This window comes from Streptomyces sp. B8-7 (assembly GCF_058833805.1).
In genome coordinates, this window is sequence record NZ_JBYRRL010000002.1 from 1 (window position 1) to 57671 (window position 57671).

The following is a 57671-nucleotide window of genomic DNA, read 5'->3' on the forward strand; positions in this document are numbered from 1 at the left end:
GATTTTCAGTGATCTTCTAGCTAGGGGTGCCCGGCGGTGCACGGCGGGGGGGTGTCCCGCGCCGAGCCGCCCCCGCAGCCCCGCACGCCCCGAGGCATATCCGCCCACAAGCACCCCCACCCTCCCCTTCCGTACCGATGACTGCGTGACCGGTCCCTCGCAGCCGGTGCGCCCCCGTAGGATGGACGGCATGGCCAAGACCAGTACGACGACCCAGGGGCTGCGTGCGGCGATCGAACGCAGCGGCTACTACCCGGCCCTCGTGGCCGAGGCGGTGGAGGCCGCCGTGGGCGGCGAGCCCGTCCGGTCGTACCTGGTCCACCAGGAGACCACGTTCGACCAGAACGAGGTCCGCCGGCACGTCACCGTGCTCGTCCTGACCGGCAACCGCTTCATCGTCAGCCACACCGACGAGCAGGCCGCCGACAGCACCTCCCCGACGCCGTACGCCACCACCTCCACCGAGTCGGTCAAGCTCGACCGGATCTCCTCGGTGGTCGTCAGCCGCGTCGTGGCCAACCCCGAGCAGTACGCCCCGGGCACCCTGCCGCGCGAGGTCGTGCTGACCATCGGCTGGGGCGCCGTCGCCCGGCTCGACCTGGAGCCCGCCGCCTGCGGCGACCCCAACTGCGACGCCGACCACGGCTACACCGGCAGCTCCACGGCCGACGACCTCAGCCTGCGCGTCAGCGAGGCCGGGGACGGCCCCGAGACCGTGCGCCAGGCGCTCGTCTTCGCCCAGGCCATCTCCGAGGCCACCGCGGACACCGCCCGCTGATGTCCCACCCGTCTCCCGCCCACGACCGCGACCGGTCCGCTTCCGTACCTCCCGGCTCCCCCTGGCCCTATCCGGAGCCCCTGGCCGTCGGCTCCGCACCGGTGCCCGCGTACGGCAGCGGCTCCCTCGCCGACCTGCTGCCCACGCTCGCGGCGGGCATGGGCGTGCCCGGCACGACCGCCGCCATCCCCGAGCTGGCCCCCGCCGACCGCGCCTGCGTGTTCCTGATCGACGGCCTCGGCTGGGAGCAGCTGGCGGCGCACCCCGGTGAAGCCCCCTTCATGGCGTCGCTGCTGGCCCGCTCCCGCGGCGGCACCGGGCGCCCGATCACGGCCGGCTACCCGGCCACCACCGCCACCTCGCTCGCCTCCGTCGGCACCGGCCTGCCGCCCGGCGCGCACGGCCTGCCCGGCTACACCGTGCGCAACCCGGACACCGGCGAGCTGATGAACCAGCTCCGCTGGCAGCCGTGGACCGCGCCGGGCCCCTGGCAGCCGTACCCCACCGTGTTCCAGCTCGCCCACGACGCCGGTGTGCACGCCGCGCAGGTGTCGTCCCCGGCCTTCCGGAACACCCCGCTCACCCAGGTCGCGTTGAGCGGCGGCACCTTCCACGGGCGGCTCACCGGTGAGGAGCGGGTCGACTGCGCGGCCGAGCAGCTGGCCGCCGCCGACCGCGCCCTGGTCTACACGTACTACGCCGAACTCGACGGCGCCGGGCACCGCTACGGCGTCGCCTCCGACACCTGGCGCGGCCAGCTGATGTACGTCGACCGGCTCGTGCAGCGCCTCGCCGAGCAGCTCCCGTCGCGCAGCACGCTCTACGTCACCGCCGACCACGGCATGATCGACGTGCCCTTCGGCGAGCCGCACCGCATCGACTTCGACGAGGACTGGGAGCTCCAGGCCGGCGTCACCCTGCTCGGCGGCGAAGGCCGCGCCCGGCATGTCTACGCGCTGCCCGGCGCCGAGAACGACGTCCTCACCTGCTGGCGCGAGGTGCTCGGCGAGCAGTTCTGGGTGGCCTCGCGGGACGAGGCGATCGCGGCGGGCTGGTTCGGCCCGCGGATCGACGAGCGGGTGTACGCCCGGATCGGCGACGTCGTCGCGGCGGCCCGGGACGACGTCCTGATCATCGCCTCCGAGCGGGAGCCGAAAGAGTCCGCGATGGTCGGCAACCACGGCTCGATGACCCCGGCCGAGCAGCTCGTGCCCCTCCTCGAAGTCCGCACCTGACCCCTGCCGCACCCGACCGTGTTCCCGTCACCGTCCCCGTCACCGTCGCCCTCACCGTCCCCGTCACTGTTCCCAGCGCCGTTCCCAGCGCCGTTCCCAGCGCCGTTCCCGGCGCCGTTCCCGGCGCCGTTCCCGGCGCCGTTTCCGATCCGTCGCCGCTCCTGACCCGCCGCCGTCCCCTGCCCCACACCGGCCCCACCGAAAGGCGCTCATCTCCCCATGCCCGAGCTGGTGTTCTTCTCCGGAACCATGGACTGCGGGAAGTCGACACTCGCTCTGCAGATCGAGCACAACCGCTCCGCGCGCGGCCTCCGGGGCGTCATCCTCAGCCGCGACGACCGGGCGGGCAAGGGCAGGCTGTCCTCGCGCCTGGGCCTGGTGACGGACGCGGTGGAGGTCACCGACGGCATGGACCTCTACGGGTACCTCGTCGACGTGCTCTCGCAGAGCGGCCGCGCGGACTACGTGATCGCCGACGAGGCGCAGTTCCTGGCGGAGGAGCAGATCGACCAGCTCGCCCGCGTGGTCGACGACCTGGGCCTGGACGTGTACGCCTTCGGTATCACCACCGACTTCCGCTCCAAGCTGTTCCCCGGCTCGCAGCGGCTCGTCGAACTCGCCGACCGGGTCGAGGTCCTCCAGGTGGAGGCGCTGTGCTGGTGCGGCGCCCGCGCCACGCACAACGCCCGCACCGTCGGCGGGGAGATGGTCGTGGAAGGCGCCCAGGTGGTCGTCGGCGACGTCAACCGGTCCGCCGACGAGATCGGCTACGAGGTCCTGTGCCGCCGCCACCACCGCCGCCGTATGACGGCGGCCGCCGCCCGCGCGGCCGCGCTCTCCCCGGACGTGCTCCCGGTGCAGTCGGTCTGACCGGCGGCCGTCCGGGCCGCCTCCTCCGGCGCCCCGGCCTGCTGGCGGCCCGGCCTGCTGGCGCCCCGACGGCGCCGGCTGTCCCGCCCGCCCGGCCGACCGCCGCGCAGGAGCCCGGGCTCAGGCGCTGCTGCTGTGGATCAGGGCGAAGCGGGCACCCTCCGGGTCGGTCACCGTCGCCACCCGGCCCCACGGTCCGTCGTGCGCCGGGGCGAGAACCTGTCCGCCGAGGGCGGCGAGCCGGGTGAGGGCCTCGTCGACGTCGGCGACCTCGAAGTACGTCAGCCAGTGCGGGCCGCGGTCCCTGGGCAGTGCCGGGCCGAGGCCGCGGATGTTGACGACCGGGCGGCCCTCCAGCAGCAGGGTCACGTCGTCGTCCGCGGCCGCCGGGTCCGCGGGGCGGCGCTCGAAGCCGAAGACGTTCTCGTAGAACTTGAGGACGCCCGCGGACTCGAAGGTCAGCAGCTCGTTCCAGGCAGGGGTGCCCGGCAGGCCGGTGGCCGTCATACCGAGGTGCGCGGCCGCCTGCCAGATGCCGAACACCGCGCCCGCCGGGTCCGAACCGATGGCGAGGCGCCCGGCCTCCGCCGCGTCCAGCGGGCCCACCCCCACGGTGCCGCCGCACAGCCGGACGGTGTCGGCCGTCTGGTCCGCGTCGTCCGAGGCCAGATACGGCGTCCAGGCGATGGGCAGCTGCCGGTCCGGGGGCAGCTGCCCGATGCCGGCCACCTCCTGACCGTCCAGCACGGCCCGTACGTACGGTCCGAGTTGCTGCGGTCCCGGCTGGAACTCCCAGCCGAACAGGGCCCCGTAGAACTCCTGGGTCGAGGGCAGCCCGTGCGCCATCAGGCTCACCCAGCAGGGCGTGCCGGGCGTGTACCGGGCGTGTGCTGCGCCGTGCCGGCCGGCCGAACCCCGTGCCTCGGTCATCGTCACTCTCTCCTCGGCCCCTTCGCGGTGGCCGTGTCGCCTTCGCTCTGCGGTGTCCCGGTGCCGATGCTCGCACCACCCGTGGTGCGGTGCGCCTCGGGCGCGCCGCCGCGCTGCGGGCCGGGGAGCCGCCGCCACGCCGGAGAGTGCCCGGCGTGACGTTTCCCGGCCGTTACGGTGCGATGGCCGACGGGTGGAGATCGGCTGTACAGCATGTGCCCGGTCCCGTACGTCCGGTGACCGAGCAGGCCCGGCGGAGCAGAGTAGCCGGACCTGGACGCCGCGGCCACCCCGTGCGCGAGGATGGTGGCCATGAACGCCATCATCTCCGCACCCGAACTCGGCAGCGCACTGACGGGCGGGAACCCGCCGGCCGTGCTCGACGTCCGCTGGCAGCTCAGCACGGCCAAGGCCGCGGGCGAACCGCCCTTCGACGGCCGCGCCGCGTACGCCGCCGGGCACATCCCCGGTGCCGTGTACGTCGACCTGGACCGGGAGCTGGCCTCCGAGCCGGGCCCGGGCGGCCGTCATCCGCTCCCGGACGTGGGGGACTTCGGTGCCGCGATGCGCCGGGCGGGCGTGTCGTCCGCGCGGCCGGTGGTGGTGTACGACGGCGGGCGCGGCTGGGGAGCCGCCCGGGCCTGGTGGCTGCTGCGGTGGACCGGTCACCCCGACGTGCGTGTCCTGGACGGCGGGTTGCCTGCCTGGGCGGGGCCGCTGTCGACGGGTGAGCACACGCCCGCAGCGGGCGACTTCCGGCCGGACACCGGCGGCGTGGGCCTGCTCGACGCGGACACGGCCGCCGAACTCGCCCGCTCCGGTGTGCTGTTCGACGCCCGGGCCGGTGAACGCTACCGGGGCGAGAGCGAGCCGATCGACCCGGTCGGGGGACACATCCCCGGCGCCGTGTCCGCCCCGACCGACGACAACGTCGCGCAGGACGGCCGGTTCCTGCCCGCGGAGGTCCTCCGGCGGCGCTTCGAGTCGCTCGGCGCCACGGACGGCACCCGGGTCGGCGTCTACTGCGGTTCGGGGGTCTCCGGGGCCCACGAGGTGCTCGCCCTCGCCGTGGCCGGCATCCCGGCGTCCCTGTACGTCGGTTCGTGGTCGGAGTGGTCGGCCGACCCGTCCCGGCCGGTGGCGGTGGGTCCGGACCCGCAGTAGCCGGGCGCGGCACCCCGTCCGGCCGGCCCCGCTTCGGGCCTGCCCGCCTTCGGCAGGCCCGCGTCGCGTGCGGTCGCCGCGGCCCCCGGCCGCACGGGTCCGGACCGTCGGTCGCGGGCTTCCGCCACGCGTCCCGGGCCGGTTGCGCGCGGGCGCTACTCCTGCTTCTTGCGGCGTGTGCCGAAGACGATCTCGTCCCAGCTGGGGACCGCGGCGCGGCGGCCCGGGCGGACGCCGTCGGCTTCGGCCTGCCGGTCGGTGGCGCCGACGAGGCGGTCCCGGTGGCTGCCGACGGAGCGGGGCATGAGGACGTCGGCGTACGCGGACCCGGCCGAGGCCGCGGGGGCGGGCGGCTCCTCCGCGACGGGCTCGTCGACCGGTTCCTCGGCGGGTTCCGCCGGACGCTCGGGCACCACCAGGTCGCCGCGGAAGCTCGGCACCGCCTCCAGCAGGCTGGTCAGCGAGTCCCGTTCGCCCGTGCTCTCCTCGGCGGACTCCGCCGCCGCGGGCAGGCTCGGCCGCTCGCGGTCGGGGGTGCGCTCCAGCGCACGGTCGCGGGGCAGCCGGGCGATCCGCGGCACGAACGGGAAACTGGGCTCCGGCGCGCCGAGGTCGTCGGACTCGCCGATCAGTGAGCGCGCCTCGGAGTCGACGGCCTGCACGAGCCGCCGGGGCGGGTCGTAGGTCCAGCTCGCCGAGTGGGGCTCGCCGGCGACCCGGTAGACCAGCAGCACCTCCCAGGTGCCGTCGTCGCGGCGCCAGGAGTCCCACTGGACGGTGTCCTTCTCGGCGCCGCGCAGCAGCAGCCGCTCCTGGACGGCCTCGCCGAGCGGCGGGCCGGAGTTCTCGCCGGGGCGGCGTACGGGGGTCTTCCGGGCTCGTTCGGCCATGAAGGCGCGCTCGGCGAGCACCGGGCCCTCGAACCGCCGCACGCGGTCGACGGGGATGCCGGCCATCTGGGCGACCTCTTCCGCGGTCGCACCGGCGCGTATCCGCGCCTGGATGTCGCGGGGGCGGAGGTGGCTCTCCACCTCGATCTCGATCTGGCCGAGGCGGGGACGGTCGCCGCGCACGGCGGCGCGGAGCCGTTCGTCGATCGGAAGCGTGTACTCCGTACTGTCCGCAGCCTTCAGCACCAGCCGTGTGCCGTCATTGGAGACGGCCACGACACGCAGTTCGGGCATGGGGACCTCCCGGGTGGTGCCTGCCGACGTCACGTGCGTCGCTGCTTCCGCTAGTCGAGTGTGGCCTGCCCGGGTGCAGCCTGCCACAACCTTGCCGAGTTGCCCGGCGTGTCGGGCGCGGGCCCTGGGCCGCCGTTATGGCACGGTTACCTGTTCGCAACGCTAAGTGACCAACTCCGTCACCCTGTGCAACAAGCCTCCTCCCGGCGGTTCTTGAAGGTTCCGGACATGCTGGCAGGAGGCCGGGCCCAGGGTTCGCAACAGTACTCCATTCGGGCCATCTCCGTGGATGGGCACGCCGCCCGACTTCCCCCTGGAGAGGGGTGGCGGGGCGCCTTGACCGGATTTCCTGATCTTGTGCGTGGCGTACTTCACGTCATCGACAGAAACGGAACCATCCGTTTCGTCCGTACGTCCCCCTCTCGTACAGTCCGTCGGTCAAGTGCGGGAATGGGAGGCGGGATCCAGGAATGCGTGAAAGGCCCGACAGCCCCGAAGGCTCCGACAGCCCTGGCGGCTCCGGCAGCTCCGGCGTGCCCGTGGGCTCCGGCGGCGGAGTCCGGCCGACGGCCGGGGAGGCAGGCCCACCGAGTGCCGGGGAGGAGGCGGGACGCCGGCGCCTCGACCTGAGCGTGCCGCAGGTCGCGGGCAGTGCGGTGGCCGCGGTGGTCGCGGCCAAACTGGCCTCCTCCTTCGGGGTGTACGGCACGATCCTGGGCGCCGGTGTCGTGAGCGTCGTCGCCACCTGCGGCGGCAGCGTCTTCCAGCACTTCTTCACGCGTACGGGTGAGCAGTTCCGCGGCGCGACGGCGGGCGGGCGCGGCCCTGAGCCGCAGACGCCCCCCGCCCCGGGCGAGTACGGCGCGGCGACCGTGCACCGCGCCCGGATCCGCAGCTGGCGGCGGCCCGTGATCGCCGCGGCGGTGGTCTTCGGCGTCACCATGGCCGGCATCACCGTGTACGAGGCGATGTCCGGCAGCAGCTTCAGCGGCGGCACGGGCACCACCGTCGGCGACGCGTTCACCGGACACGGCGCGGGCTCCTCGGACACCCCGGACGGGCCGGCCGGCCCCGGAGACGGTGCCGGATCCGGCGGGAGCGGCGGGGGATCCGGCGACGGCACCGCCACCCCCGGGTCCGGCGGTACCCCCTCGGACGGTCCGTCGGACCCGTCCGCCCCGGACGGCGGCGGCACCCCCGGCTCCGGCGGCGACGGCGGCAGCTCCGGCGAGCCGACACCCGCACCGGGCGAGAGCACCGGTGGCGACGGCAGTGGCGACGGCAGCGGCGACGGCGGTGCCGACGGCGGTAGCGGCGACGGCGGTGGCGACGGCGGCGGTGGCGACGGCGGTGGCGACGGCGGCGGGACCCCCGGCACCGCTCCCGGGAGCTCTACGACCCCAGAACCCGGCGCAGATAGCCGTTCTGGAACAGCCGCTGCGGATCCAGCCGGTCCCGCAGCGCGGTGAACTCCGCGAAGCGCGGGTACACCCGCGCGAGGTACTCCGCGTCACGCGTGTGCACCTTGCCCCAGTGGGGCCGGCCCTCGTGCGCGGTGAAGACGCGCTCGGCGGCGGTGAAGTACGCCTGGTAGGGCGTGCCGCGGAACATGTGGACGGCGATGTACGCGCTGTCCCGGCCCGAGGCCGTGGACAGCGTGATGTCGTCGGCCGGCGCCGTGCGCACCTCGACGGGGAAGCTGACCCGCAGCGCCGAACGCTCCACCATGGCCCTCAGTTCGCGCAGCGTGTCCACCAGTGCCTCGCGCGGGACGGCGTACTCCATCTCCACGAACCGCACCCGGCGCGGGGACGTGAAGACCTTGTAGGGGATGTCGGTGTAGGTGCGCGACGACAGCGCGGTGCTGGAGATCCGGGCGATCGCGGGCACGGCGCGCGGCGCGGCCCGGCCGATCCACTGGGCGGCCTGGAAGACCCCGTTGGACAGGAACTCGTCCTCGAACCAGCCCGCGAGCGGACCCACCGGCCGCTCCGGGCCCACGCCGCGGTTGTTCCGCTTGGTGTTGGTGTTGCCGGTGTGCGGGAACCAGTAGAACTCGAAGTGCTCGTTCTCCGCCCACAGCTGGTCGAACTCGGCGAGCACACGGTCCAGCGGCATCGGCTCCTCGCGGGCGTCGAGCAGGAAGAGCGGCTCCACGGCGAAGGTGATGGCGGTGACGACGCCGAGGGCGCCCAGACCGATCCGGGCGGCGGCGAAGACGTCCGGGTTCTCCGTCTGCGAGCAGGTGAGCACCGAGCCGTCGGCCAGGACCAGTTCCAGCCCCCTGATCTGGGCGGCTATGGAGGCCGAGGTGCGGCCCGTGCCGTGGGTGCCGGTGCCGGTGGCGCCGGACACCGTCTGCTCCATGATGTCGCCCATGTTGGTGAGGGACAGCCCCTCCCGCGCCAGCGCCAGGTTGAGTCTCCTGAGCGGAGTGCCCGCCTCCACCGTGACCGTCATGGCGGCACGGTCGATGGCGCGGATGCCCGTCAACAGGTGAGGGCGGATCAACACGCCGTCGGTGGCGGCGATCGACGTGAAGGAGTGCCCGGTGCCGACGGGTTTCACCTTCAGCCCCTGCCGCGCCGCCGAGCGCACCACGGCGGCCACTTCCTCGACCGAGGCGGGTGCCGCCTCCCGCGCGGGGCGTGCGCTCACATTGCCGCCCCAGTTACGCCATGTGCCGTTCTTCCCGCTCGCTGTGCTGCTCAACGGTGCCTCCCCGACCCGGAGCCGGCCTGCCGAGCCGGCGGTAGCCAAGGAAACCCACCGTGACCGCGACGGCCCCGGCGAGGACCGGGACCCCGTACCCGGCGCGTGCGCCCGAGGCGTCGATCACCCAGCCGGCGGCCGACGAGCCCAGCGCGATCCCGACCGCGAGGCCGGTGCTCACCCAGGTCATGCCCTCGGTCAGCTGCGCACGGGGTACGTGCTGCTCGATCAGGGACATGGTGGTGATCATCGTGGGAGCGACCGCCAGACCCGCCGCGAACAGCGCCACGGCCAGAAACGGCAAGTTTCCGACCAGTAGGAGGGGGATCATACTCACGGCCATCGCACACACGCCCAGCAGCCACCGGAGCTCCGGGGCCCCCACCGGCCGCAGCAGCCCGAAGACCGCCCCCGCGGCACAGGATCCCGCCGCGTACAGCGCGAGGACGACACTCGCCGCCGCCTTGTGGCCGTGCTCCTCCGCGAAGGCCACGGTCACGACGTCGACCGCGCCGAAGATCGTGCCGGTGGCCGTGAACGTGGCGGCCAGCACCCGCAGTCCGGCCGAGCGCAGGGCCGTCCCGCCGCCCCGGTGCCCGCGCGGATGCGGAGCGGGCTCCGTCGCGCGCTGCGCGGTCAGCCAGAACACCCCGGCCGCCAGGAACGCCCCGGCCAGCAGCGGCCCCGCCTCCGGGAACCACACGGTGGACAGCCCGATCGAGACGATCGGCCCGAAGACGAAGCAGACCTCGTCCACCACCGACTCGAAGGAGTACGCGGTGTGCAGCCGCTCGGTGCCCCGGTACAGCGCCGCCCAGCGGGCCCGCACCATCGCGCCGACGCTCGGTACGCAGCCGATGCCGACACACGCCGCGAACAGCACCTGGTCCGGCCACCCGTAGTGGGCCGCGCACAGCAGGACGGCCGCCGCCGCGAGCGACAGCAGCGTCGCCGGGCGCAGCACCCGTCGCTGGCCGTGCCGGTCCACCAGGCGGGAGACCTGGGGCCCGGCGACCGCCGCGGACAGCGCGATGGTCGCCGACAGCGCTCCGGCCAGGCCGTACCTCCCGGTCAGCTGGGACACCATGGTCACCACGCCGATGCCCATCATCGACACGGGCATGCGGCCCAGGAAGCCCGCCGCGGCGAAGCCCTTGGTGCCGGGGGCGGCGAACAGGGCGCGATAGGGGCTGGGCACGGGGCACTCCGGGAGGGCTCGGTCGGGCTCGGGGCGGGGCGGGACGACGGCTGGGACGAACGCGGGGCGGGGCTCAGGGGGGGGGCGGGACTCGGGGCGGGACTCGGGGCAGGGCTCGGGGCCGGCCGCCGGCCCCGGACCGCGCGCGCCGCGGAGTGTGTGAAGCCGGTAAGGCGCGAAAGCAGCCGATACAGATTACGAGCCGCGGCGGCGCCGCGCACCTCGATTCCGGTGCCTCCGCGGGCCGGGCCGTCCGCCTCCGCGGGCCGGGCCGTCCGCCTCCGCGGGCCGGGCCGTCCGTCTTCGCGGCCGGGCCGTCCGTCCCGGCCGTTTCCCCGGTTGCCCGCACCGGGTGGCAGGATCGGAGTCATGCCAGACGCGCGTGATGCCAGCCCGTACGACGCCCTGCTCCTGCTCTCCTTCGGCGGCCCCGAAGGACCGGACGACGTGGTCCCGTTCCTGGAGAACGTGACCCGGGGACGGGGCATCCCCAAGGAACGCCTCAAGGAGGTCGGGCAGCACTACTTCCTCTTCGGCGGCGTCAGCCCGATCAACGACCAGAACCGCGCCCTGCTCGACGCGCTGCGCAAGGACTTCGCCGACCACGGCCTGGACCTGCCGGTGTACTGGGGCAACCGCAACTGGGCCCCGTACCTGACCGACACCCTGCGCGAGATGGCCGCCGACGGCCGGCGCCGCGTCCTCGTCCTCGCCACCAGCGCCTACGCCTCGTACTCCGGCTGCCGCCAGTACCGGGAGAACCTCGCCGACGCGCTGGCCGCGCTGGAGGGCGAGGGCATCGAGCCGCCCCGCGTCGACAAGCTGCGCCACTACTTCAACCACCCCGGCTTCGTCGAGCCCATGACCGAGGGTGTGCTGCGCTCCCTGGACGAGCTCGGGCCGGACGTCCGGGACGGCGCCCACCTCGCGTTCACCACCCACTCGATCCCCACGGCCGCGGCGGACACCTCCGGCCCCGCCGAGGGGCACGGCGACGGCGGCGCGTACGTCCGGCAGCACCTGGACGTCGCCCGGCTGATCGCGGACGCCGTCCGGGAGCGCACCGGCGTCGACCACCCCTGGCAGCTCGTGTACCAGTCCCGCTCGGGCGCCCCGCACATCCCGTGGCTGGAACCGGACATCTGCGACCACCTCCAGGAGCGGCACGCCGCCGGGGTGCCGGCCGTCGTCATGGCCCCCATCGGCTTCGTCTCCGACCACATGGAGGTCCTCTACGACCTCGACACCGAGGCCCTGGCCAAGGCCGCCGAGCTGGGGCTTCCGGTACGCCGCTCGGCGACCGTGGGCGCCGACCCGCGGTTCGCCGCCGCCGTCCGCGACCTGGTGCTCGAACGCGCCGCCGTCGAGCGCGGCCAGGACGCCACGCCCTGCGTCCTCGGCACCCTGGGCCCCGGCCACCACCTGTGCCCGGTCGGCTGCTGCCCGGCCCGCACCCCCCGTCCGGCGGCCGCGGGCGCCGACAGCCCCTACGCCTGAGGAGCGACGTGACCGACCCCCTGCACACCGACCTGCTGCGGCTCGCCCAGGAGGCCGCGCGCCGGGCCGGCGCCCTGCTGCGCGACGGCCGCCCCGCCGAGCTCGCGGTGGCCGCCACCAAGTCCAGCCCGATCGACGTCGTCACCGAGATGGACATCGCGGCGGAGAAGCTGATCACCGGCTACCTCTCCGAGCACCGCCCCGAGGACGGGTTCCTCGGCGAGGAGGGTGCCTCCAGCCGGGGCAGCTCCGGCGTCCGCTGGGTGATCGACCCCCTGGACGGCACCGTCAACTACCTGTACGGGCTTCCCACCTGGTCCGTGTCGGTCGCCGCCGAGCAGGACGGCGAGACCGTCGTCGGCGTCGTCGCCGTCCCGATGCGCGGCGAGACCCACAGTGCGGTGCGCGGCCGGGGCGCCTTCGCCACCGGGCCCCGGGAGGGCGAGCGGGCCCTCGTCTGCCGTCCGGCGCCGCCGCTGGCCGAGGCGCTGGTCTCCACCGGCTTCAACTACGTCGCCGAGGTCCGCGCCCACCAGGCCGAGGTCGCCCACCGGCTGATCCCCCTGCTGCGGGACATCCGGCGCGGCGGATCGGCCGCGGTGGACCTGTGTGACGTGGCCGCCGGACGCCTCGACGGCTACTACGAGCGCGGCCTCAACGCCTGGGACTACGCCGCGGGCGACCTGATCGCCCGGGAGGCGGGCGCGCTGACCGGTGGACGGCCCGGAGAGCGCCCCTCACGCGACCTCACCGTCGCCGGTACGCCGGGCGTCTTCGAGCCCCTCCAGCGCCTCCTGGAGGACTTCGGCGCCTGGCACGACTGACGGGCGCCCGCGCCGCCGCCCCGGGCGACGGACCCGCGCGGACCCCGGCCCCCACGCGACAGCGGCAGGCCCCCGGTGCTGGATTCACCGGGGGCCTGCCGTCGTACCGGGTGCGCGCGTCAGGCGCTCTGGGCGCCGACCTCCACACCGTGTTCGGCCGCCAGGCGGCGCAGGTCGTCGAGCTCGCCCTGCTCCACCTCGACGAGGAAGTCGTCGCCCTCGTCAAGGGCCCGCGTCAGGTCGGACTCGGTCGCCTTTATGCGCTGCAGAAGTCCTGCGGTGAATGCGTCCATGCTGCGCCCCCTCGTCCTGGGTCGTGGGTCGGTGGCACGGGGGTGTGCCGGATGGGAAGGCGCGATCACGTCTCCGGCGGATGCCCGGCCTTCCGCGCCGGGCGGCTACGGTGCCGGACCTCCGCGCCCACTCTGCGGCAAGCGGATCGATGTGTACCGCATGGTGTTGCGGCACAAGCAGAGCGTGATCGCGGGGTGTAGACCGTCCTCCCCCCGGTTTCTTCCGCGGAAACCTCAACCGCGCGAGAAAATCTGGCATTCCCGGCCCGGCCGACCGCCGTCCGCGGCCGCGCCACCTCCCGCTCACCTCGCCTTACCTCCGACTTACGGCCGAAAAGGGCAGGATGGAGGTCAACACACCCCATCACCCCCTGCCCGCGCGCGCTCCGCTACGCGGGTGGACCGAGGGAACACAGGAAGGACAACCGACGTGCGCGTACTCGTCGTCGAGGACGAGCAACTGCTCGCCGATGCGGTGGCCACCGGACTGCGCCGGGAGGCCATGGCCGTCGACGTCGTGTACGACGGTGCGGCCGCCCTGGAACGCATCGGAGTCAACGACTACGACGTGGTCGTCCTCGACCGCGACCTGCCCCTGGTGCACGGCGACGACGTATGCCGCAAGATCGTCGAGCTGGGCATGCCCATGCGCGTGCTGATGCTCACCGCCTCCGGCGACGTCAGCGACCGGGTCGAGGGCCTTGAGCTCGGGGCCGACGACTACCTGCCCAAGCCGTTCGCCTTCAGCGAGCTGACCGCCCGCGTGCGCGCCCTCGGCCGGCGCACCAGCGTGCCGCTGCCGCCCGTGCTGGAGCGGGCCGGCATCAAGCTCGACCCCAACCGCCGCGAGGTCTTCCGCGACGGCAAGGAGGTCCAGCTGGCGCCCAAGGAGTTCGCCGTCCTGGAGGTGCTGATGCGCAGCGAGGGCGCGGTCGTCTCCGCCGAGCAGCTGCTGGAGAAGGCCTGGGACGAGAACACCGATCCGTTCACCAACGTGGTCCGGGTGACCGTCATGACGCTCCGCCGCAAACTGGGCGAGCCGCCCGTCATCGTCACCGTGCCCGGCTCCGGCTACCGGATCTGATCCGCCGTGGCCGCGACCCCGGCGCCGCCCCAGGCGCCCCCGAAGCCCACCTGGGATCCCAGAAGGCCCGAGCCGACCTTCCCCTGGCTGCGCCCGACCATCCGGATACGGCTCACGCTGCTGTACGGCGGGATGTTCCTGATCGCCGGCATCATGCTGCTGTCGATCATCTACCTGCTGGCGGCACAGGCCCTGAACTCGGGCAACGAACCCCTGTTCAAGATCGTCGGCGGTACCGACATCGAGGTCACCAGCGCCAGCTGCCCCGCGATCAACACCGACAACCTGCCGCTGAGCGTGTTCAACGAGGCGATCAGCGAGTGCACCGACCACCAGCGCCGCGTGGCCCTCGACAACCTCCTCAGCCGCTCGCTGCTGGCCCTGCTGGGCCTGGCCGTGATCGCGTTCGCGTTCGGCTACGCGATGGCCGGCCGGGTGCTGTCCCCCCTCGGCCGGATCACCCGCACCGCGCGCGCCGTGGCCGGCTCGGACCTGTCGCGCCGCATCGAGCTGGACGGCCCGGACGACGAGCTGAAGGAGCTCGCCGACACCTTCGACGACATGCTGGAGCGCCTCCAGAGGGCCTTCACCGCCCAGCAGAGATTCGTCGGCAACGCCTCGCACGAGCTGCGCACCCCGCTCGCGATCAACCGCACCCTGCTGGAGGTGCACCTGTCCGATCCGCACGCGCCGGTGGAGCTCCAGCAGCTCGGCAAGACCCTGCTCGCCACCAACGAACGCAGCGAGCAGCTCGTGGAGGGCCTGCTGCTGCTCGCCCGCAGTGACAACCAGATCGTCGAGCGCAAACCGGTCGACCTCGCCGAGGTCGCCTCCCAGGCCATCGACCAGGTGCACGCCGAGGCGGAGTCCAAGGGCGTGCAGATCCGGGGCACGCGCGCGCCCGCGGTGGTGCAGGGCAACGGCGTGCTCCTGGAGCGGATCGCCCTGAACCTGGTGCAGAACGCGGTGCGGTACAACGTCCCGGAGGACGGCTGGGTCGAGGTCACCACCGAGTCGGAGCAGGCCCAGGCGGTGCTGGTCGTGTCGAACACGGGGCCGGTCGTCCCCGCGTACGAGGTGGACAACATCTTCGAGCCCTTCCGGCGGCTGCGCACCGAGCGGACCGGCAGTGACAAGGGCGTCGGGCTGGGACTGTCCATCGTGCGGTCCGTGGCACGGGCGCACGGCGGGCACATCGAGGCCCGGCCGAGGGAGGGCGGAGGGCTCGTGATGCGTGTCACCTTCCCGATCTGAGATCATGCCGCCGACACCTACGGGGATGTTCGCTTTGCGCGGAATTTTCCGGACGCCGAGCGACATCTCCGATGTGCGATCGATCACAGGGGCGATTTTCCGGCCATCCACTCTCCGTGATCATGTAGACCGTCGGAAAGTCGGGAAAATCCGTGTTTTCCGGGGTCCTGATCACGGGAAGTACACGGGGAGGCGCCTTTGAGGTGCAGTGATGGGGCCGTGTACGGTCCCGATCGCCACCCAAACCGATCACTCATGAGGAGTCCGGTTGGGTGTCGATTGAGTAACAGACCTTGATGTGAGGCAAAATCTCCGCCTCAGGTCGGGCACAAGACCGGCCTCTCACGCGTTACGTGCGCTGGAGACACCGCAGACACCCGGAGGGGGAGAGCGACATGGCAACCGATTACGACACCCCACGCAAGACCGACGACGACGTCGACTCGGACAGCCTGGAAGAGCTGAAGGCCAGGAGGAACGACAAGTCCGCGTCATCCGTGGACGTCGACGAGTTCGAGGCCGCCGAAGGCCTGGAACTGCCCGGCGCAGACCTCTCCAACGAGGAGCTGGCTGTCCGGGTGCTGCCCAAGCAGCAGGACGAGTTCACGTGCATGAGCTGCTTCCTGGTTCATCACCGCAGCCAGCTGGCCCGCGAGAAGAACGGCCAGCCGATCTGCCGCGACTGCGACTGAGGGCGGGTCGGCCGTGACTGGCTCGACCCCTCCTCGGAAGCGCCGTCTGTCCTTCGGGAAGGCGGACTCCGGGCCGTTCCACGGCCCGCACGGCGCGCATGACGACGAGCGAGGCTCATCCACGACGGGACCGGTTCCGGCGGAACCGTCTCCCACGGGCACGGCTGCAGCGGGACCCGAGCCCACGGGAACGGTTCTTCCGGCGCAGTACACCCCGGGATCGGCCTCGCTCGAACCGGTCGACGACCGCGGCGGTCCGCCGGCTCCGGCGGACGCACCCGCGCCCGTCGCCAGGCGACGGGCAGCCGTGATCCGCGACCGGGCCAGAGAACTGGCCCGGGAAGGCGCCCGCCGGGGCGGCAGCCGGGCCCGGGCGGGCCTCGGCCACCTCGCCGACCGGATCATCGAGACCGCCCCCAGAATCCCCGTACGCGACCTCGCCGCGCTGCGTCGGCAGTTCCCGGGCCTGGGACCCGAGCAGATCGCCGACAAGCTGGTGGCGGGCGCCGCGAACGCGTCCGCGACGGTCGGCGCGGGAGTCGGCGCGGCCGCCATGCTGCCCGTACCGCCCGCGATGCCCGCGGAGCTCGCCGCGGAGATCACCGGCGTCGCCGCGATCGAACTCAAGCTGATCGCCGAACTCCACGAGGTCTACGGCCTGAGACCGCCCGGCACGCTCAGGGAGCGCAGCACCGCCTGCCTCCGGTCGTGGTCCGGTGAGCGCGGCATCGACGTGATGAAGCCCGCGTCCGTCAGCTCGGCCCTCGGCGGTCCGATGAAGCGCGAACTGCGCCAGCAGATCATGAAGCGCATGGTGCGCGACCTGCCGAACCTGATGCCCTTCATGGTCGGCGCCGCCGTGGGCGCGGTCATGAACCGCCGCGACACCAAGAAGCTCGCCGCCCGCATCCGGGCCGATCTGCGCACCATGCAGGTGCCGTGGGACGCGCTGCCCGACCTGCCGCCGCTGGAGCAGCCGGACCGGCCGATCGAGGTCGGCGACATCGCCAAGGAACTCGAGGGCTGAGCCCGCTCCGCGGAGCCGGACCGCGCCGGCCGGGCGCTCTGCCCGCGCCGCGTGACCGGCCGGCAATCGGACACAGCGCCCCCGTGGGGGTCAGACGCCGTCCGTGCGGGCCGCCCGGAGCGCCTCCGCCAGCCGCTCCGGCTCCCGCGTCGACAGGTACAGGTACGGGGTCGGGTCCGCCGGGTCGGTGACCTCGACCTTGAGTGCCGTGGGGATGTAGGCGCGCAGCAGCAGGAAGGCGCGCGTGTCCGCCTTGTACGTGCGCCAGGCGCGCGCTTCCTCGCGGTCCAGCACCACCGCCTCGCCCAGCGCCGCCACCGGGATCCGCGCGTCCCCGGCCACCAGGGTGCCGCTCACCACGCGGATCCGCACCGCGCCGTAGGCGCTGGCCACCACCGCCGCCACCGCGGTGCCGCCGGCCAGACCGCCGAGCATCGGCAGCGTGCCGAACGGCAGCAGGATCAGCGCCAGCGAGACGCCGGTCAGGAAGCACACCAGCCACCACGAGCGGGGGACCGTGAGGCGTTCTTCGTACGGGGCCGTGGAGAGCTGCATGCCGCCAAGCTTGGCACGGTGTCCGGGAAGGGCCGACGCGCGGGTAAGGTCTGCGCCTGTGAGTGGTACTTCCGCAAGCCTTCAGCCGCCGGCCGACGCCGTGAAACCGGTCCGGCACCCCGACGCGCCCGCTCCCGGAGAGCTCCTCGGCGCGCACTACGAGCAGTGCTTCGGCTGCGGCGGCGGACAGTCGCACGGCCTGCACCTCCAGGCGCGGGCCGGTGACGGCGTCCGCATCACGGCCGAGTTCACGGTGCAGCCCGCCCACCAGGGCGCTCCCGGGCTCGCGCACGGCGGCGTCCTCGCCACCGCACTGGACGAGACCCTGGGATCGCTGAACTGGCTGCTGCGCACCATCGCGGTCACCGGACGTCTGGAGACGGACTTCCGGCAGCCGGTGCCGGTCGGCGCCACGCTCCACCTGGACGCCGAGGTCACCGCCGTCGCCGGCCGGAAGATCTACTCCACGGCCACCGGGCGGGTCGGCGGTCCCGACGGCCCGGTCGCGGTCCGCGCCAAGGCGCTGTTCATCGAGGTGAAGGTCGACCACTTCATCGACAACGGGCGCCCGGACGAGATCCAGGCCGCCATGAACGACCCGGACCAGGTCCGCCGGACCCGCGCCTTCGAGGTGAACCCGTGAGCCGCGCCCCGCTGGACGTCCTCATCCGGCGCGTCGACCCGGAGGTACCCCTTCCGGCGTACGGGCATCCCGGCGACGCGGGCGCCGATCTGCGCACCACCGAGGCCTGCGAGCTCGCCCCCGGCGAACGCGCGGTGCTGCCCACCGGCGTCGCCGTCGCCCTCCCCGAGGGGTACGCGGCCTTCGTGCACCCCCGCTCCGGGCTGGCCGCCCGGTGCGGCGTCGCCCTCGTGAATGCCCCGGGGACGGTTGATGCCGGGTACCGTGGGGAGATCAAGGTGATCGTGGTGAATCTCGACCCGCGCGAGGCCGTGCGGTTCGAGCGCTTCGACCGGATTGCCCAACTGGTCGTCCAACAGGTCGAGAGGGTCCGCTTCCGGCAGGTCGCGGAGCTTCCCGGCTCGGCGCGGGCCGAGGGGGGCTTCGGGTCCACCGGTGGTCATGCCGCCGTGGGCGACGGGAGCGGCACAAGCGGAAGGGCCGCCGAGAGCGGCACGACGGGTGGGAATCGATACGCAGCGGTCGTATCCGACCGGGAAGGACAGTGACGTGTTCGGACGTCGCAAGAAGAAGGATGCCGCCGAGGGCGCGGCCGGCGAGGCCGAGCAGGTCGTCGAGGGCGTCGACACCGAGGCGGACGAGGACACCGGTCGTGACCGGGTGAGGCTCGACCCCGAGCCCCGCCCCGACGGGCCGTGGGACAGCAGTGAGGTGCGCGAGCCCGGCGAGGGCCGGGTCGACCTGGGCGGCATCCTGGTGCCCGGCGTCGACGGCATGGAGCTGCGGGTCGAGGTCGCCGGTGACGCCATCGTGGCCGCCACCGTCGTCCTGCGTGACAGCGCTGTCCAGTTGCAGGCCTTCGCCGCACCCAAGCGCGAGGGCATCTGGGGCGAGGTGCGCGAGGAGATCGCCACCGGCATCACCCAGCAGGGCGGCATCATCGACGAGGTCGAGGGTCCTCTCGGCTGGGAGCTGCGCGCCCAGGTCCCGGTACAGCTCCCGGACGGCACGGGCGGCTTCCAGGTCGTGCGGTTCGTGGGCGTGGACGGCCCGCGCTGGTTCCTGCGTGGCGTCATCTCCGGCCAGGGCGCGGTCCAGCCGCAGGCCGCAGGGCTGCTGGAGCAGATCTTCCGGGACACGGTCGTGGTCCGCGGCGAGGGCCCGATGGCGCCCCGCGACCCGATCGTCCTCAAGCTCCCCAACGACGCCCAGATGGTGCCCGAGGGCGTCCAGCAGGAGGAGGGCTCCCGCTTCTCGGGCGGCATGGGCCAGCTCCAGCGCGGCCCGGAGATCACCGAGGTCCGCTGAGCGCTCCGCCGGAGGGGCCGGGGTGTGACGTCGTTCGACCGCGTCGCCGTCGTCGCTGGTCGCGCAGTTCCCCGCGCCCCTTGGGACGTTGCCGGGCCGCAGTGGGCGTCGCCCGGGCTGCTCGCCGCCGAGACCGGAGACCGGCTCAGGCCGCGACCGGGTCGCCCCCGGGCGGGCCGGCCGACCGGGCCGGCCGGGCGCGGGGCCGGGTGACCGGCCGGTCGCGGAGAGTCGACCCGCCGCGATCCGTCCCGACGGGTGTGGACGGGCATGGACGAGCATGGACGGGCATGGACCGGTGCCGATGCATGCCGACACCGGCCGTCTCGGGTGCACCGCGCGCACCTGCCGTGCGGTATGCGCCGTACACGCCGTACGTGTCCTGCGTGCCCTACGTCCGGACTTCCGTCCGGTACACACGGCCGCCGGCGCGGCTCGTCCGCCGCGTCCGGGTCGCCCGGCGGCCGCCGTGCAGCGTGGGTGGGCACGCGCAGCCCCGGGTACGGCCCGCACCGCGGGGCCGCCCCCGTCCCGGGCGGACGGCGTCCACCCGGCGCCCGGGGCGAGCAGGACGTACGGCCGCGCCGAGCCCCCGTACGGCATCGGGACGGTACGTCCGCGGGCTTTTCGGCGGACACGTGTCCTGCGGAGTGAGGGATCTCCCGGCGGGCAGGGGTACTGGCGTGTCGGTGTGCCCCGGTACGCTTCTGATATGAGTGCTGTTCCTCGATCCGACAAGCCGGTGGGCCGGTTCCGGCGCATGCTCGACCGGCTCTCCTCGTCGCAGGAGGACCTGGAGTCCGAGGAGCTGCGAGAGGACGCCGAGACCGCGGGGTGCACCCGCATCGGCGACTGTCACGACCGCGAGGTCGTCACCGTTACTGGTACCTTGCGCACGGTCACCCTGCGCCCGCGGGCGGGCGTGCCCGCTCTGGAGGCCGAGCTGTTCGACGGCTCCGCGGCGCTGGACGTGGTGTGGCTGGGCCGGCGCCAGATCGTCGGGATCGAGCCGGGACGCAGACTGATCGCGTCCGGCCGGATCTCGATGAGCCGGGGCCGCAGAGTGCTGTTCAACCCGAAGTACGAACTGAGACCCCTCGGTAGGGAGTAGCCGGTGACGTCACTCGACAAGCCGACCCGGGACACCCGGCAGGACGACACCCGGACGGTGACGGAAGCCGCGCTGTTCGAGGCGTTCGGCGGGGTGCGGGGCATGGTCGAGACGGTGCTTCCCGGCCTTCTCTTCGTCACCATCTACACGCTCAACAAAGACCTCCACATGTCCGCGATCGCCGCGCTCGCGGTGTCGCTGGTCCTGGTGGTGGTCCGCCTCGCGATGAAGGACACCGTCAAGCACGCGTTCAGCGGCGTCTTCGGCGTGGCCTTCGGCGTCGTGTTCGCGATGATGACCGGCAACGCCAAGGACTTCTACCTGCCCGGCATGCTCTACACCCTGGGCCTGGCGCTCGCCTACATCATCACCGCCCTGTGCGGCGTCCCGCTGATCGGTCTGATCCTGGGCCCGGTCTTCAAGGAGAACCTCTCCTGGCGCACCCGCAATCCCGGCCGCAAGAAGGCCTACACCAAGGCCAGCTGGGCGTGGGGGCTGATCCTTCTCGCCAAGTGCGCGATCCTCTTCCCGCTCTACTGGTGGGCCGACACCACCCAGCTCGGCTGGGTCCTCGTCGCACTGAAGATCCCGCCGTTCCTGCTCGCGGTCTGGCTGACCTGGGTGTTCCTGGCGAAGGCGCCGGCGCCGATCGACGTGTTCGCGGAGATGGAGGCGGCCGAGCAGGCGGAGAAGGCGGAACAGGAGCGGCAGGCGGCCGCGCGCTCGACGGAGTAGCCCCGGCGCTGCCACCCGGGCCGGTCCCCTCCCCGGGCCGGGCAGCCGCCTTCGGCCTGCCCCGGGCAGTGTCGCCCGGGCGGGCGACTTCGGCCGTCAGGCCGTCCCGTCAGGCCTTCAGGTGAACCTGGCGCGCCGCCGCCCACGGGGGCGCCCATGAGGGACACGAGGCGCCCCGTCCGCGCAGGGCGCCTCGCACCGTCCTGCGCGGGTCAGCTCGCGGCGTCGTCGCGCCGCACCGACAGCAGATCCTCCAGCTGCTCCTCGCGGGCCTGCGCGGCGACGAACAGCAGCTCGTCACCGGCCTCCAGCGAGTCGTCCTTGGTCGGCGTCAGCACCCGCGTACCGCGGATGATGGTGACCAGGGAGGTGTCCTGCGGCCACTGAACGTCACCGACCTGCGTACCGGCCAGCGCCGACTCCTCCGGCAGGGTCAGCTCCACCAGGTTGGCGTCGCCGTGGCTGAAGCGCAGCAGCCGGACCAGGTCGCCGACGCTCACCGCCTCCTCCACCAGGGCCGACATCAGGCGTGGTGTGGAGACGGCCACGTCCACGCCCCAGGACTCGTTGAACAGCCACTCGTTCTTGGGGTTGTTCACCCGGGCCACGACCCGTGGGACGCCGTACTCCGTCTTCGCCAGCAGGGAGACGACCAGGTTCACCTTGTCGTCGCCGGTGGCGGCGATCACGACGTTGCAGCGCTGCAGCGCGGCCTCGTCCAGGGACGTGATCTCGCAGGCGTCGGCGAGCAGCCACTCGGCCTGGGGGACGCGCTCCACCGAGATGGCGGTCGGCGCCTTGTCGATCAGCAGGACCTCGTGGCCGTTCTCCAGCAGTTCACCGGCGATCGACCGGCCGACCGCGCCGGCACCGGCAATGGCGACCCTCATCAGTTGCCGCCCTCCTTCGGACCCTCGGCGAACGCCGCCTCGACCTTCTCGACCTCGTCGGTCCGCATCATCACGTGCACCAGGTCGCCCTCCTGCAGCACCGTCTGCGACGTCGGCAGCATCGCCTCGCCGAGCCGGGTCAGGAACGCCACCCGGACCCCCGTCTCCTCGTGGAGGCGGCTGATCTTGTGGCCGACCCAGGCCGCCGACGCGTGCACCTCGGCGAGCTGGACCCCGCCGGTCGGGTCACGCCACAGCGGTTCGGACCCGGACGGCAGCAGACGGCGCAGCATCTGGTCCGCGGTCCAGCGGACGGTGGCCACCGTCGGAATGCCCAGACGCTGGTAGACCTCCGCACGGCGGGGGTCGTAGATGCGGGCCGCGACGTTCTCGATGCCGAACATCTCGCGCGCGACCCGGGCGGCGATGATGTTGGAGTTGTCGCCGCTGGAGACCGCGGCGAACGCTCCGGCCTCCTCGATGCCCGCTTCGCGCAGGGTGTCCTGGTCGAAGCCGACGCCGGTGACCCGGCGTCCGCCGAACGCGGAACCCAGGCGACGGAAGGCGGTGGGGTCCTGGTCGATCACCGCGACCGTGTGCCCCTGCTGCTCCAGGGTCTGGGCGAGAGCGGAACCCACTCTGCCGCAGCCCATGATGACGATGTGCACGACCGTCCTTCCGGGGTCACGAGTTCTTGACTTGGCTTGAACAGGGTCTCAGACCGCCGACCAAGCTACACACGCACGGTCCGCGGACGACAACCCCCGTGCACGGTCCGTCTTGCCTGCGACGTCCGGTGCGGGAGGGACACGGGCGTCCCCACGGCCGGCCGGTCCTCGCGACGGTGCCTGCGCGCAGGCGCTCAGCGGCGGCCGATGCTGCGGACGCTCGCGAGGGTGAGGGCGATGAGTGCGACAAGGGCGGCGGTGGCGCCGATCAGCTCTGCCGTGGTGGTGGACATGGCGGCTCCGGGGTGGGGTTCATCAGCGGGTACGACAGGGGTAAGACACGGGTACGACAGGGGTACGACACGGGTACGACAGCGGGGATGGGCTTGTCATATAGGCACGGAGGCGTCTCGCGCACCGGAACGCCCGGCGGGGGCGGCGGCCGATTTCACCCAGGAGGCAGATCGGGATGCGGCCCGGGGTGGGGCGGTGGGCGAGTGGCTGTTCGAGCCTTTACGATGTTCTGTTGTGTCCAAACTGACCGACGTGCCCAAACGGATTCTGATCGGGCGCGCTCTGCGCAGTGACCGGCTCGGAGAAACGCTCCTGCCGAAGCGCATCGCCCTCCCCGTCTTCGCTTCCGACCCGCTGTCCTCCGTGGCCTACGCCCCCGGGGAGGTACTGCTGGTCCTGTCCATCGCGGGCGTGTCGGCCTACCACTTCAGCCCCTGGATCGCCGCCGCGGTCGTGGTGCTGATGTTCACCGTGGTCGCCTCCTACCGGCAGAACGTGCACGCGTACCCCAGCGGCGGCGGCGACTACGAGGTGGCCAACACCAACCTCGGCCCCAAGGCCGGGCTGACCGTCGCCAGCGCCCTGCTCGTCGACTACGTGCTGACCGTCGCGGTGTCCATCTCCTCCGGCATCGAGAACCTCGGCTCGGCCGTCCCCTTCGTCGTCGAGCACAAGACGTCCTGCGCGATCGCCGTGATCGTGCTGCTGACGCTGATGAACCTGCGCGGAGTGAAGGAGTCGGGGAAGCTCTTCGCCATCCCGACGTACGTGTTCGTCTCGGGCGTGTTCGTCCTGATCGCGTGGGGCGCCTTCCGCGGCCTGGTGCTGGACGACACCCTGCGGGCGCCGACCGCCGGGTACGAGATCAAGCCCGAGCACGAGGGCCTGGCCGGCTTCGCCCTGGTCTTCCTGCTGCTGCGCGCCTTCTCCTCCGGCTGTGCCGCCCTCACCGGCGTGGAGGCCATCTCCAACGGCGTGCCCGCCTTCCGCAAGCCCAAGTCGAAGAACGCGGCGAACACCCTCGCCCTGATGGGCCTGCTCGCCGTGACCATGTTCTGCGGGATCATCGCGCTCGCCATGGCGTCCAAGGTGCGGATGGCCGAGAACCCGGCCAAGGACCTGTACGCCGACGGTGTGCCGGTCGGCGGCGACTACATCCAGCACCCGGTCATCTCGCAGGTCGCCGAGGCCGTCTTCGGCAAGGACAGCTTCCTCTTCGTCGTGCTCGCCGCCGCCACCGCCCTGGTGCTGTTCCTGGCCGCCAACACCGCCTACAACGGCTTCCCGGTGCTCGGCTCGATCCTCGCCCAGGACCGCTACCTGCCCCGCCAGCTGCACACCCGCGGCGACCGGCTCGCCTTCTCCAACGGCATCGTGCTGCTGGCCGGCGCGGCCACGCTGCTGGTGTGGATCTACGCCGCCGACTCCACGCGCCTGATCCAGCTGTACATCGTCGGCGTCTTCGTCTCCTTCACGCTCAGCCAGACCGGCATGGTCCGGCACTGGAACCGCCACCTGGCCGGTGAGCGCGACCGCGGCAGGCGCCGCCACATGATCCGCTCCCGCGCGATCAACGCTTTCGGTGCGTTCTTCACCGCCGTGGTGCTGGTGGTCGTGCTGGTCACCAAGTTCAGCCACGGCGCCTGGGTCGCCCTGCTCGGCATGGTGATCTTCTACGTCACCATGAGCGCGATCCGCCGCCACTACGACCATGTCTCCAAGGAACTCGCCGCCCCCGAGGGCCCCAGCGACGACACCGTGCGCCCCTCCCGGGTGCGCTCCGTGGTGCTGATCTCCAAGATCCACCGGCCGACCCTGCGTGCCCTCGCCTACGCCCGGCTGATGCGCTCCGACTCCCTGGAGGCGCTCACCGTCAACGTCGACCCGAACGAGACCAAGGCGCTGCGCGACGAGTGGGAGCGGCGCGGCATCGACGTACCGCTGAAGGTCCTCGACTCCCCGTACCGCGAGGTGACCCGGCCGGTCATCGAGTACGTCAAGAGCCTGCGCCGCGAGTCGCCGCGGGACGCCGTCTCCGTGATCATCCCCGAGTACGTCGTCGGACACTGGTACGAGCACCTGCTGCACAACCAGAGCGCGCTGAGGCTGAAGGGCCGGCTGCTGTTCACCCCCGGGATCATGGTGACCTCCGTGCCCTACCAGCTGGAGTCGTCCGAGGCCGCCAAGCAGCGTGCCCGCAAGCGGTCCGAGTGGAGCGCGCCCGGCTCGGTGCGGCGCGGGCCCGCCGAGGAGCGGGACAAGGAGCCGAGCGCAGAGCAGTGACGCGGCGGGAGGCGGCGCAGCCGTCCCGGGACAGGACGCGCACCGACGGCGGTGCGAGCACCTCCGGGCCCGGGACAGGGACCGGCGGCGGCCGGCCGCCCCCGTGCGGGACGGGGTCCGGGGCGGTCCGACCGCCCCTGTGCACGACGTAGACTGGTCGGCTGTTGTCCCGCGTCCGCGGGCCGCCGTGGCCGACCTGTCGTGGCCGACCGGCCGCAGCCGGTCTGCCGTAGCCGGTCTGCCGTACCCGTCCCGCCCCGCACGGAGCCTGCTTCCCCGTCGAGGCCCTCCGAGTCGTCCTGACGTCCCTCTCGATGTCCCGAACCCTCTCCCGATCTGGAGTCACCCGCCATGCAGACAGAACCGAAGAAGTCGCTGGTGGGCGAGGAGTACGAGGTGGAGGTCGGCCCCGTCGCGCACGGTGGGCACTGCATCGCCCGGACCGGGCAGGGACAGGTGCTGTTCGTGCGGCACACGCTGCCCGGTGAGCGGGTCGTGGCCCGGGTCACCGAGGGCGAGGAGCAGGACCGCTTCCTGCGCGCGGACGCCGTCGAGATCCTCACGGCGTCCAAGGACCGCGTCGAGGCGCCCTGCCCCTACGCGGGACCCGGCCGCTGCGGCGGCTGCGACTGGCAGCATGCCAAGCCGGGCGCCCAGCGCCGCCTCAAGGGCGAGGTCGTCGCCGAGCAGCTGGAGCGGCTCGCCGGCCTCACCCCAAAGGAGGCCGGCTGGGACGGTACGGTGATGCCGGCCGAGGGCGACAAGCTGCCCGCCGGGCAGGTGCCGCAGTGGCGCACCCGCGTGCAGTACGCCGTGGACGCCGAGGGCCACGCCGGTCTGCGCCGCCACCGCTCGCACGACGTCGAGCGCGTCGAGCACTGCATGATCGCCGCCGAGGGCGTGAGCGAACTCGGTGTGGAGCAGCGGGACTGGACCGGCATGGAGTCGGTGGAGGCGATCGCGGCGACCGGCTCGCAGGACCGCCAGGTGATCCTGACGCCGCGACCGGGCGCCCGCCTGCCGCTGGTGGAGCTGGACCGGCCGGTGTCGGTGATGCGGGTCGACGAGAAGGACGGCGGCGTACACCGGGTGCACGGGCGCCCGTTCGTCCGCGAACGCGCGGACGGCCGCACCCACCGGGTGGGCAGCGGGGGCTTCTGGCAGGTGCACCCGAAGGCCGCCGACACCCTGGTCACCGCGGTCATGCAGGGCCTGCTGCCGCGCAAGGGCGACATGTGCCTCGACCTGTACTGCGGCGTCGGTCTCTTCGCGGGCGCCCTCGCGGACCGCATCGGCGAGAAGGGCGCCGTCCTCGGTGTCGAGTCCGGCAAGCGGGCCGTGGAGGACGCCCGCCACAACCTGGCCGGGTTCCCCCGGGTCCGGGTGGAACAGGGCAAGGTCGAGGCGGTCCTGCCGCGCACCGGCATCACCGAGGTCGACCTCGTCGTCCTGGACCCGCCCCGCGCGGGCGCCGGCCGCAGGACGGTGGCCCACCTCACGGACCTGCGCCCCCGCCGGATCGCCTACGTCGCCTGCGACCCGGCCGCCCTCGCCCGCGACATCGCGTACTTCCGCGAGGGCGGCTACCGGGTGCGGACGCTGCGGGCGTTCGACCTGTTTCCGATGACCCACCACGTGGAGTGCGTGGCCATTCTGGAGCCTGCCGAAAAGGGCCGCTGACCTGCGGTTTAGTTGTTCTGGTGGGTTCCTTGGCCTGGGTCCCTCCGTGCAGCGGTCCAAGCGGACGGATCGATCTTTCAGGAGCTCTCCGACCTGGAAGTTCGCGAACGAGGCGCGGGCAAGGGCGACGCCTTCACGTGGCTCTTGCGGGATTCCTGACGCTCGGACGACGCTCGAAATGGAAGACTCCACGGGCCTCCGCGGCCGCGATGCGCACGGCCGCCTGGTCCCACGCTCCGCGGAGCCGGGAGAGCGTCCCGACCGCGCCATTTGATACCGGCCTGGTATCATCTCTGTATGGCGATGACACTTCGACTCCCCGACGACCTTGACGCGAAGCTCACCGAGCGGGCCCGTCGGGAGGGCCGCAGCAAGCAGGAACTTGCCATCGAGGCCATCCGTGACGCCCAGGACCGGGCCGAGCTGAAGGTCGATGACGTCCTGGCCGAGCTGATGGACAGCGATGCGGAGATCCTGGACTACCTGAAGTGACGGGCGCGCGCTACCTCCAGATCGACGAAATCCTGGCCATCGCCCGTGCGGTCAACGGTACCGAGCACAGCGTGCGTGACATGGGCCTTCTGGTGTCGGCGATCGAGCGACCCCGGACGAACGTGTTCGGGGCCGAGTTGTATCCCACGCTGCACGAGAAGGCTGCAGCGCTGCTGCACTCCGTCGCCCGCAATCACGCGCTGATCGATGGGAACAAACGCACCGCCTGGCTCGCCATGCGTGTCTTCCTGCGGTTCAACGGCGCCGGCGCGAGTGCCGTCCCGCCGCCCGTTTCCGTGGCCGGCCCGTTCGTCGAGGAAGTCGCCCAGGACAACGTCGATGTACCGGCGACCGCCAAGCTCCTCTCGACATGGTTCCCCCTTTCCTGACGTTCGACGAGGCAAGGGGGCTCTTGTGGAGTGCGTGGCGATTCTGGAGCCCCGTCTGCGGCGCCCCTGGCGGGCACCATGGGTGCCCTGCGCGGTGGCGTGTCCGCGTGGTAGAAATCCGATGCGGTTCCCACGCTCTGACCGCCTCCCCGACCAGTTGCCCGCGGACATTTGGAGCTTTCGGCTGTGCCACCCACGTTGTATCGAGACACCGGTTACACACTCCGGCACCTGATCGAGAACATCGAAGGCGGTCGTATCGGATTACCGGACATCCAACGCCCGTTCGTCTGGTCTGCGGCGAAGACCCGCGATCTCTTCGACTCGATGTATCGGGGCTACCCGATCGGCACCCTGATGTTCTGGGAGACCGGCGCTGAGGTGGGGACGCGGCAGATCGGAACGGAGGCCGGCGATCGGGCACCCCAGCTGTTGGTCGTCGACGGGCAGCAGCGGCTCACCGCCCTGTTCGCCGTCCTCACCGGGCGCCAGATCGTCACCAAGGCCTTCGACGAGATCAACGTTCGCATCGCGTTCCACCCGCAGGACCAGACGTTCGAGGTCACGGACGCGGCGATCGAGCGCAACGCCCACTTCATTCCGGACATCACCGCGCTCTGGGCCCGGGGTGGTTACAAGCCCACCGTCCGGCAGTTCTTCCAACGGCTCGAACAGACGGGCGGCGAGCCCTTGTCGGACGCCGCCAAGGATGAGCTCGAAGAACGCATCGACAGGGTACGGGACCTGCACGAGTTCCGCTTCCAGGTTGTGGAGCTGGGTGCTTCGGCCGACGAGGAGCAGGTCGCCGACATCTTCGTGCGCATCAACTCCGAGGGCGTGAAGCTCAACCAGTCCGACTTCATCCTCACCCTGATGTCGGTGCACTGGGAGAAGGGGCGCCGCCAGCTCGAAGACTTCAGCCGGAGCGCGGTGGTCGCAGGACTTCCCGGTCCGAGCCCGCGGAACGCCTTTCTGGACCCCAGCCCGGACCAACTGCTGCGCGTAGCCGTCGCTGTCGCCTTCCGGCGCGCCCGGCTGCAGCACGTCTATAGCATCCTGCGAGGAAAGGACCTCGAGACCGGCAAGGTCACCCCCGCTCGACGGCAGGAGCAGTTCGACCGGCTCGCCCGAGCACACACGAAGGTCCTGGACCTGACCAGCTGGCACGAGTTCTTCCAGTGCGTCACGGCGGCCGGCTTCCGCAGCCGCAAGATGATCACCTCTGACAACGCCCTGCTGTACAGCTACACGCTCTGGCTGATCGGGCGCCACGACTTCGGGCTGACGGCCGATGAACTCCGTCCCGTGATCGGCCGGTGGTTCTTCATGGCGCACACCACCGGCCGGTACTCCAACTCGCCGGAGTCGCAGATGGAGTTCGACCTGGGACGGATCGGTAGTCTGCCGCTGGGCGACGGCCGAGCCTTCACCGCGGAACTCGACCGGATCATCGCGGCGAACTTCACCGGCGACTACTGGGACATCTCCCTGCCGAACCGACTGGACACGTCCTCGTCGCGTTCACCGGTGCTGTTCGCCTACCAGGCGGCGCTCACCATCCTCGACGCCGAAATGCTCTTCGGCGACCAACGGATCCGTGATCTGCTGGACCCCTCGGTCAAACCCGCCAAGGCCGTCGACCGGGACAACCTGTTCCACCGCAAGGCGCTCGCCGGACTGGGTGTCACCGACCGGCGCCAGGTCAATGCCATCGCCAACATGGCCTACGTGACGTGGCCGGCGGACGAGCAGTCCCACACCGGTGCACCACATGACTACTGGCCGAGAATCACGGACGCGATGGACCCGGAGGTGCTGGAGCGGCAGGTGCGGTGGCACGCGCTCCCGGTCGGCTGGGAGCAGCTCGACTACTTCACCTTCCTGGAACGGCGGCGCCAGCTGATCGCCAAGGTCGTGCGGGAAGCGTTCGAGACCCTCGCGGGGGAACGCCCTGCGTACGTCCCGACCACCCCGGCCGACATGATCGCCGCCGGCGAGTCCCAGGGCACCGAGTTCAAGGCCAGCGCCCGCTGGAACGTGCACACCCGGCAGGCCGACAAGTCCCTACGGCACAACATCGTCAAGGCCGTCTGCGGCTTCCTGAACGGCGAGGGCGGAAACCTGTTCATCGGTGTCGCCGACGACGGAACCGCCCTCGGCATCGAGAACGACCTCACCACTCTGGAGTCGCAGGCCGACGTCGACGGGTACGAGCTCTTCGTACGCCAACTCCTCGACAGCAGCCTGTCGACCCCGACAGCGGCCACCGTCCGCGTACGCTTCCCCGAGGTTTCCGGGAACGTCGTCTGTCAGATCAGCGTTGCCGCGGCAGGCAGGCCGGTGTTCGCCAAGCCAGCCAAGGGCGGTAGCAGCGCCACCGACTTCTGGGTCCGGGTCGGCAACGCCACCAAGCAGCTCCACGGCGACGACCTCCTGCGCTACCAGGAGGAACACTGGGGATGAGTGTCCCCGTGGCCTGACGCAGCGGCGATGTCAGTGGTGACCGCTAGCTTGGAGTCACTGGAGATCGGCCGTCGGCCGACCGGGCCTTCGGGGAGGGGTGTGCTGTGTCCGCTGCGCAGACGCGGGAGTCGGGGAACACGACGTATCTGGAGCTGTCCCAGGACGGCGGGGGTGCCCACAAGTTCTATGAGGTGACCGTCGAGGGGGCCACCGTCTCCGTGCGGTACGGGCGGATCGGTGCAGACGGGCAGCGTCAGGTCACCTCCTTTCCGACCGCCGGGAAGGCCGAGGCCGCGGCGGCGAAGAAGATAGCGGAGAAGGTGCGGAAGGGGTATGCGCCCGCCGTCCAGGGGCAGCGCGCGGCCCGGCCGGTGACGCACCGTCAGGTGACGTCCGCTCCGTCGACGGCCCGGGCGACCGCGCCGGTACTGTGGCGGTTCCGTACGGGCGCCGCGGCGTTCGGTATCCACGTGGACGAGGACCGCTGCTGGGTCGGCAACCAGAAGGGAGACGTCTACAACCTGAGCCACGACGGTGAGGTGCTGGCTCACTACTCCCTGCCGGACGGTGTGAAGTGCCTGGTGGCGGACGACTTCTGGATCTACGCCGGCTGTGACGACGGCCGGGTCTACGACCTCTCGGCGAAGATGCCCTTCGCTGCCTACGAGATCGCCGCCGAAGTGGACATCTTCTGGCTGGACATTCACGACGGCGTGCTGGACGTCTCCGACCGCAATGGCGGTCTGACGGTCATCGACCACGAGGACGAACTCCAGTGGTCCCGCAACTCGGCCGGAGAACACGGGTGGATGGTGCGGGCCGACGACCGCGCCGTGTACCACGGGCACAGCGGCGGTGTGACCGCCTACGCGGCGGACGGCAGCCGTCAGCTCTGGCACACCTCGACCAGCGGCAACGTGCTCTTCGGCTGGCAGGAGGAGAACGCGGTCTACGCGGGGACCGGGCGCCGGGTCGTCCAGCGGCTCGCCAAGTCCTCCGGGACCGTCGAGGCTTCCTACCGGTGCGACGCCGCGGTGTACTCGTGCGCCACGTCCCCCGGCGGGCGGTACGTCTTCGCGGGCGACTCCGCCTCCTCGGTCTACTGCTTCACCGCCGATGGCACCCGGCTGTGGAAGCTCGGCACCGGTGGCGGCTCGGCGCTCTCCATGCAGTACCACGACGCAAGGCTGTACATCGTCTCCACCGACGGCTCACTCGCCTGCATCGACGCGAGCGAGGCCGCCATCAACGCCGCCCAGTCGGGCGACGTCCCCGTCGCCGCGGACATCAAACTGGCGGCTGCCCTGCCGACGTACGCACCGCTGACGACCGCCGCCTCCGTCGCCACGGTCAGCGCCGTCCCCGCAGCGGGGAGCGGGGTCGTGGTGGAGTGCTTCGAACAGGGAGGCCGCGTGCGCGTGCGGGTCGTCTCCGAGGGCTACGACCCGAGCTGGAACGTCCAGTTCCCGCGTACGATACGCCAGCCCGGCGCACGCTATGTGGTGGACGCGGTGCACTCCTCCTCGGGTGGCTTCTACCGGGTGCGCGGGGAGATCAGGCGTCTGGTGTGACAGGCGGCCCGGTTACGGGCGATCGCGTCGGCGGTCCGCGGTTCGCCGGGGACGTGCGGAGCGCCGTCTCGCGGATCTCCGTCACGGCAGCGAAGGAGTCCGGTCGGCGCCGGAGCTCCGCGGCGCCCTCGGTCACCCCTTCCGGTGCCACGGCCGGCACGGTTTCCGCTCTCCTCTCGTACACCCGATGGGGTGGTCAGGTGTGCGGTTCGACCGGTGCCGGTCCGGAGGTGTTCCCGGCGGACGGGCGGCAGCGGGAACCAGCGCAGGCGCTCGAAGTCGGGCGGCGGCCGCTCGCACGGGGCGGGCCGGCCCGGCCGGGGCGTCGCAGGCGGCGGGCGCGCCGGCAGTCCGGTGGGGCCGTCGTCGAGGCGGGCCGGAACGGGCGGCGAGCTCCTCGCGGACGCGGCTGGTGCCGGGGCCGTGCTCACGGCTCCAGCCCGATCTCGATCTCGGGCGGCTGGTGGAGGGTGTTGTGCACCGTGCAGTGCGAGGCCACGGCCAGCAGGGCCGCCCGGCGCTGCTCGGGCAGCCCCGGCGGCGGCACGACCACGAGGCGCAGGGAGGCGACCCGGGCGGGGCGGTCGCCGGCCATGGTGAACTCCGTACGGACGCGCAGTCCCGTCCGGTTCAGGCCGTGCCGGTGGAGATAGCGGCCCGCGTAGAAGGCGACGCAGGTGGCCAGGGATGCGGCGAACATCTCGGTGGGGGTGGGCGCGGTGTCCGTACCGCCGGCCTCGACGGGCTGGTCGACCTGGAGGCGGTGCCCGCGGATGTCCACGGTGTAGACGTCCCGCTCGACGTGAACGACCTCGCAACCGTGCGCGTCCACGGTCTGTGGCCGGTTCGTGCTCAGGGTGTGTGGTGTGCTGCCGGTCATGGCCGGGCCCTTCTCGCCGGTGTCGACTGCTGACGGATCCCAGTCGACCGCGCACCGTACGACGGATCGAGAGGCCGACGGGGTGCGCCCGAGGCCGTTCGGCCCTCGCGGGAGCAGGCATGGTGATATACCCTGCCAGGTATTTTACCAGGGTGTTCGTGGCGGATGAGGGGGCCGCAGGGGGTGACGGAGCGGGTCGAAGACATACCCGGGTGGGTACCCGGATGGGGACCTGCGGCCCATGCCCCGCCGTCATCTCCCGCACGACAGTGGCGACATGGGCACACACATCGTGATTCTCGGCGGCGGAACCGCCGGCACCATGACGGCCAACCGCCTGCGCCGCAGGTACGACGAGGGTGAGTACCGGATCACGGTCGTCGATCAGGACGAGGACCACCTCTACCAGCCGGGGCTGCTGTTCGTGCCGTTCGGGCTCGCCCAGCCGCACCACCTCGTCCGGCCCCGTCCGCGGCAGCTGAACGCCGCCGTCGACTTCACGCGGGCACGGATCGAGCGGGTCGACCTGGGCGCGCGGACGGTGCACCTCGACGGCGGCATCCGGCTGGGCTACGACGTCCTCGTGGTCGCCACCGGCGCGAGGCTGCTGCCGGAGGAGACCGCAGGCCTCACCGGTCCCGGCTGGGGCGAGAACGTCTTCACCTTCTACGACCTGCCGGGCGCCGTGGGCCTGCACCGCGCCCTGGAGCGTTTCGACGGCGGCCGCGTCGTGGTCGACGTGGCGGACCTGCCGCTCAAGTGCCCCGTCGCACCTCTGGAGTTCGCCTTCCTGGCCGACTGGTACTTCCAGCGCTGCGGCATCCGCGACAGGGTCCGCCTGACGTACGCCACCCCGCTGGACGGCGCCTTCACCAAGCCGGTCGCCGCCAAGGCGCTGGGCGGTCTGCTGGCGGACAAGGGCATCGAGCTGGTCACCGAGTTCACGCTCGGCGAAGTCGACGGTGCAGGCGGCCGGCTGGTGTCGTACGACGAACGCGAGGTGCCCTTCGACCTGGCGGTGGTCGTGCCGCTGCACGGCGGCGCCGGGTACGTCGAGCGCTCCCCGGGCCTCGGCGACGAGCTGGGCTTCGTCCCCGCCGACCCCCACACCCTCCAACACCCGGACTTCCCCGAGGTGTTCGCGATCGGTGACGCGGCGGGCCTGCCCGCCTCCAAGGCCGGTTCGGTGGCCCACTTCGAGGGTGAGGTGCTGGTGCGCAACATCGCCCGCTTCCTCGCCGGGCAGCCGCTCGACGCCTCCTTCGACGGGCATGCCAACTGCTTCGTCGAGACGGGCTTCCACAAGGCGCTGCTCATCGACTTCAACTACGAGACCGAGCCACTGCCCGGCCACTTCCCGGGCCCCGTCGGCCTGCCGCTGCTGAAGGAGTCGCACGCGGCCCACCTCGGCAAGCTCGCCTTCGAGTGGGTCTACTGGCACAGCCTGCTGCCCGGCCGGGAACTGCCCGGCATCGGCTCGGCGATGCCCGAGCGCGGCAAGCGACACGTCCACGCCTGAACGAAGGAGAGCAGCCATGCCCACAGCCACCTACGGCGACAGCGTCGTCCCCGTCGACGACGAGGGCTTCTTCACCGACCCCGGCCGGTGGACCGAGCCCATGGCCGAACAGATCGCCCGCGAGAGCGGCATCGAGGCGCTGACCGACCGGCACTGGACGGTCATCCACTTCCTGCGCGCCCAGTACGCCGCCAAGGGCACCGGCCCCACGGTCCGTGTCCTCGGCAAGACGTCCGGGGTGAGCGTCAAGGAGCTCTACCAGCTCTTCCCCAAGGGCCCTGCCAAGACCGCCGCGAAGATCGCCGGTATCCCGAAGCCGCGCGGCTGCATCTGAGGAGCACGAACCGCCATGAACGACACCGCCACGATCGAGAAGGTCTCGATCATCGTCTCCAAGGGGTCCCTGGAAGGGATCTACCCGGCCCTGATCATGGCCAACGGCGCCCGCGCCGAGGGCATCGAGGCCGACCTGTTCTTCACCTTCTTCGGCCTCGACGCCATCACGAAGAAGCGCTGGGAGCACATCAAGCTGGCCACGGTAGGCAACCCGGGCCTGCACCTGCCCACCCTGCTGGGCGGCATGCCGGGCGTGCCGGACCTGGTCACCCGGTACATGGAACGCAAGATGGACAAGCTCGACATCCCGTCCATCCCCGAGTTCATCGAGATGATCGCCGACACCGGGGCGGGCGTCTACGCCTGCAAGGCGTCCGTGGACCTCTTCGAACTCGACAAGGACGACCTGGTCGAGCAGGTGCAGGGCGTCATCACGGTCGGCGAGTTCTACGAACACGCGGCCGGTGGTCAGATCGTCTACACCTGAGACGGCCGGTACCGGCGCGGGGCACGGTCCGCGGGGCGAGGTGCGGCGGGTGCCCGGTCGTGGTCGCCCCTCCCGCCGACGAGTCGCGCGGGCTCCGCGGCGCCGGGCGGACCCTGCCCGGCGCCGCGGAGCCTGCGCCGGTCCAGGTCCCCGGCGAGCAGATACGGGTGGGCACGGCTGCCGGGGTCCGGGGCGATGCGGGCGTGGCGGGACTGGGGTCGCGGGGACGGGACCGGGCCGGCGCCGCACCTCGGCGTGGGTCTCGTGCCGTACCACTTGAATCGCCCCGGGTGCCGGGGCGGCCGGACGCTGCGGTCCCGCTCCGCCTCGACCATGGAGGCGACCGCGGCCGGTCGTCGCGGCGGAGAGGGCGGGGCGTCCCCGGCCCGGGCCGGGGACGCCCCGGGCCGGCCCGTCAGAGGCGGCCGGTGAGCATGCCGTGCCAGTACACCGGCGGCAGGCCGTACCGCTTGAACAGCCACATCGTGCGCCGCTCCTTGAAGGGATCGAGCAGCGGGAACGACGGGGTGGGGTTCAGGTCGTAGTCGAACTCGGCGAGCAGCATCCGGTCGCGGGCGGTCACCAGCGGGCAGGAGGTGTAGCCGTCGTACCGGTGCGAGGGGGAGCGGCCGTTCATGACGTCGAGCAGGTTGGCGGCCACCACCGGGGCCTGCTTGCGTACGGCGGCGCCGGTCTTGGACGTGGGCAGGTGCGCCACGTCGCCGAGGGCGAAGACGTTGTCGTGGTGCGGGTGCCGGAGCGTGTGCTTGTCCGCGGCGACGAAGCCGTGGGGGCTCGCGGGATCGGCGAGCGGACCTGTCTTGATCCAGTCGGGAGCGCTCTGCGGCGGCACGGCGTGCAGGAGGTCGTAGCCGAGGGTCTCCTCCGTGCCGTTCGCGTGGTCGGTGACCGTCACGGTGCGGGCGCCGCCGTCGACGGCGGTCATCTCGGACCGCAGCCGCACCTCGATGCCGTAGCGGGCGGCCACCTTCTCCAGGGTCCGTGACCAGGCGGCCACCTTGAACATCGCCGGGTCCGGGAGGACGAGGACGACACGGATGTCGTCGAGGACCTTCCGCCTGCGCCAGTGGTCGGCGGCCAGGTAGGCGATCTTCTGCGGGGCGCCGCCGCACTTCAGGGGTGTCGCCGGGTGGGTGAAGACCGCGGTGCCCGAGCGCATCCGCCTGATCAGCTCCCAGGTGCGGGGGGCGTGCTCGGGGGCGTAGTTGCTGCTCACCCGGTCGTGGCCGACGGCCTCGGCCAGGCCCGGCACGCCGTCCCAGTCGAGTTGGAGTCCGGGCGCCACGACCAGGTACTCGTAGGTGAGTTCGGCCCCGCCGGACAGGGTCACCGTGCGGGCGTCGGGGTCGACGGCCCGGGCGGGCCGTCGGACCCAGCGCACGCCGTCGGGGATGACGGACGCTTCGGGGCGGCGGGTCGTGCGCAGAGCGGCCTGGCCGCCGCCGACCAGGGTCCACAGCGGCTGGTACCAGTGGGTGCCGGACGGTTCGATCAGTGTGATGTCGCTGACGCCGGCGCGGCGCAGGCGGGCGGCGACGCTGATGCCGGCGCTGCCGCCGCCGACGACGGCGACGCGGTGTCGGCCGGAGATCGGGGCGTCGGTGGGGGAGGGACTGGCCAAGGCGGGGCTCCTTTCCGGCTGGCCGTTGTGCGGGGGGGGGGCGGGCCGGGGTCAGGCGGCGTGCTCGTGCGAGCCGGCCGTGACCGGACGTCCGGCGCGGGCCCAGGCGGCGGTGCCGCCGGTCACGGAGCGGGCGTCGATGCCGCGGGAGTTCATCCAGCCGGCGGCGGCGGTGCTGCGGTTGCCGCCGGCGCAGATCACGAACACCGGTCGGCCGGTGGGCAGTTCGCCGCAGCGAGCCGGCACGGTGTGCAGCGGCATCAGGCGGGCGCCGGGTACGTGTCCGGCGGCGTACTCGTCCGCCTCCCGGACGTCGACCACGAGTGCGCCGTCGGCCCAGGCCGCCGCGAACGCCTCCGGTGTCACTTCACGAGCCACTTCGTTGCCTCCTCAATTACCCCCTGGGGTATCTCTCCTGGCGAGCGTACGGCGGCTCCGAGGGTGGCGTCAAATACCCCTGGGGGTATTGGCTTCGGGGGAAGGGCTCCGGCTCCGCGAGTCTGCGGCCGGCCGGCCAGTCGGCCGTGCCGGATGCCGGAGAGGCGGGTGGGGGCCATGGCGTCGGCGCCGCCCCGGCGCCGGTCCCCGTGGCCGGCCCGCTCGCCGAGGAGCCGCCCGGGGCGGCATCGACGTACCGGCCGCCGCCGAGCGCCCGGCGGACCGGTTTCCGTTCTCCTGGCGCACGAGGGCGTGAGGGCGGGGCGCCCGGGTGCCGCGTCCTCGCGGCGCGACCGGGCGTCCGTCGTGCGCCTCGCCGGCCCCGACGCGTCGCGCGCTCCGGCGCATCCGCTCGGCGCCCGTGCGAGGAGTGCTCCCGGGCCGCGCGGGTCCGGACGGGGCGGACGGCGGCCCGTCGCGGCACCGGGCCGCACCGGGCCGCACCGGGCGACGTCGGGCGCCGCCGCCGACGTCCGCTTCCACCCCGTCCCGCTCCGGCCCGCCGTCACCCTCCGCGCGGTCGGTTCCCCGCGGCGGGACGGAAACCCCGGCCGGTGCGGCGCGCCGCACCGGCCTCGCGGCCCGCGGTCGGAAATCCTCGGAGGGGACGTCCGGTCCACTGCCGGTTGAGCAGATCCCCGAGGGGTACGCGACCGGCTCGGGACAGCAGCAGAGAGGAACACGGAGATGGCCGCGCACACCGCCGACCCGGACGACGCGGTACGCCCCGGGCCCCCGGACGGGCGAGAGCACCGGTGCCCGCCGGCCGGCCGCCGGGAGGGCGGGGCGCGGTGAGCGGCACGACGGCGGCGCTGTCGCTGCTGGGCGTGGCCGTGCTGGCCGTCGTCGGCGTCCACGGGGCGGCCCTGGCCGCGCGGTTGTCCTCCGATCCGGTGGCCGCCGCGCCGTTCGGGTCGGGGCTGGAACCGGCCGAGCACGCGGTCAGCCGCTTCCACGTGCGCTGGTACACCGTGACGATGCTGTTCCTGGCCTTCGACATGGAGATGGTGTTCATGTACCCGTGGACGCGGGTGATCTCCCTCATGGGGCCCGCTGCGGTGATCGAGATGTTCGTCTTCCTGGCGGTGCTGCTGGCCGGGGTCGTCCACGCCTGGCGGGAGGGCGCACTGCGATGGACGTGACCGCTCTCGCCCTGCGCGCCGCCGCCGCCAGGCCGCACGTCCTGCTCGCCACCCTGCCGGGCGGAACGGCCGCACGGCTGGAGGCCGAGCGTCTGCTGCGGCTGCGGGACTGGCCACCGGCCGCCACTCCGGCCCAGGCGGATCTGCTGCTCGTCGCCGGTCCCGCCTGCCCGGACCTGCGCGCGGCGGTGGACCGGCTCTGGCAGGACCTGCCGGCGCCCCGCGCCCGCGTCCACGCGCCGGGCGCCGCCGACGTCGAGGCCGCGCTGGAGACCGGACGGGCCCGGCTCGGCTCGCTCCCCGGACAGCGCCCTCAGGCCGGAGCCCCCGGGGGCGCGGCCGGGAGCGGTGACCACGGCCGCCACCGGGAGAACTCCGGCGGCGGCGACCGGGACCGCAAGGGCGGCGAGGCCGGCGGTCCGGGCGGCGGGCACGGCACAGGTGGTCACCACCACGGGGCGGAGGGGCGGCGCGGTGCCGGCCGGGCCGGCACGCAGGACGAGCACCGCGGCACCGGCGGCGACCGCGTCCCGGACGGCCACGGCGGGCAGGGGGAGCACGGCGGCCACGGGGGCGGCGGCATGGAGATGCCGGGCGGGCTGCCGCAGGCCGGGCAGGGCCGGGACCGGGACGGACTGACGCTCGATCAGCTGCATGTGCCGCTGGGGCCGCTGCTCGCCGACTGGCCCGCCGGACTGACCGTCCGGGTGACCCTGCAGGGCGACGTCGTGCAGGAGGCGCGGGTCGAGGAGCCCGCCCGGCCCGGCCCGGCCGGACCGGTGGCCTTCTGGGCGGAACCGTGGCTGCGCGCGGCGGCGGGTGAGCCGGTGCGCACGGGGGAGGCGGCGCGGAGGCGGGCGGCCGCGCATCTGGACAGTCTGACCCGGCTGCTGTCGGTGGCCGGCTGGCCCGCCGAGGCGGTCGCGGCCGGGCGGCTGCGCGACGACCTGCTGGGCGGCGCGCCCGGCACGGCGGTCGCACCCCGGCTGGAGCGCTGGGCCCACCGGGTCGGCCGGTCGCGGACGCTGGCCTGGGTGACCCGAGGGATCGGCAGGCTGGGCAGCGAGGACGCACGCGCGGCGGGCGTGAGCGGGCCGGCGGCGCGTGCCGCCGGGGACGTGACCGACCGCTACCGGCAGTGGATCGCCGAGATCCGGCGTGATGTGGGGCGGATGGAGGAGGCGTCGGCACTTCGGCCGTCCGTGGAGGAGAGCCCCCGCGGGCGCTGGCGGGAGACCGCCCCGCCGTCGGCCGCGCTGCTCGCGCTGCTGCCCGGTCTGCTGACGGGAGCGGAGCTGGCCGCGGCCCGTCTCGTCGTGGCCAGCCTCGACCCGGACCTCGACGAGTTCACCGCCGCGCAGGCCACGGCGGTGGTCCGTGGTTGAGGCGGGGGCATGGTGGACCCTGCCGGCGGCGCCCGCACTGCTGGCCGCCCTGGCCTGCCTGGCGGTGGCCGGCGACGCGGTGCTCGACGCCCGCGACGCGGGCCGGACCGTCGGCCCCGCCGCTCTGGGGCGGCCGTTCCTCGGCGTGGCGCGGGCGCTGGTGGCGCAGCCGCGGCGGCTGCCGGCCCCCGACACGCTTCTGTGGCGGGCCGGTGCGGCCACCGTGCCGGTGGCCGCGGTCCTGTCCACGCTGGTGATCCCGTTCGGGGGCGTGGCGGTGGCCGACCCGTCGGTCGGGGTGGTGTGGTTCAACGCGATGGAGGTGCTGACCTGGGCCGGGCTGTGGCTGGCCGGGTGGGGCCCGAACGCGGCGTTCTCCCTGATCGGCGGCTACCGGTTCCTGGCCCAGGGCCTGGCGTACGAGCTGCCGCTGATGTTCGCGCTGATCTCTGCCGCGACCGGGGCGCAGTCCCTGCGGGTGGGCGACATCGTCGCCGCTCAGCACGGGCTGTGGTACGCGGTGTGGATGCCGTTCGCCTTCCTGGTCCACCTGGCGGGAGTGCTCGCGTTCAGCTTCCTGGGCCCGTTCGCCTACCCGGCCGGGCGGGACGTCGCCGACGGCGTGCTGGGGGAGACGTCGGGAGCGGACCGGCTGCTGCTGCAGGCCGGCCGGTGGCTGTGGCTGGCGGCCGGGGCGGCGATGGCGGTGCCGCTGTTCCTGGGCGGCGGCGCCGGTCCGGGGCTGCCGGCCTGGGCCTGGCAGGCGGTCAAGACGCTGCTGGTGCTGGGGCTGCTGGTGGGGCTGGCGCGCCGGGTTCCGGTCCTGCGCGCCGACCGGTACGTGGAGCTGGCCTGGGTGGTGCTGCTCCCCCTGTCCGTCCTGCAGACGCTGGTGCCGGCCCTGGTCGCGCTCGGTCCGTGACGGGACCGGACCTTACGTGGCGGACCGGCCCCACGCGGCGGGCCGGACCCGTGGAGAGGAGTGAGCCGTGGACGTGACGAGCACGGTGCTGCTGTGGGTGGCGGGCGTGCTCGCCCTGGCCGGAGGTGTTCTGGTGTTCACCCTGAACTCGATGGCCCGGGTGACCTTCGCGCTGCTGGGGTCCCTGGTGTGCACCGGCGTGGTGGTGGCGGTGCTCGGGCTGACGTACCTCGGCGTGGTGATCGCGCTGATGATGGTCATGGAGATGGTGATCATGGCCGTGTTCATGATCGCCTACATGATGAATCCGGCAGGGCTGATGCCGATGTCGATGCGGCACAACACCCGCGGCGCCCTGGCGGTCAGCGGCGCGGTGTTCGCCGCCCTGGTCGCCGGGGTCCTGCTGGTGCCCTGGCCCGACCGCTCGGCAGCGCGGCCGGGGGACAGCACGGTCCAGGTCGGCCTGTCGCTCATGGGGGACCAGATGCTGACCATGGTCGTGCTCGGCTTCGTGCTGCTGGCCACCATGGTCGGCGCCACCGTCCTGGCCACCGGGCGGGGCCGCTACGACCGCTTCGGCGACGACCTCGGTCGGCGGCCCGCGAAGGACCCGGTCCGCGGGGGTGTGGGCCGGTGACCTTCGAACTGCTCCTGGTCCTCGCGGCGGGACTGTTCAGCACAGGGCTGTTCGGCGCGCTCTCCCAGCAGTCCATCGTCATGATCATGATGGGCATCGAGCTGATGATCGGCGGGATCGTCGTCGCCGCCGCGGACTTCTGGCACTTCCTGGCGCCGACGGCCGGCAGCGGACAGGTGGTGATCGTGGCGGCCGTGGTGGCGATGGCGGTGGAGATGGCGATGGGCTTCGCCGTCACCACCGCCCTCTACCGCGTCCGGCAGGTCGACATGACCGACATGGCCGGGGACCTGAGGGGATGAGCGCCCTGCTCTGGCTGCTGGTCGCCCTGCCGCTCGGCGGAGGGGCCCTGCTCGCGGTGGCCGGGACCCGCATCGACCCGTATGTTCCCGCCGCCGGTGCGGCGGTCGCGCTCGCGACGCTCGGCGCGGCGCTGGCCGCCGCGGTGACCCGCCCGGCGGCCGGCGCGCCCCTCTTCGCGGGCATCGAGGCGGGAATGGCGGTGGACGGCCTGTCCGCGGTCATGGTCGTCACCGTCGCCGCGGTCACCGCCGCCGTCCTGGTGTTCGCGGCGGGGGAACTGGGGGCCGAGGAGAACCGGGGACGGTTCTTCGGGCTGATGCTCCTCTTCGCCGGTGCCATGCTCGTCACGGTCACGGCGACCACGCTGCCGCTGCTGCTGATGGCGTGGGAGCTGATGGGCGCCACCAGCTGGGCCCTCATCGGCTACTGGTGGCGGCAGCCGGAGCGGGCGGCCGCCGCCGACGTCGCGTTCCTGGCCACCCGCACCGCCGACCTCGGCCTGTACCTGGCGGCCGGTGCCGCCGTGGCGGGGGGCGTGGGCACGCTCCGGCTCGACGCCCTGCCGGCGGCGGCCGCGCCGTGGCTGCACGTCGTCGTCGCGGGCGTGGTCGCGGCAGCCCTCGGCAAGTCGGCGCAACTGCCCTTCTCCTTCTGGCTGTCACGCGCCATGCAGGGCCCCAGCCCGGTGTCCGCCCTGCTGCACTCGGCGACCATGGTCGCCGCCGGCGCCTACCTGCTCCTGCGGCTCGACCCGCTGACGGCGGCGACCGGCTGGGCCGGACCGCTGGTCGCCTGGACCGGCGCGGCCACCGCCCTCGCCCTGGGCCTGGTCGCCGTGGCCCAGACCGACCTCAAGCAACTCCTCGCCGCCTCCACCGCCGCGCAGATCGGCTTCATGGTGCTGGCCGCGGGCAGCCACGGCGTCGCCGCGGGCACCACCCAGCTCGTCGCGCACGCCGCCACGAAATCGGGACTGTTCCTGGCCGCCGGGGCGTGGCTGACGGCACTGGGCACGAAGCGGCTGACCGCCCTGCGCGGCGCGGCACGCGCCTACCGGCTCGTCGGCGCGGCCTTCACCGTCTGCGCCCTGACCCTGGCCGGGCTGCCGCCGCTGTCCCTGTGGGCGGCCAAGGACGAGGTCCTCGCCGCCGCCCGCGCCGAGGGAACCGGGCTGTACGCGGTGGGCCTGGCGGCGGCGGCCGTCGCCGCCGTCTACAGCGTCAAGGCCGTCTGGTACGTCACCCGCCCCCTCCCGCCGGACGCGCAGTCCGGCTACGACAGGGAGCAGCAGGGCACCCGGCGCACCGCCCGCACCACGCCGCTTCCGCTGCTCACCCTCACACTCGCCGCCGCGGTCCTGGGGGTGCTCGCCCTGCCCGGCCCGGCGTCCTGGCTGAGGCGGCTGCTCGGCGCCGAGGGAGAACCGACCCCCGAACCGTGGGAGTTCGGCCTGTCGGCCGCCGTCGCGCTCGCCGCCGCGGGGCTCGCCCGGTGGTGGGTGTCCCGCTCGGAGCCCGCACCGCGCGCCGGGATGCGGTGGGCGCACGCATGGCTCGGACTGGAGCGGGCCGCGCAACTCGCCGTGGTCCGCCCCGTGCAGGCGCTGGCCAGGGCGCTGGCGGTCTTCGACGACCGCGTCGTCGACGGCGCCGTACGGCAGACGGCCCGCGGCGCCCTCGCGACGGCCCGCCTCGCCCGCCGCCTGGACGACCGGGGCGTCGACGGCGCCGTCCGCGCGGTCGCCGCCGGCGCACGGAGCCTGGGCCGCTGGGCGCGCCGGCCGCAGACCGGCCTGCTGCACCAGTACTACGCCCAGGCCGCGGTGGGCTTCGCCGTGCTCGTCCTGATCATCCTGTTGGTGAGGTAGACCCTGTGCTGAGCGTCGTCACCTTCCTGCCGCTGCTGACGTGCGCGGTGCTGCTGCTCCTGCCGCGCACCCTTCCCGACCGGGTGTACGTCCGGGTGTGGGTCGCGGCCGCGGCCGCCGACCTCGCTCTGGTCGTCGCGCTCTGGGCGGGCTTCGACGCCGGCGGCGGGATGCAGTACCAGCAGCGCGTGCGCTGGATTCCCAGTGCCGGCGTCGGCTACCACGTGGGCGTGGACGGGTTCTCCCTGCCCCTGGTGGCGCTGACGTCCCTGCTGTTCCTGGCCGTCGCCGTCTACTCGCTGCGCGAGCGGCGGCGGGTGCGCTCCTACGTCTGCCTGTTCCTCTTCCTGCAGACCGTCAGTCTGGGCCTGTTCGTCGCCCTCGACCTGATCCTGTTCTTCGTGTTCTTCGACCTGTCGATCGTCGGCATGTTCTTCGTCATCGCGGGCTGGGGGCACGGCGAGCGCGCCCGCGCCGCGGCGCTGAAGTTCTTCCTCTACACCTTCGTCGGCTCCCTCGCCCTGCTGCTGGGCTTCATCGGCCTGTACCTGGCCGCGGACCCGCACACCTTCGACATCGTCGACCTCACCCGTGCCGACCCGCTGTCCGGACACGGCCTGTACGCGGGCCTGGTGCTGCTCGCCGTCGGCGCCGGGCTGGCGGTCAAGACCCCCACCGTGCCCTTCCACACCTGGCTGCCCCCGGCCCACACCGAAGCCCCTGCCGCCGGTTCGGCGATCCTGGCCGGGATCCTGCTGAAGATGGGCACCTACGGGTTCGTGCGCATCGCCATGCCGATGCTGCCGGGCAGCTGGCGCCACTACGCGCTGGTCATCGTGATCGTCGGCGCCGCGTCCGTGGTCCACGGGGCTCTGGTGGCGCTGGCGCAGACGGACTTCAAACGCATGATCGCCTACACGTCGGTCAACCACATGGGCTATGTGGTGCTGGCCGTCGGCGCCGCCGGGACGCTCGCCGGGAGCGACGCCCGGGCCCGCTCCCTCGCGGTGACGGGCGCGGTCACCCAGATGGTCAGCCACGGCCTGATCACCGCGGCCCTGTTCCTGCTCGCCGGAGTGCTGTGGGACCGCGGGGGCACCTACACGATGGACGCCTACTCCGGCCTGGCCGCCCACACCCCGCGGTTCGCGGCCGTCACCGCCGTCGCCGCGTTCGCCAGCCTCGGCATCCCCGGATTCTCCGGCTTCATCGCCGAGTTCCAGATCTTCACCGGCAGCCTGGGCTCCCGGACGACCGCCACCGCCATCGCCCTCACCGGCATCGTCCTCACCGCCGCCGTGTTCCTGACGGCCCTGCGACGCGTGTTCCTCGGCGCTCCGCGGCTGCCGCGGACCCTCCCCGCGGGCGGCATCGCGGACCTCGGGGCCAGCGAGACGCTGTCCACCGTCGCCCTGCTCGCCGTGGCCCTCGTCATCGGCGTCGCGCCGCGCTGGCTGCTGGACGTCATCGACCCGGCCGGCCGCACCCTGACCGGCCTGGTGGCGCGGTGAACCAGAACCTGACCGCCCTCCTGCCCGAACTGGCCCTTCTGGGCGCCGCCGTCACCGGCCTCCTGGCAGGCTCCTGGCTGCCCCGCCGCCGCCAGTGGACCGTCGCCGCGCTCGCCGCCGCCGCCTGCGTCGCCGGACTGGCCGCCACGGCCGTCACCATGGCCACGGACCGCGAACAGACCGTGTTCGCGGACGCGTTCGCCGTCGACACCGCCACCGACGCCGGCCGGATCACCGTCCTCGTCGCCCTGCTGCTGATCATCGGCATGTCCGTCGAGACCGTCCGCCACCACCGACGCGAGACCGAGTACTGGGTCCTGCTGCTGCTCACCGGAGGAGGCACGCTCGCCCTCGTCGGCGCGAACGACCTCCTGACGCTGTTCGCCGCCTATCTGCTGGCCGGCATCCCCGCGTACGCGCTGGCCGCCTTCGCCAAGGACGCCCGGGGCACCGAAGCCGCCCTGAAGTACTACCTCATGGGCGCCCTGCTCGGCACCACCATGCTGGCCGGCGTCGCGCTGCTGTACGGGGCCGGCCGCGCCACCGGCTACCGGGCACTGGGCGCCGCCCTGCCCACCGCCCCCTACGGCCTGGTCGCGGTCGGACTCATCGGCGTCCTCGCGGGCCTGCTGTTCAAGTCGGGCGCGGTACCGGCCCACTTCTGGGTGCCGGACGTCACCGAGGGCGCCTCCGTGCCCGTCGCCGCCTACGTCACCACCCTCCCCAAGATCGGCGCCCTGATCGCCGGCTACCGCCTCGTCCACCAGGCACTGCCCGGCAGCGACGTCAACTGGCCGCTGCTGCTGGCGATCACCGCCGCCGTCACCATGACCCTGGGGAACCTGGCGGCGTTCTTCCAGACCTCGGTCACACGCCTGCTGGCCTACTCCACCATCAGCCAGGTCGGCTACCTCCTGATGGCCCTGTCCGTGGCCACCCGTACCGGCCTGGCCCAGCGGGGCCTGCTGGTCTACCTGGCCGCCTACGCGGTCACCAACCTCGGGGCCTTCGCCGTCGTGACCGAACTCCCCCGGGCCCGGACGCTGTCGGACCACCGCGGTCTCGCCCGACGCCGCCCCGGCCTCGCCGCCGTCCTCGTCGTCTGCCTGCTCGGTCTGGTCGGCACCCCGCCCAGCGGAGTCTTCCTCGGCAAGCTGGAGGTCTTCAGCGCGACCATCGACGGCGGCTACACCTGGCTGGCCGCCCTGGCCGTCGCCAACACCGTCGCCTCCCTCTTCTACTACCTCCGCTGGCTCGGCCCCCTGTTCCGCACCGCCGACGCCGCCCCCGCCCAGGCGCAGGCGGCCCTGGGGCGCTGGTCCGCCGCCACCGCCTACACGGCGGCCGTGCTCTCCCTGGCGCTCGGCCTCGGCGGGGAGGCGGTCCTCGCGCTGGCGGAGGGTCCGCTGCTGCGGTGAGACACCCCGCGGCGCCGCCCCGGGAGGAAGCGGCCGGGTCCCTCCGGCACCCCCCGGAGGGCGCGCGGGGCCGGGAGAGCCCTGGGAACCGACGAGTCTCCTCACGCGCCGCACGCACCCCGCCGTGAGGACCCGCCGGTCCGTCCCGGCCGCCGAGCCCGAATCCGATGAAACGACCGGCTGGCCCCGGCGGTCTTGGTACGCTGCGTGAGCCAACCGTTGTGCTGTGCAAAGGTCCTGCCCGTCGTCGCCGACGCCGGGTCCGTCGCGGGTTCGGAGGCGCCGGGTCTCCTCCCGCCGTTGCTCAGGTGCGGCAGCCGACGGCTGTGTCCTCTCTTCCTAGCTTCCTAGCTTCCTCGCTTCCTCGCTTCCTCTCTTCTCCTCTCGCTTCTCCTCGCTCTTCTTCTTTCTCTCTTCCTTCTTCGTTCTCCTTCCCGATCGAGGTGGGACCGCACCCTGCGTCCGGTCGCGTCTGCCAGGACCCATGCGAGACCGGTCCGCGCCGCGCGCCCGCACGGCATCGGTGCGGGACCGCCCGCACGCAACCGTTCACGCGCTCGCGACGACGCGGGCACGAGGTGTCTGGGGGGCACGGTGCACGACGAGAACTTGACGCGGGTCTACAGCGACCGCACATACGTGACGACGACGATGGTGCGGCACTCCGGTACGACGGTGGCGTTCGCGATGGACGCCGGCCGCAGGGTCTTCTACACGGTGCTGGACCTGGAACAGGCGTCGGCGCAGCGCGGCCCGCTGGACTCGCGCTACTGGAACGAGGAGCCGGCGCCGGTGCCGTTCCCCGGCGAACTGGTGGAGGTGCCGGCCCCGGGCGCCGCCCCCGTGTCGGGCGTGCTGCGGATGCCCCGGGTGCGCAACGGGGGACGCACCGAGGCTGCGGCGGGCGTGCCGCTGCCGGTGGAGGAGCGCGATCCGTTCCTGTCGACGACGGCGCGGCTCAGCGCGCTCGCGCCGTTGCAGGTCGTGTCGGACGGACGCTACATCCTGGTGCTGCGCCAGGGGGTGGACGCCGGCCACGAGGACGCGGTGTTCCACGCCGACGGCGGCGTCGTCTCCGCAGACCGGGCCACGGCGTCCTCGGGGACGGCCGCGACGGCGGTCCCCGTGGTGGACGGATCGCTGCTGTGCGACCGGTTCGTGCTGGTGGGGTCCGTACTGAAGCCTGTGGTGGAGGTGCGCTACCAGCGCTCGCGGTCGAAACTGCGGGGCGCGTCCGAGAGCGACACCCTGGGGACGCGGGACATGGAGGGCAACCCCTTCTTCGAGCCCACCGCGAAGCTGTCGTTCGTCGCGCCCGTCCAGGACGGCGCGTTCACGGCACTCCTGCTGCCGACCGCGGTCGCCGGCCGGTCCCGCTGGCAGGTGTTCGCGGCGAACAGGACGACCGGCCGGGTGGAGGGGTACAACTGCGCCCAGGGGGCGGACGGGCTGTTCGACGTGGCCGGCGCGCAGCTGTACACCAGTCCGGACCCGAGGTACGCCTCGGCCGTGCTGGAGCGCGGGCCCGGAACCTGCCCGCACACCAAGCGGCCCCTGGTGCCGGTGCCGGCCTCGCGCGACCGGGCCGGCACCGCACTGCGGTTCGGCCCCGGGACGGGCGCACACGTGCTGCTGCCGTCCGTCGCGGCCCCCTCCCCGGCGGCTCCGTCGGGCTACACGGTGGAGGCGTGGGTGCGTCCCGCCGCCGCGTCCGGGACGATCGTGGCGCACCACGCCGGGACCTCGCCGAGCAGCACGTTCTCGCTGGAACTGGACGCGGAGCGGAAGCTGGTGGCCGACCTCGGAGGGACCCGGGTGGTGTCGGACGCCGGGGTTCCGCTGGGGACGTACACCCATGTGGCGGCGGTGTTCGACGGCGTCAACGCGACCGTCCACGTGGGCGGCGTGCGGACGGGCACGCGGGCGGTGACCGCGGTCCCCGACGCGTGGTCGGCGGCGAGCGTGGGCGCGAGACTGGTGTCGGGTGCGCCGCAGGCGGGGTTCACGGGCGACGTCGACGAGGTGAGGATCTGGGAACGGGCCCGCACCGAGGCCGAGTTCGGCGACCGCGGGCTGCGGCTCTCGGGAATCGAACCGGGGCTGGCGCTCTACTGCCGCTTCGACGAGGGAGCCGGCACGGCGGTGGGCGACCACACCCGGGCGCTGCGCGACGGCACGGCGCACAACGGTCCGGTGTGGGTGGCCTCGGACGCGCCGGCCGGTGACGGACCGGGTCTGTCGCGGGACGTGTTCGGGTTCGACGGCCGCACCGTGTCCACCGGGCTGGCCGCGGCCGTGTACTCCCAGCAGGAGCCCGCCACGTCCGGGTACGGCGCGGCCGTGGGGCACGAGAAGCGGCAGACCCGGCTGCTGCTGGCGTGCGGGACCTCAGGCCCCGCGCCGGCGGGCGGCTCGGCGGACCGCAGCTACATCGCGGCGGTGGACCTGGCGGTCGCCCGGGACGGCCGGCTCGCGACGGTCCCGTCCGTCATCTCCCTCGCCGAGGCGGGCAGACCCGGCGTGGTGGGCGATCCGGCCGCGGTCGCCGCCGCGCAGGCGACGCTGGACGCCGCCCAGGCGGCCCTGGACGCGGACCGCCGGCTCGCCGCCCAGATCCCGCAGACCCAGGCGAGCATCGACACCTACGAGCAGTGGTTCGGTCCGACCTACGTGATGTTCTTCCGCCTGCGTGAGCGGCTTCAGGAACAGGAGGCCGCACAGCGGCGGCTGGGTGCGCGTCAGGCCGCCGTGGACGCCGCGGAGGACGCGCTGATGACGCTGTCGGGCGGTACCCGCGGCGGCGGCGACACCGTGGTGGCGATGCCGCTGGTCTCGACGGACCGGCAGGGGCTGACCGCCTACGGCGCGCTGCTGGCGTTCGCCTGGACCGAGAACGCGCCGTTCGTGCTGGACGGAGCGACCGGCGACGTGGTGCTGTACTTCCGCGGGGCGGCCGGGCAGCTCTTCTCCGCGTACTACTCCACACTCGTCACCCGTGCGACCCGGAGCCTCGACCTGGGCGGTGACAGGCTGGAGTTCGTCGCCCGGGACACCGCCGTCCGCGTGCAGGACTTCTCGGTAGGGATCTCCGCGGACGTCGCCCGCGAGCCCGGCTCCGCCGCGGCCGCGGACCACTGCACGGTGACCGTGACCTGCGGTTCGCGCACCGAGACGTATGCGCGGGTACCCCGCGCCGCCGCCTCCGTGGCCGCGGTCCTCAACGGCAGCCTGCCGCCCGGCGCTCTGCTGGGCACCGTGCTGTCGGTCAAGGACCGGCTCGTCGAGCTCGCCGCGCCGCTCCCCGAACCGCTGGCGGCCGGCAGCCGGGTCCTGGTCGGCGGCCGGGTGCGGGAGGCCGACGCCGCGGCGCCGGCCGGCGCGACCACCTTCACGGTCGCCGGTGAGACGGTCACCGCGGCAACCGGTTCGCAGGTGACCACGGTGCCCTACGACTACGCCGAGGCCGTCGGCAGCGTCCCGGGCGTCGAACTGTCCTCGGGATCGCAGATCGTCGCGGTCACCCGGGTGGGCGCCGCCACCACGGCCGTCCCCGACGGCGTCGCGCAGGACGCCGGCGACGGGGTCGGGCCCCACTGGCGCGGCCACGCCCCCGGCCGCGCTCCGGTCTTCGACGGCACCACCCGGTACCTCGCCGCCGCCGACGGCGCGGACTTCGCCACCGGCGGCGACCTGACGCTGGAGGCGTGGCTCAACCCCGCCGCCGCGGCCGGCACCGTGCTGCACGCCGCCGGGCCGGCCACGCCCTACGGCCTCGCCCTGCGCGGCGTCCCGGTGCTCAGCGGACTCGCGCTGGAGGAGGACGGCGAGGTCGAGTGCGGCGACCGGCTCTCACTGACCGGGACCGGCTTCACCATCGAGATGTGGGCCTACCGGCAGGCCGCCGGCCGCGACGACCCTCTGCTGACCATGGGGGCCGGCCTGGTCGTCGGCATCGACCGGACCGACCGCCTCTGCTTCGGCGGCGACTTCGGCAGCCCCGGCCAGGCGGAGCTGACCTGGGCGGTCACGACCGCCACGGTCCCCGCCCAGGAGTGGCACCACTGGGCGGTGGTCCACGACGCCACCGCCGGGACCCGCCGCGTGTACCGGGACGGCGTCGAGCTGGCCTGCACCTCCGAAACCGGCGATGCGGTCGCGGCGGGCACCTTCGGTGGTATGAGCTTCGCCGGCGCGGCCGACACCCCCACGCTCAGGCTCGGCCGCCGGGCCCAGGGCGGCGGCGTCGGCTCACGGGTCTGCCTCGACGAAGTGCGGGTGTGGACCGGAGCGCGCACCGCGGAACAGATCGGCGAGTCGATGCTCAGGCGGCTGCGCGGCCGGGAGGACGGCCTGCTGGCCTACTGGCAGTTCAGCAACGGGTCGACCGCCGACCGGTCGGGCCACGGGCACGACGGGACCCTGGTCGGCCCCTACCGGCGTGCCATCTCCCCGCTGGACGGCTACGCGCCCGTGGCCACGGTCGGTTCGCAGACCTTCACCCTCGCGGAGGGCGTCCCGCTGGGCGACTGGAGCCACATCGCGCTGGCCTTCAGGCAGCACTGGGCGATGGCCATGGACGGCGGCGGCCACCTGGACGCGGGCGGACCCGACGGGCTGAACCTGCTCGGCGACCTGACCATCGAGGCCGGCGTGTGCCTGGACACCCTCGGCGTCGTGCACGGCCTGGTGGGCAAGGGCGTACTGGAAGGCGGAGCGGCGGGCACGTCGGTGCCCTACGCGCTGTCCGTGGAGGCCGACGGCCAGCTCGCCTTCTCGTTCGAGAAGGGCGGCGGGGGCAAGGACGGCCTGGTCACCGTCCGCTCGGGGACGAAGCTGAAGGCGGGCGTGTTCACCCGGGTCGCGGTCACCCGCAAGGGAGGCCACAACGCCCGGGGCGGTGTGGCTGTCCGCCTCTACGTCGACGGCGCCCCGGTGGGGCCGCAGCCGTACGTGTTCGAGGGGGCCGCGCCGGTGGGCAACGACGAGAACTGCGACCTGGGCCGGAACCGCCGGGGCCGGACCGCGCATCACCTGCGCGGCCTGCTGACCGAGGTGCGGATCTGGAGCGTCGCCCGCGACGAGAAGCAGCTCCACGCCGCGGTCACCCCCAAGGCGCCGGGGCTCACGGCGTGGTGGGCCTTCCCCGAGAAGGAGGGCGCCGTCACCGCGGACGCCTGCGACACCTTCCCCGCGAAGGTGCGCGGCGCCCGGCGCGTGCCCACCCCCGACCCGGAAGGCAACCTGGTCACCTTCTACACCGACGGCACCCCGCAGCCCGCGTCCACCGCCCCCGTCCACGCCCAGCCGTCGTACACCGGCGAGGCGCACGCCACCCTGGGGGGCCGGTGGCACGCCGGGGCGCTGACCGACGGCTACACCGGGACCGTGGACGAGGTGCGGATCTGGCGGTCCTGCCGTACGCGCGAGCAGATCCTGGACAACATGTTCGCCCGGCTGCGCGGTGAGGCGAAGGACCTGGTCGCCTACTTCCCCTTCGACGGCGCCTCCACCCAGGAGGGCGCCACGGTCAGGGACTTCGGGCCGCGCGGCAACGATCTGCGGCCCTCGCCCGACGCGCCCCGCAACACGATCTCCGGCGCGCCGATCTCCGCCGACGCCGCAGAGGTGCGCTCCGCGCTGACCGGGGTCGGCAGCACCTTCAACGCCAGGGTCGACGCCACCCCCGCCGCGTCCGAGTACGGCGATCTGCAGGCCGACGCCGACGGCCGCGCCTTCGGCGTCATGAAGCGCGCGTACGCCTTCGTGCGGCACGGCCGGTGGGAACTGCTCACCGGGTTCAAGACCGGTGAGCTGACGACCACCTGGGTCGGGCAGGCGCAGTTCGACCCCCAGCTGATCGGCTACCTGGAGGGCGCCCCGCCGATGCCGTCGGAGAACATGGTCTGGGGCACCGCGGACAGCTACGCGGAGAAGGCGTCCGTGTCCTTCGTCCAGGCCGACTCCGTCAGCAACACCATCTCCAACGACGAGAGGCGGAGCCTGGACGCGTCCGGAACCGCCAAGGTGGACTTCTCGGTGAACGACGACACCTCGATCGTCGCCGCCCCCCTCGGCGTCGGCACGGCCAAGGCCGCCGTCAAGGCCAAGGTGGGGATGACGGTCGAGGCGCAGGTCAAGTTCTCCAACGGCTGGGCCACCAACCTCGGGGTGTCGCAGAGCAGCGAGACCACCCGCACCAGCGGTGTGGTGCTGACCGGCCAGTGGGAGGAGGACGCGGAGACCGGTCAGGTCAGCCCCGGCACCGGCCGGCGCTGGGTACCCGCCAACACCGGCTTCGCGATCGTCCAGTCCGCGACCGCCGACCTGTACGCGCTGCGCCTGGCCCACAGCGGCGTCCTGGTCGCCTACCGGATGATCCCCAACGCCGACGTCCCCCGGGACTGGAACGTCATCGCGTTCCCCATCAACCCCCGCTACACCAAGCAGGGCACCCTCGACGGCGTGATCGGCTTCGCCCCCACGGGCACGTCCGGCGCGCTGCAGCCCTTCCCCGACCCGGCGTTCCCGCACGCCGGGGACGGCGGTGAGTACAGCTACTACCGGCCCCGGGAGGCCTACGCCATCAAACGGCGCATCCAGCGCGAGGAGCAGCAACTGCAGAGCTTCTACGAATCGGTGTCCACCGAGAGCGCCACGTTCGCGGCGCACAACCCCGTCCGGGACCAGGCCGACCGGGTCCTCGGCGGCATGATGGGCGGCGTCGGCACCGGCCTCGCCGCGGACCGGCCGGACCCGGCCGACGTCCGCAGGGCCGCGTCCGGCGCCTCCCGCCGTCACATGGCCAACACCTACGTGTGGACCGCGGCGGGCGGCCTGTTCTCCGAGACGATGTCCACCACCGACCAGGTCACCCAGGTCACCACCGGTGACTACTCGGTCAGCGGCAGCGTCACCGTCGGCGGCTACGCCAACATCGAGGCGGGCCCGGTCGGCGTCAACATCTCCGGCAGCGTCTCGCTCGGCGGCGGCTACGCCGTGACCCGGAGCAGGACCAAGGAGGCCAGGCGCACGTTCAGTCTGGAGGTCAGCGCCGAACCCGGCCGCGATCTGCAGAAGCGCGAAGGTGACAAGCCCGTCTTCGACATCGCCCGCAATCCCGTCCTGGTGCCCGGCCGCGTCGACGCCTACCGGTTCATGACCTTCTACCTCGACAGCTCCACCGACAACTACGAGGACTTCTACGGCAAGGTCGTCGACCCCGAGTGGCTCGACCGCAGCACCGGCCCGGACGCCCGCGCCCTGCGGCAGACCCGGCAGGGCGACCGCAAGCCCCCGTGCTGGCGCGTCCTGCACCGCGTCACCTTCGTCAGCCGTGTGCAGGACACCGCCACCACGACCCCGTCCCTGGCCAGAGCCATGGGAACGCTCGGCATCACCAGCGACTACCACCTGATGAAGCAGCTCGAACCGCATCTGGCCGGCGCCACCGCGGACCGCGCCGCACTCGTCGCCGCCGCCAGGACCACCATCGCCACCCGGTTCCCGGCCCTGGCCCCGTACACCGACTCCATCACCGAACGCGTCACCGCCTACTACAACCTCCCCGCCGACGCCGCAGCGGCGCTCGTCCCGGCCGGCGCGGTCCCGGCGCCGCCCCCGGAACCCGCCCCGGTCAGCACCCTGACCACGACCACCCCCACCGTCGCCGCCGGCCAAACCATCACCCTGCGTTACTCCACGCCGGCCGCCACCCTCGCCGCCAGGAACTGGATCGGCCTCTACCGGGACGGCACCGCCCCGGGCAGCGGCGAGGCAGCCGCGTGGGAGTACGCCCCGGACGCCGACGGCCGTCTCGACCTCACCGCAGGAGGCGGCCTCGCCCCCGGCGGCTACCGCGCCTGGTACCTCCACGACGACGGGTACACGCCCCTCGCCGGCCCGCTCGTCCTCACCCTCACCTGACGGAGCGGCCGCCCGGCGCCGCGCGCCCACTGCGGCGCGGCGCCGGGAGGCCGGCCGGGACCGCCGGTCGCCGCCCGGCGGAGGGGAACCGGGCTCCACGAAGAAGGCAATGGGCCGCCCGCTCACTCCGCCGCGTGGCCTCGTGGAGCCACACCGGTCCGAGATGCCTCACTCGTTACGGCCGGAATAGCATGATTTGTCATGCGTCAGGGCTCCTCCGACCGGCCTCACCGGGCCAGAGGGCGAGGCGGCCGTCGGGGCGCGACCCCTACACGAGGAGAGGCAGGCATGTCGGGACGCATCGCGGTGGGAGTGGACGGCTCCGAGGAGAGCGCGGCGGCGGTGGACTGGGCCGCGGACGAAGCCGCGCTACGGGGCGCCGAACTGCGCCTGGTGAACGCCTCGCTCTGGCAGGAACACGCCCTCGTGGCGGTCCGCCCGGCCCGGGACGTCCAGGCCGAACGCGCGCAGACCCTGCTCGACGCCATGACGGACCGGGCCCGGTCCCGGCACGGCGGCCTCACCACCAGCGGCGAGGAGGTCGAGGACGCGCCGGCCACCGTGCTCGTGTCCGCCTCCGCCGACGCCGACCTCGTGGTGCTCGGCTCGCACGGCTTCGGCGCCGCCGTGGGCTTCACGGCCGGCTCCGTGGGCCAGGAGGTCGCCGCCGAGGCGCACAGCCCGGTCGTCCTGGCCCGCGGGACCGGCCGGGACGGGGACGGCCGCGTCGTCGTGGGCCTGGACATCCGCTCCACCGGCGAGGAACTGCTGGGCTTCGCCTTCGACTTCGCCGCGCGCCGCTCCGTGCCCGTCCACGTCGTCCACACCTGGCACCTGACGCCCGTGCACCACGCCCTGCACCCGCACGCGGAGCGGAGCACGGACGCGGCCAGGCAGGCGCTCGCCGAGGTGGTGCGCCCCTACCGCGAGCGGTTCCCGCAGGTGGACGTGGAGGAGGAGGCCGCCACCGGGTGGGCGGCCGAGCGGCTCATCGAGGCCGCGGCCGGAGCCGGGATCGTGGCCGTGGGCCGGCGCCGGTCCCCGCACGGCGGCCACCTCGGGGCGGTCGCCCACGCGGTGATCCACCACGCCGCCTGCCCGGTCGCCGTCGTCCCGCACGCCTGACCTGCCCGGCCGGGCAGGATGCGGACATCCGGCGGCCCGGTCGTCGGCCCGCCGGGCCACCCGCCCGGCCACCCGCCGGGCCACCCGGCCGGCGGCGCCCTGCAGACCCGGCCGGTCCCCACGGGGGCCGCCGTCGGCCGGGCGGGTCCCGGCACCTGCCGTGCACCGGGCGGTCCGGACGGCGGCGTTGCCGTGTGCCGTGTGCCGGACGGTCCGTCCGACGCCGTCCGACGCCGTCCGACGCCGTCCGTACGCCTGCCCTGCCGGGCCTGCCCGGCCTGCCCGGGCGCCGGCCAGCGTGCCCCGGGCGAGCGGTGCGGGCATGCGGCCGCCGGGGATCTGGCGTGTACTGGGAGGGCAGGAGTCTCGAAGAGATCGGACCGCTGCCCATGACCGGTCAGGACACGCTGTCGGTGAACACCATTCGCGGCCTGTGCATGGACGCCGTCCAGCAGGCGGAGTCGGGACACCCCGGCACCCCCATGGGCATCGCCCCCGTGGCGTACACCCTGTGGCAGAGGTTCCTGCGCTTCGACCCGCAGAACCCCGTCTGGCCCAACCGGGACCGCTTCGTCCTCTCCGAGGGACACGCCTCCGCGCTCCTGTGGTCGCTGCTGCACCTGTCGGGCGTGCGGGCGGTGGACCCGGACTACGAGGTGCTCGGACGCCCCTCGGTCACCCTCGACGACCTCAGGAGCTTCCGGCAGCTCGACTCCCGCTGCCCCGGCCACCCCGAATACCGGTGGACCAGCGGCGTGGAGACGACCACCGGCCCGCTCGGCCAGGGCGTCGCCACCTCGGTCGGCATGGCGCTGGCCGGCCGCTGGCTGGCCGCCCGGTACAACCGGGACGGCTTCGACCTGTTCGACTTCGACGTCTACGCGCTCGCCGGGGACGGCTGCATGATGGAGGGCGTCGCCTCCGAGGCGGCCTCCCTCGCCGCGCACCAGGGACTGGCGAACCTGTGCTGGATCTACGACTCCAACCGGGTCACCATCGAGGGGCACACCGACATCGCCTTCACCGAGGACGTGGCGGCCCGGTTCCTCGCCTACGGCTGGAACGTCACCACCGTCGCCGACGCCAACGACCTGGACGCGGTGTCCCGCGCCTTCCACACCTTCCGCGCCGAGACCGAGCGGCCCACCCTGGTGGTGGTGCACAGTCACATCGGCTACGGCTCACCGGTGGAGGACTCGCCCCGCGCGCACGGCGCCCCGTTCGGCGAGGAGGGGGTCCGTAGCACCAAGCGCTTCCTCGGCCTGCCGCCCGACGAGCGGTTCCTGGTCCCCGACGTGGTCCGCGAGGACTTCGCCCGCGGCATCGGGGCCCGCGGACAGCGGCTGCGCACGGCCTGGGAGGAGACCTTCGCGGCCTACCGCGAGGCCTGGCCGTCGTACGCCGACGAGGTCGTCCGCATGCAGCGCCGGGACCTGCCCGAGGGCTGGGAGGCGGCCCTGCCCGAGTTCCCCCCGGACACCGGGGGCCTGGCGAGCCGGGACTCCTCGGGCCGTGTCCTCAACGCGCTGGCCGAACGCGTGCCCTGGCTGCTCGGCGGCTCCGCCGACCTGTCGCCGTCCACCAAGACGCGGCTGACCTTCGACGGGGCGGGGGACTGCCGTCCGGACGAGCCGGGCGGACGCAACCTGCACCTCGGGGTGCGCGAACACGCCTCCGCGGCGATCGCCAACGGCATGGCGCTGACCAAACTGCGGCCCTACTGGTCGGGCTTCCTCATCTTCTCGGACTACGCCAAGGCGGCCATCCGGCTGTCCGCCCTGATGGAGATCCCGGTGGTGCACATCTTCACGCACGACTCCATCGGGGTGGGCGAGGACGGCCCCACCCACCAGCCCGTCGAACAGCTCGCCGGACTGCGGGCCATGCCCGGTCTGCTGGTCTTCCGCCCGGCCGACGCGACCGAGGTGGTGGAGACCTGGCGGGCGGTGGCCGCACTGCGCCACGAGCCGGCCGCCCTGGTGCTCTCCCGGCAGGCCCTGCCCACCCTCGACCGGACCGTCCTGGCACCGGCCTCCGGCGTGGCCCGCGGCGCCTACGTGCTCGCCGACCCGCCCGACGGCCCGCCGCAGGTCCTGCTGCTGGCCACCGGATCCGAGGTGGCCCTCGCCCTGTCGGCCCGGGAGGAACTCGCCGCCGACGGCGTCGCCGCCCGCGTGGTGAGCATGCCGTGCTGGGAACTGTTCGACCGGCAGCCGCGGGAGTACCGCGACGCGGTGCTGCCGCCGGACGTCACCGCCCGCGTCGGGGTGGAACAGGCGTCGACCTTCGGCTGGGACCGCTACGTCGGCGAC

The 57671-nt window shown here is 73.3% G+C and carries 47 protein-coding genes (1 of these 47 running past the window's edge); 36 read left to right on the forward strand and 11 right to left on the reverse strand.

Annotated elements, in window-relative coordinates; translation table 11 throughout:
- Positions 1-190: 190 nt before the first annotated feature.
- The 3 genes from AC5K6T_RS09150 to AC5K6T_RS09160 all read left to right on the forward strand — a co-directional run bounded on the left by AC5K6T_RS09150 (position 191) and on the right by AC5K6T_RS09160 (position 2883).
- Positions 191-778, forward strand: coding sequence for a DUF5998 family protein (locus tag AC5K6T_RS09150; protein WP_493207443.1), 588 nt, complete (start codon positions 191-193; stop codon positions 776-778).
- Complete coding sequence (locus tag AC5K6T_RS09155; protein ID WP_493207445.1) at positions 778-2013, forward strand: alkaline phosphatase family protein; 1236 nt, start codon at positions 778-780, stop codon at positions 2011-2013. The genes AC5K6T_RS09150 and AC5K6T_RS09155 overlap by 1 nt, the downstream gene beginning before the upstream one ends.
- A gap of 219 nt (positions 2014-2232) precedes the next feature.
- Entirely contained in the window at positions 2233-2883 is a 651-nt protein-coding gene (locus tag AC5K6T_RS09160) for a thymidine kinase (protein ID WP_493207446.1), read from the forward strand.
- A gap of 120 nt (positions 2884-3003) precedes the next feature.
- Here AC5K6T_RS09160 and AC5K6T_RS09165 read toward each other — a convergent pair whose 3' ends face one another.
- Complete coding sequence (locus tag AC5K6T_RS09165) at positions 3004-3813, reverse strand: VOC family protein (RefSeq protein WP_493207448.1); 810 nt, start codon at positions 3811-3813, stop codon at positions 3004-3006.
- Between the two features lie 312 nt (positions 3814-4125).
- On the opposite strand from AC5K6T_RS09165, the gene AC5K6T_RS09170 reads away from it, so the two are divergent.
- On the forward strand, positions 4126-4977 hold the full coding sequence (locus tag AC5K6T_RS09170) for a sulfurtransferase (RefSeq protein ID WP_493207450.1): 852 nt from the start codon (positions 4126-4128) through the stop codon (positions 4975-4977).
- 155 nt (positions 4978-5132) lie between these two features.
- Here the strand turns inward: AC5K6T_RS09170 and sepH are convergent, their stop codons facing one another.
- Entirely contained in the window at positions 5133-6161 is a 1029-nt protein-coding gene (gene sepH, locus AC5K6T_RS09175) for a septation protein SepH (RefSeq protein WP_493207452.1), read from the reverse strand.
- Between the two features lie 470 nt (positions 6162-6631).
- Here sepH and AC5K6T_RS09180 point away from each other — a divergent pair, with 470 nt between their 5' ends.
- Positions 6632-7630, forward strand: coding sequence for a hypothetical protein (locus tag AC5K6T_RS09180; RefSeq protein ID WP_493207454.1), 999 nt, complete (start codon positions 6632-6634; stop codon positions 7628-7630).
- Here the strand turns inward: AC5K6T_RS09180 and AC5K6T_RS09185 are convergent.
- Both AC5K6T_RS09185 and AC5K6T_RS09190 read right to left on the reverse strand, forming a co-directional pair.
- Positions 7554-8873: a D-arabinono-1,4-lactone oxidase gene (locus AC5K6T_RS09185; RefSeq protein ID WP_493207456.1), complete on the reverse strand. Its 1320-nt coding sequence runs from the start codon at positions 8871-8873 to the stop codon at positions 7554-7556. The two genes, AC5K6T_RS09180 and AC5K6T_RS09185, sit on opposite strands and share 77 nt — an antisense overlap.
- Positions 8833-10071 (reverse strand): MFS transporter, encoded by a 1239-nt coding sequence (locus AC5K6T_RS09190; RefSeq protein WP_493207457.1) that lies wholly within the window; start codon positions 10069-10071, stop codon positions 8833-8835. Before AC5K6T_RS09190 ends, AC5K6T_RS09185 begins: the two co-directional genes overlap by 41 nt.
- A gap of 369 nt (positions 10072-10440) precedes the next feature.
- Here AC5K6T_RS09190 and AC5K6T_RS09195 point away from each other — a divergent pair, with 369 nt between their 5' ends.
- Positions 10441-11568, forward strand: a complete 1128-nt coding sequence (locus AC5K6T_RS09195; protein WP_493207458.1) for a ferrochelatase — start codon at positions 10441-10443, stop codon at positions 11566-11568.
- 8 nt (positions 11569-11576) lie between these two features.
- The gene (locus AC5K6T_RS09200) at positions 11577-12392 is read left to right on the forward strand and encodes an inositol monophosphatase family protein (RefSeq protein ID WP_493207459.1); all 816 of its coding nucleotides are present in this window, start codon (positions 11577-11579) and stop codon (positions 12390-12392) included.
- A 119-nt stretch (positions 12393-12511) separates the two neighbouring features.
- On the opposite strand, the gene AC5K6T_RS09205 is transcribed toward AC5K6T_RS09200, so the two are convergent.
- Positions 12512-12685 carry a hypothetical protein gene (locus tag AC5K6T_RS09205; RefSeq protein ID WP_493207461.1) on the reverse strand — a complete coding sequence of 58 codons (174 nt, stop codon included), beginning with the start codon at positions 12683-12685 and terminating at the stop codon, positions 12512-12514.
- 430 nt (positions 12686-13115) lie between these two features.
- Here AC5K6T_RS09205 and AC5K6T_RS09210 point away from each other — a divergent pair, with 430 nt between their 5' ends.
- The 4 genes from AC5K6T_RS09210 to AC5K6T_RS09225 all read left to right on the forward strand — a co-directional run bounded on the left by AC5K6T_RS09210 (position 13116) and on the right by AC5K6T_RS09225 (position 16742).
- Positions 13116-13769 (forward strand): response regulator transcription factor, encoded by a 654-nt coding sequence (locus tag AC5K6T_RS09210; RefSeq protein ID WP_493207463.1) that lies wholly within the window; start codon positions 13116-13118, stop codon positions 13767-13769.
- A gap of 6 nt (positions 13770-13775) precedes the next feature.
- Complete coding sequence (locus AC5K6T_RS09215) at positions 13776-15023, forward strand: sensor histidine kinase (RefSeq protein ID WP_493207466.1); 1248 nt, start codon at positions 13776-13778, stop codon at positions 15021-15023.
- A 395-nt stretch (positions 15024-15418) separates the two neighbouring features.
- Positions 15419-15715 (forward strand): DUF4193 domain-containing protein, encoded by a 297-nt coding sequence (locus AC5K6T_RS09220; RefSeq protein WP_043504706.1) that lies wholly within the window; start codon positions 15419-15421, stop codon positions 15713-15715.
- Positions 15716-15728: 13 nt separating this feature from the next.
- Positions 15729-16742: a hypothetical protein gene (locus AC5K6T_RS09225; RefSeq protein ID WP_493207467.1), complete on the forward strand. Its 1014-nt coding sequence runs from the start codon at positions 15729-15731 to the stop codon at positions 16740-16742.
- Between the two features lie 90 nt (positions 16743-16832).
- Here AC5K6T_RS09225 and AC5K6T_RS09230 read toward each other — a convergent pair whose 3' ends face one another.
- Positions 16833-17297: a DUF3093 domain-containing protein gene (locus tag AC5K6T_RS09230; RefSeq protein ID WP_493207469.1), complete on the reverse strand. Its 465-nt coding sequence runs from the start codon at positions 17295-17297 to the stop codon at positions 16833-16835.
- 58 nt (positions 17298-17355) lie between these two features.
- Here AC5K6T_RS09230 and AC5K6T_RS09235 point away from each other — a divergent pair, with 58 nt between their 5' ends.
- From AC5K6T_RS09235 to AC5K6T_RS09255, 5 genes are all read left to right on the forward strand, one after another.
- Positions 17356-17940: a PaaI family thioesterase gene (locus AC5K6T_RS09235; protein WP_493207471.1), complete on the forward strand. Its 585-nt coding sequence runs from the start codon at positions 17356-17358 to the stop codon at positions 17938-17940.
- Complete coding sequence (dut, locus tag AC5K6T_RS09240) at positions 17937-18488, forward strand: dUTP diphosphatase (protein WP_493207472.1); 552 nt, start codon at positions 17937-17939, stop codon at positions 18486-18488. Before AC5K6T_RS09235 ends, dut begins: the two co-directional genes overlap by 4 nt.
- 1 nt (position 18489) lies before the next feature.
- Complete coding sequence (locus tag AC5K6T_RS09245; RefSeq protein WP_493207473.1) at positions 18490-19248, forward strand: DUF3710 domain-containing protein; 759 nt, start codon at positions 18490-18492, stop codon at positions 19246-19248.
- A gap of 712 nt (positions 19249-19960) precedes the next feature.
- Complete coding sequence (locus AC5K6T_RS09250; protein WP_493207474.1) at positions 19961-20359, forward strand: OB-fold nucleic acid binding domain-containing protein; 399 nt, start codon at positions 19961-19963, stop codon at positions 20357-20359.
- A 3-nt stretch (positions 20360-20362) separates the two neighbouring features.
- Positions 20363-21094, forward strand: a complete 732-nt coding sequence (locus tag AC5K6T_RS09255; RefSeq protein ID WP_493207475.1) for a DUF3159 domain-containing protein — start codon at positions 20363-20365, stop codon at positions 21092-21094.
- A 212-nt stretch (positions 21095-21306) separates the two neighbouring features.
- Here the strand turns inward: AC5K6T_RS09255 and AC5K6T_RS09260 are convergent, their stop codons facing one another.
- Both AC5K6T_RS09260 and AC5K6T_RS09265 read right to left on the reverse strand, forming a co-directional pair.
- The gene (locus tag AC5K6T_RS09260) at positions 21307-21984 is read right to left on the reverse strand and encodes a potassium channel family protein (protein WP_493207477.1); all 678 of its coding nucleotides are present in this window, start codon (positions 21982-21984) and stop codon (positions 21307-21309) included.
- A complete protein-coding gene (locus AC5K6T_RS09265) occupies positions 21984-22652 on the reverse strand; it encodes a potassium channel family protein (protein WP_493207478.1) in 669 nt (222 codons plus the stop codon). Before AC5K6T_RS09265 ends, AC5K6T_RS09260 begins: the two co-directional genes overlap by 1 nt.
- Before the next feature lie 528 nt (positions 22653-23180).
- Between AC5K6T_RS09265 and AC5K6T_RS09270 the strand changes: the two genes are divergently transcribed.
- From AC5K6T_RS09270 to AC5K6T_RS09295, 6 genes are all read left to right on the forward strand, one after another.
- Positions 23181-25229, forward strand: a complete 2049-nt coding sequence (locus tag AC5K6T_RS09270; RefSeq protein ID WP_493207479.1) for an APC family permease — start codon at positions 23181-23183, stop codon at positions 25227-25229.
- Between the two features lie 351 nt (positions 25230-25580).
- Positions 25581-26909, forward strand: a complete 1329-nt coding sequence (locus AC5K6T_RS09275; protein WP_493207480.1) for a class I SAM-dependent RNA methyltransferase — start codon at positions 25581-25583, stop codon at positions 26907-26909.
- A gap of 297 nt (positions 26910-27206) precedes the next feature.
- A complete protein-coding gene (locus AC5K6T_RS09280) occupies positions 27207-27401 on the forward strand; it encodes a ribbon-helix-helix protein, CopG family (protein ID WP_007445201.1) in 195 nt (64 codons plus the stop codon).
- Complete coding sequence (locus AC5K6T_RS09285) at positions 27398-27790, forward strand: type II toxin-antitoxin system death-on-curing family toxin (RefSeq protein WP_493207482.1); 393 nt, start codon at positions 27398-27400, stop codon at positions 27788-27790. Before AC5K6T_RS09280 ends, AC5K6T_RS09285 begins: the two co-directional genes overlap by 4 nt.
- Positions 27791-27976: 186 nt before the next feature.
- Entirely contained in the window at positions 27977-30253 is a 2277-nt protein-coding gene (locus tag AC5K6T_RS09290; RefSeq protein ID WP_493207483.1) for a GmrSD restriction endonuclease domain-containing protein, read from the forward strand.
- A gap of 104 nt (positions 30254-30357) precedes the next feature.
- A complete protein-coding gene (locus AC5K6T_RS09295; RefSeq protein ID WP_493207484.1) occupies positions 30358-31824 on the forward strand; it encodes a WGR domain-containing protein in 1467 nt (488 codons plus the stop codon).
- A gap of 427 nt (positions 31825-32251) precedes the next feature.
- On the opposite strand, the gene AC5K6T_RS09300 is transcribed toward AC5K6T_RS09295, so the two are convergent.
- Positions 32252-32704: an OsmC family protein gene (locus tag AC5K6T_RS09300; protein ID WP_493207485.1), complete on the reverse strand. Its 453-nt coding sequence runs from the start codon at positions 32702-32704 to the stop codon at positions 32252-32254.
- A gap of 277 nt (positions 32705-32981) precedes the next feature.
- Here AC5K6T_RS09300 and sqr point away from each other — a divergent pair, with 277 nt between their 5' ends.
- Genes sqr through AC5K6T_RS09315 form a run of 3 tightly spaced genes read left to right on the forward strand, consistent with a single transcriptional unit; the run spans position 32982 to position 35046 of the window.
- On the forward strand, positions 32982-34223 hold the full coding sequence (sqr, locus tag AC5K6T_RS09305) for a type III sulfide quinone reductase, selenoprotein subtype (RefSeq protein WP_493207486.1): 1242 nt from the start codon (positions 32982-32984) through the stop codon (positions 34221-34223).
- 16 nt (positions 34224-34239) lie between these two features.
- Positions 34240-34557 carry a TusE/DsrC/DsvC family sulfur relay protein gene (locus AC5K6T_RS09310; protein ID WP_493207487.1) on the forward strand — a complete coding sequence of 106 codons (318 nt, stop codon included), beginning with the start codon at positions 34240-34242 and terminating at the stop codon, positions 34555-34557.
- 15 nt (positions 34558-34572) lie between these two features.
- Positions 34573-35046 (forward strand): DsrE/DsrF/DrsH-like family protein, encoded by a 474-nt coding sequence (locus AC5K6T_RS09315; RefSeq protein ID WP_493207488.1) that lies wholly within the window; start codon positions 34573-34575, stop codon positions 35044-35046.
- Positions 35047-35461: 415 nt separating this feature from the next.
- Here the strand turns inward: AC5K6T_RS09315 and AC5K6T_RS09320 are convergent, their stop codons facing one another.
- Together AC5K6T_RS09320 and AC5K6T_RS09325 are read right to left on the reverse strand one after the other, a co-directional pair.
- Positions 35462-36688, reverse strand: a complete 1227-nt coding sequence (locus tag AC5K6T_RS09320) for an NAD(P)/FAD-dependent oxidoreductase (protein WP_493207489.1) — start codon at positions 36686-36688, stop codon at positions 35462-35464.
- Between the two features lie 51 nt (positions 36689-36739).
- Positions 36740-37066: a rhodanese-like domain-containing protein gene (locus AC5K6T_RS09325; RefSeq protein ID WP_493207490.1), complete on the reverse strand. Its 327-nt coding sequence runs from the start codon at positions 37064-37066 to the stop codon at positions 36740-36742.
- Positions 37067-37917: 851 nt separating this feature from the next.
- Here AC5K6T_RS09325 and AC5K6T_RS09330 point away from each other — a divergent pair.
- From AC5K6T_RS09330 to tkt, 11 genes are all read left to right on the forward strand, one after another.
- Positions 37918-38268 (forward strand): NADH-quinone oxidoreductase subunit A, encoded by a 351-nt coding sequence (locus AC5K6T_RS09330; RefSeq protein WP_493207491.1) that lies wholly within the window; start codon positions 37918-37920, stop codon positions 38266-38268.
- The gene (locus AC5K6T_RS09335) at positions 38259-39653 is read left to right on the forward strand and encodes a hypothetical protein (RefSeq protein WP_493207492.1); all 1395 of its coding nucleotides are present in this window, start codon (positions 38259-38261) and stop codon (positions 39651-39653) included. Before AC5K6T_RS09330 ends, AC5K6T_RS09335 begins: the two co-directional genes overlap by 10 nt.
- Positions 39646-40575, forward strand: coding sequence for an NADH-quinone oxidoreductase subunit H (locus AC5K6T_RS09340; RefSeq protein ID WP_493207493.1), 930 nt, complete (start codon positions 39646-39648; stop codon positions 40573-40575). The genes AC5K6T_RS09335 and AC5K6T_RS09340 overlap by 8 nt, the downstream gene beginning before the upstream one ends.
- A gap of 73 nt (positions 40576-40648) precedes the next feature.
- Positions 40649-41212, forward strand: a complete 564-nt coding sequence (locus tag AC5K6T_RS09345; RefSeq protein WP_493209249.1) for an NADH-quinone oxidoreductase subunit J family protein — start codon at positions 40649-40651, stop codon at positions 41210-41212.
- Positions 41209-41514 carry an NADH-quinone oxidoreductase subunit NuoK gene (locus AC5K6T_RS09350; RefSeq protein WP_493207494.1) on the forward strand — a complete coding sequence of 102 codons (306 nt, stop codon included), beginning with the start codon at positions 41209-41211 and terminating at the stop codon, positions 41512-41514. The genes AC5K6T_RS09345 and AC5K6T_RS09350 overlap by 4 nt, the downstream gene beginning before the upstream one ends.
- Positions 41511-43382, forward strand: coding sequence for a proton-conducting transporter transmembrane domain-containing protein (locus AC5K6T_RS09355; protein ID WP_493207495.1), 1872 nt, complete (start codon positions 41511-41513; stop codon positions 43380-43382). Before AC5K6T_RS09350 ends, AC5K6T_RS09355 begins: the two co-directional genes overlap by 4 nt.
- Before the next feature lie 5 nt (positions 43383-43387).
- Positions 43388-44893: a complex I subunit 4 family protein gene (locus AC5K6T_RS09360; RefSeq protein WP_493207496.1), complete on the forward strand. Its 1506-nt coding sequence runs from the start codon at positions 43388-43390 to the stop codon at positions 44891-44893.
- A complete protein-coding gene (locus AC5K6T_RS09365; protein WP_493207497.1) occupies positions 44890-46311 on the forward strand; it encodes an NADH-quinone oxidoreductase subunit N in 1422 nt (473 codons plus the stop codon). The genes AC5K6T_RS09360 and AC5K6T_RS09365 overlap by 4 nt, the downstream gene beginning before the upstream one ends.
- A gap of 594 nt (positions 46312-46905) precedes the next feature.
- Positions 46906-54234: a LamG domain-containing protein gene (locus AC5K6T_RS09370; RefSeq protein ID WP_493207498.1), complete on the forward strand. Its 7329-nt coding sequence runs from the start codon at positions 46906-46908 to the stop codon at positions 54232-54234.
- Positions 54235-54522: 288 nt separating this feature from the next.
- Positions 54523-55359: a universal stress protein gene (locus AC5K6T_RS09375; protein WP_493207499.1), complete on the forward strand. Its 837-nt coding sequence runs from the start codon at positions 54523-54525 to the stop codon at positions 55357-55359.
- A 344-nt stretch (positions 55360-55703) separates the two neighbouring features.
- Positions 55704-57671, forward strand: the 5' portion of a protein-coding gene (gene tkt, locus AC5K6T_RS09380; protein ID WP_493207500.1) for a transketolase. Its footprint extends 147 nt past the window's final position; the window shows 1968 of its 2115 coding nt (coding positions 1-1968); its start codon is at positions 55704-55706; the stop codon falls past the right edge of the window.

Coding starts and splice junctions, on each gene's coding strand:
- AC5K6T_RS09220 (WP_043504706.1), top strand. CDS start 15,419: ATGGCAACCGATTACGACACCCCACGCAAGACCGACGACGACGTCGAC.
- AC5K6T_RS09170 (WP_493207450.1), top strand. CDS start 4,126: ATGAACGCCATCATCTCCGCACCCGAACTCGGCAGCGCACTGACGGGC.
- AC5K6T_RS09315 (WP_493207488.1), top strand. CDS start 34,573: ATGAACGACACCGCCACGATCGAGAAGGTCTCGATCATCGTCTCCAAG.
- AC5K6T_RS09300 (WP_493207485.1), bottom strand. CDS start 32,704: ATGACCGGCAGCACACCACACACCCTGAGCACGAACCGGCCACAGACC.
- AC5K6T_RS09160 (WP_493207446.1), top strand. CDS start 2,233: ATGCCCGAGCTGGTGTTCTTCTCCGGAACCATGGACTGCGGGAAGTCG.
- AC5K6T_RS09155 (WP_493207445.1), top strand. CDS start 778: ATGTCCCACCCGTCTCCCGCCCACGACCGCGACCGGTCCGCTTCCGTA.
- AC5K6T_RS09280 (WP_007445201.1), top strand. CDS start 27,207: ATGGCGATGACACTTCGACTCCCCGACGACCTTGACGCGAAGCTCACC.
- AC5K6T_RS09230 (WP_493207469.1), bottom strand. CDS start 17,297: ATGCAGCTCTCCACGGCCCCGTACGAAGAACGCCTCACGGTCCCCCGC.
- AC5K6T_RS09205 (WP_493207461.1), bottom strand. CDS start 12,685: ATGGACGCATTCACCGCAGGACTTCTGCAGCGCATAAAGGCGACCGAG.
- AC5K6T_RS09165 (WP_493207448.1), bottom strand. CDS start 3,813: ATGACCGAGGCACGGGGTTCGGCCGGCCGGCACGGCGCAGCACACGCC.
- AC5K6T_RS09195 (WP_493207458.1), top strand. CDS start 10,441: ATGCCAGACGCGCGTGATGCCAGCCCGTACGACGCCCTGCTCCTGCTC.
- AC5K6T_RS09335 (WP_493207492.1), top strand. CDS start 38,259: ATGGACGTGACCGCTCTCGCCCTGCGCGCCGCCGCCGCCAGGCCGCAC.
- AC5K6T_RS09250 (WP_493207474.1), top strand. CDS start 19,961: ATGAGTGCTGTTCCTCGATCCGACAAGCCGGTGGGCCGGTTCCGGCGC.
- sqr (WP_493207486.1), top strand. CDS start 32,982: ATGGGCACACACATCGTGATTCTCGGCGGCGGAACCGCCGGCACCATG.
- AC5K6T_RS09260 (WP_493207477.1), bottom strand. CDS start 21,984: ATGAGGGTCGCCATTGCCGGTGCCGGCGCGGTCGGCCGGTCGATCGCC.
- AC5K6T_RS09180 (WP_493207454.1), top strand. CDS start 6,632: ATGCGTGAAAGGCCCGACAGCCCCGAAGGCTCCGACAGCCCTGGCGGC.
- AC5K6T_RS09150 (WP_493207443.1), top strand. CDS start 191: ATGGCCAAGACCAGTACGACGACCCAGGGGCTGCGTGCGGCGATCGAA.
- AC5K6T_RS09310 (WP_493207487.1), top strand. CDS start 34,240: ATGCCCACAGCCACCTACGGCGACAGCGTCGTCCCCGTCGACGACGAG.
- AC5K6T_RS09375 (WP_493207499.1), top strand. CDS start 54,523: ATGTCGGGACGCATCGCGGTGGGAGTGGACGGCTCCGAGGAGAGCGCG.
- sepH (WP_493207452.1), bottom strand. CDS start 6,161: ATGCCCGAACTGCGTGTCGTGGCCGTCTCCAATGACGGCACACGGCTG.
- AC5K6T_RS09275 (WP_493207480.1), top strand. CDS start 25,581: ATGCAGACAGAACCGAAGAAGTCGCTGGTGGGCGAGGAGTACGAGGTG.
- AC5K6T_RS09355 (WP_493207495.1), top strand. CDS start 41,511: ATGAGCGCCCTGCTCTGGCTGCTGGTCGCCCTGCCGCTCGGCGGAGGG.